The organism is Rhodococcus sp. OAS809, assembly GCF_040546695.1.
Taxonomy (GTDB): Bacteria; Actinomycetota; Actinomycetes; order Mycobacteriales; family Mycobacteriaceae; genus Rhodococcus_F; species Rhodococcus_F qingshengii.
Map to the genome: position 1 here is coordinate 1 of NZ_JBEPOI010000003.1, position 57,671 is coordinate 57,671.

The window sequence follows — 57,671 nt, forward strand, 5'->3', positions numbered from 1 at the left end:
AAGAACAAGCCCAGTGCGATCCTGCTGGGTCCAGCAGGTGTCGGTAAGACCCGCGTCGTGGAGGAACTTGCTCGTCGCATCGCGGTCGGTGACCCCACTGTGCCGCCGCGTCTACGGAAAAAGACGATCTATGAACTAAGCCTGTCTTCCCTGGTCGCGGGGACGATGTACCGCGGCATGATGGAACAGAAGCTCGAAGCCTTGATTGCTTTCGCCAAGGAACCGAAGAACGGGGTGATCCTGTTCATCGACGAGATTCATCAGTTGGTTCCGGAAACCAACCACGGTTCTGGCACCCTTGAGGAAGTTGCTCAGTCACTCAAACCCGCTCTCGCGCGGGGCGACCTGTGTGTCATCGGAGCCACCACCGACCAAGAAGGTCGACGGCTGAGCGCGGATCCGGCTTTCTCCCGCCGTTTCACTCGCATCGGTGTCTCAGAACTCAATCAAGATCAGACTCGACAGGTTCTCTGCACCGTTCTCCCTACTTTGCTGAGCCACTACAAAAAGTCGGTCTCAGCCGACGAAACCGTTCTCGATCACGTCATAGCTCTCGCGGATGAGCACCTGACCAGCCTGCATCGCCCGGACAGTGCTCTCACCTTGTTGGATCGATCTCTGGCGAAGCTGACCATCAACCGCCACAAGCCTGATATCGCTGCCTTGATGTCTCCCGGTACCGCGTTGCCACTCACTCGTGCGGCCATCAAGGAGACCGCGGAAAGTATGCACGGTTCGGATGCGGTTGCTCGAGGATTCGACGAGGAGGCTCTGACCGAAGCCCTCTCCCGGATCGAAGGTCAAGATCCTGTGTGTGAACGAGCTATTGCTTTGCTGCGCAGAGACGCTCGGGGAATCTTCCCCCGCCGCAAGCCTCTGGGGTGGATGTTCGCCGGCACCTCGGGTGTGGGAAAGACCGAAGTCGCCCGTCAGATCGCTCGTTCAATCATGGGTACCGAACCGATCATCTTCAACATGGCCGAGTTCTCCGAGGCACTCTCGATCACTCGGCTACTCGGTTCCAATCCCGGCTATGTCGGGTCGGACACGAACAAAGAGATGCCGTTCGATCCGCTCGATGCGAACCCTCGGCAAGTCATCGTGCTCGATGAGTTCGAAAAAGCTCATCGCGATGTGCAACGAATCTTCCTGTCCGCCTTGCAGGAAGGCACTGTACGGATGGCGTCCGGGAAATCGGTCGACTTCTCCAAAGCTCTGATCATCGCCACTACCAATGCCGGGCGGGACGACATCGCGAAAGGTGGGCTCAGTCTGGGGTTCAGTTCTGGGTCCGCAACCGGAGCGCACGCTCTCACCCGGGGGCAGCTGACCAAAGCGCTCACTGACCAAAGCGGTGGCTCCGGGTTCGAACCTGAACTGCTGGGGCGATTCTCATGGATAGTGGCCTTCGACGTGATCTCACGTGAGGTCTACGGCAAGGTACTGGCGGCTGCTTTCGTTCGCTTGCGCGACGAAATCCAGCGGACCAATCCGTTCCTCGCGGCATCTCTGCCTGACGAGCTGAGTGACGAACAGATCGCGAAGTTCGTCGAGGACAGCTACGTCGCCGCGCAGGGTGCACGTCCTGCAGAGCCGGCGATCCGGAATTGGATTGAGGAATTGCTCGATCCCAGCTGATTCACCGGTACAACGCAGGGGCCCCGCGATACGCGGGGCCCCTGCTGTATGTCCTGCGTAAATCTTCAGCCCATTCGATCGCTCCGGTCCACCCGTTCACTGGAAGAAGGCTTCACCCATGCAGACAACTCCCCAACCTCGCCATCCTGACGAAATTTTGAACGACTTCGACCAGGCAGTGCGCGGACTCGCTGACATCGACTCCAGAGAGTTGATTTTCGAGCTGATCGACGACCTGCGAGCAAGTTACCGCCTCGCCATCGAACTGCATGTGTCTGACGTCCGTGCAGTCGCCGAGATCGAAGCGGAGATCAGTGACTACATCGCCAACCATTACGGCGACGGCTGACCCCTACCGCACCGAACCGATCTGCACTTCTCGAACACCTGACTGTCCGTGCATCGACAACTGCTGATGCCACCCCACTCACCCTTTTGACAACCACTCACCCCGCCGACGGGGACACCGACGAGGAAACATCATGACATTCCAGAAACTGGTATCGAGCGACTACGCCAAGGACCTCATCGAAGCCGCTGCTGTCACCGTAATTTCGTGCGAGAACATCCACCGCGACAAAGGTGAATCGGCCACCGACGCACTCGCCTGGGCGATCGACAAAGGTGGCCTCTTCACCTATGAAGATGCTCTGCCGCTACTTGTAGATCAGGCGTTGAACATTCACGAAGACCAACGCAACAGTTTCCCCGTCGGATATCCCGTATCGCTGGTCACTACGTCGTTCGCGAATCCGAACTACGAAGACCGGATGAAGTCGGTGACCGATTCCGATCCCTTCACCTTCGCCGAGTGCCTACCCACTGGTTCTGACGAAGAAGACCGCGTCCTCTCACTGCTTTCTCTGGGGCCGTCCTGATCGAGGCGGTCGGGGATCGGGTCACGAGCTAGGACGCACGCCCAATGGGCGCGCCGGAGGGGGAAAGACAGCTCACCAGCCGGGCGAAGTGCCGGCCGGATCGGGCAGATAGACGCCGAGCTGGAACCCCACAGACACCACCACCGACCACTTGAAGAAGGAGACCGGCCATGTCGATCCAGCCGCTCATCATTGACGACGACAGCCTTCTCGGCTTCACCTCCGCCGAACCGAAATACACGCCGAAGGATTTTCATCGGGACATCACCGGCACCGGCGGTAGCCGAGGCCGTATCGACGTCAGTGTGCATCCGGCTAACCCCGACTTGAGCTACGACCCGATCCCCAAAGTCGACGCCCCGACCAAGGAACAGATCGACGGCGAAACCTCCGTCCGCACGCTCGTCACCCAACCGCTGCTCGAACGGCATTTCGAGGAGACCCTGCAGCGCGTCTATTCGATCGACCACGCTCGTGCCGCAGCCGGCCAGAGCGCTGCCGAACTTGAGGCCACTCCTTATCTCTACCGCTTCAATGTTCCTCCGATCGTCCACTTCGAGGAGGTCAAGAAGGCCAAGAAGGTCGAGACCCGCCTCGTGCAGAACATGTTCGATCTCAACGCTGCACTCGGCGGCGGTGTGGAGGGATTTCGGTTGTGGCTCAACCTGGAGCCTCAATTGGTGGTGCTGCGCGACCGCAAGGTCATGGATGTCAGCACAGGCAAGAACGTCGTGACCAGCACGACCCACATCCGCTACCGCGTGGAGCTTTACGCGATCGCCGATCGCGAGCACACCGACACCCTTCTCGATCACGAGGGTGTCCACACGCTTCTCGACGCCGCCGGTGATCCCGTGACGGCTCCCTCGATTACCGAGATTGCCGCGGTCACCGACGTGACTTCCTTCGACCCACTCCGGTTCGACGGGGTTGATTCGTTCGTCCAGGTCTCCTACTCGTTCAACGTCCCCGAGACCCTGGACGAGATGATCGCTTCCACCGTGACCTACCTGCGAGGTAACCGTTCGGGTGCAATCCCCGCGTTTGACACGAAGGCCTTCCAAGCCTGGTCACTCGATCACTACTCGGTGTACGACCGCCTGTGCGCTTCCGCAGAGCTGTTTCAGACCGAACTCGTCGTCGAGCCCGTCCTCACCTACATTCGCAGGCTCTACGGTGCGGAGAACTGGTTGGCCGTCGTCCGGGGCGAAGCTGTCTCCTCGGCCAGTATGGAATCGGCCGGCCTCCAGCTGGCGTTCCTGGACAATTTCGCGACGCCGCTCGAGGCGTACACCGCGATCTACAACGGCCTGCTGGCGCTGGACAATTCGGGACCGATCGCCCAGGCATTGATCTCACGGAACATGCAGCTCAAGCAGAATGCTGAGCTGCAGTCTCTCCACGCTGTCAAACACCTGTTGCCAGTGCCCGGACCCGTCGATCCGACTCGGTACACCATCCCGGAGTACGCCTCGATTCAGCAGCGGGCGGCAGTGAACACGACCGATCCGTTGGTGATGGTCGTGGCGGGTGCCGGTGCAGGTAAGACGTGGACGATCACCGAGCGCATCAAGATGTTGACCCTGGGTTGCTCCGTGACCCCTGGCTCCATCCTGGCTCTCTCGTTCACCAACGCTGCGGCAGACGAGATCCGCGATCGCAATCCGGGAATCGAGTCCAAGACGATCGCCCGAATGATCCACGAGATCTACACGGCCAACTTCCCCACCCAGGAACTCTCCACCATGGAGACGATTCAGAACTCACTTGGCATTTACTTCGGTGCGAAAGTCCATACCGACTACGTTCTCAGTGAGTTCCATCGGTTGGTCGGCAGGTTGATCATCAAGGAAACCAACGCCGACATCATCGCGATGAGCGCGTTCATCGAGCAGTACACCAGCGAAGTCGTGACCATCCTCAACGGCATCGGTCAGACGACCCTCGAGCTGGAAATCATTCTGTCTTATCTTCTGATCGACAAGATGATCGAGCCGTACACCAGCCCGGCGTACCTGATCATCGACGAGGTGCAGGACAACAGCGCTTTCCAGTTCGTCTACGCCATGCGGTACGCAACCAAACACCGCTGCGCGCTGTACATGGTCGGCGACGCCAGTCAGACCCTCTACGAGTTCCGGGCCGCCAATCCCAAGGCGCTCTCGGCAATGGAGGCATCGGGTGTCTTCACCGTCTGCAAGCTCTCCACGAACTACCGCTCGGCACAAGAAATCCTCGACTTCGCCAACATCCACTTGCGCGATATCGAGGCCAACAGGTTCTCCAAGATCCAGTTGCAGGCCAATTCCGTCGAGACGTCCACCGTGGAGAGTTTCAGTAAGTCGGTGCGTCTGATCAGCAAGTCCTGCGGGACACAGAAGGCGTTCGATCAGAACTTGAAGCAGTACCTCCAGGGAGAAAAGCTGTCGAAGTACTTCACCGACAACCTCGCAGCCGGCGAGACCACTGTCGTGCTCTGCCAAACCCGTCGTCACGCCAAGATGACGCAGGAGGCGTTGACGGAAATGTTCCCGGAGGAAGCGATTCACAATCTCGTCAGTGACCGCGCCTACAGCATGAAGACCTTCTCGACCTTCATTGCTCGGTACTGGGACCAAGTCACCTGTGTCGAACCTGCGGTTGCTCCGTTTACGTTCCACCAGCAGATTCGCAATCAGATCCAGTATTTGGAACCGCGTAATACCGAGATCGCCGAGAAGGTTCTCGTCAACGCTCTGGTCGATTGGTGGAAGACGGCTAACAGTCAGTGCCAATCGTGGTTGCAAATGGTGGCCTCAGGCATGATGTCCGATGATGACTTCTTTCTGCATCTTCGGCAGTCCATCTTGGACTACGAGATCCGTAACAATGCGATCAGAAATTCGCTGACCGGGCAGAAGAATGCAACTCGCAAGGAAGAAATGGCTGCTCGTAACCCGAAACTGCTGGTTTCCACGGTTCACGGCGTCAAGGGAATGGAATTCGATCACGTAGTGGTCGTGCTCCAGCCCGAAACCTCGAACACCCGAAAGGACGAGTCCTTCAAGCGACTGCTCTACGTCGCCCTGACTCGGGCCAAGAAGGACGAGATCATCCTTGCAGGTGTGGGAAGTACCAAGCCTCGGATCGAGACCGATTACGAAGCTGTCGTCGAAGCTCTGCGTCTTCGTGAAATCGAAGATGCTGTTGTCGAAGATGACACTGCACCGGCCATTGTCGAGGTCGCTGAGGATCAGGTGGTCGTTCCATTCGATCCTTTCGACGTCGGGCTCGACGACTCTGCTCGAATCCCCGTCTCTGTCGGATCTGCGACTGCGGGCGATCAGAACACCCAGTTCTGACAACGGCACAGGCGGCAACCTTGGTCACAAACCAAGGTTGCCGCCTGTGTGCTTCTGCGTGGATGTCGTTGCCCTGATCGGGAACGACATCCACGCTTGAATATTCAATCACCTGAGAATGCGACAAAGGAGACATTGATGCCGAAGGATGATTTTCGGAGAATTGACGAATTGGTCTTAGTGTATCGATCGGAAGGTACCGGTGAGTATCACGACCAGCGTGCAGCTGATTTGGTCGAATCGGGAACTCTCATCGATCCGGACGGGCCGACTATGGGAGATGACATGCAGATTGTCGGATACCGCTTGATTTAAGCTCGACACCGACTGATTCGAAGGAAACCGGCACTCGTGCCGCGATCCAGATTCAGTTGAGACACCACACTGAAAGAGGCACCAATGACCGACACGAACGACCCAGCCGAAAGCGCCGAACGGCCTTTCAACCTTATACCTCTGGATCAGGCGCCTGGCCTGGTCCTACGTATGCTCGCTCGCTTCGCCGAGGGTCTGCCTGAACCGATGGTCATCGGAGCAGGGGACCGCCCTGTCGCTGCCTTGATTCCCATCGAGGATCTCAATCGGCTGCGTGAATACGACCGCCGCGCTCTCAATTCCGAAGAGTTGTTCTACTCCGAACTCGATCAACGGATCCAGAGTGCCGAGGCCGGGCGCGTCGTCTCCGACCTCGACTCCTTCGCTCAGTCCCTCGGATCGGTCGGAGAACAATGGGCCAACAGGCGCCCCAGTAGCGAACAGGGTTAACGATGACCGGTGTGCCGTTCCAACTCGTTCTGCATCCAGCCTTCGAGCGTGACCTACAGGATTTGGCGACCGAGGCCGGTCGCAATCCAACCGGAGAAGCTCGCCGGTTGCTCTTGGTTACTCTCAGTGCGCTTCAAGCGGTAAAAGACGGCACCATTCCGGTGCGCCCTCTGGAGCAGATGGGTTCATACCCGGATCTCTCCGACTGCAACAAGGTGTATATCCAGACGGATCCGGACAGCAAACCGAAGTATCGACTCGTCTGGCGCGAGCGTCCGCCGGAGGAGCCCGGCGGAATTGCCACACGCGAGGTGATCCAGCTCGGTGCTCGCGAACTCGGCTCGGTCTACCATCTGGCCGGCCAGCGACTCGGTCGTCCCGCCGGCGTCAGTCTCGAAGAGCTCCGCGAACCTGAACGCAAGGACGCCGCCGCAAAACTTTCGAATTTGTCTCAGTTCCCGACGCCCACTCGTTCCCCGAAATCTGATCAAGAGTTCGGCGGTTGACCACTTTGATACCGACTCGCCGGTAGGTACCGTCCGACGAAGGGTTGGCCCAGCAGCCATACTCGGTACCGACGTAGGTCTTCCACCGAACATCCGTTCACGGGGGCGTCGCAGAAAGACATTTCCGAAAGGTCTGTCCATGAGCAAGATGAAACGACTGGTCACCACCGGCGCAGCTTCCGTAGCGATCACCGCCGCTGCAGTTATAGGTTCCGTCGTTGCCGCGCCCACGGCATCGGCTGCAGTGATTCCGGGCGACTACACCTTCACCACCGTCAACTTCGGCATCCCGTCGAGCGCTCCGGCCAGTGTCCAGGGCAACAACCTGGTTCTGTTCTCGCCTGTCGGACCTTTGAATCTTCCGATCGTCGATGTTCCCGGCGGCGGATTCGTCGACTTTCAGGGGCAGCGTTACTTCCTCGGTGGCGAAACTTTCTTCGGTCCGTTCGTCATTGGGCACAGTGTGTTGAGCCCTCGCTGATCGGACTCCGTCCGCAGCACCCCGCGCCGTCTCGTATTCACGAGACGGCGCTTTCTTTTTCGGACCCTTACGGGACGCGGTGAATGCGAAGACCTTTCGGATTGTCGATTTCTATCGTGACGCCATCGTGCTGTTTGGGGAGCACCGTTGCGACAGTGTTGGTGAGGATGAGGTCGAAAGCCACTGTGACCCGCCGAATGACATCGCCGGCGGCCTCCGTGGTGCTTGCTGTCAGACCGTCGCTGATCTTGTGGCGGTTACCGAAGCCACCCACTCTGCGTCCGACGTGATTGCCATTCACGTCGTACTGGTCTTGAGCGTTACCCGATTCGGCATCGACTCCGGTCACGTACTCATGTTCCTTACGCCATCGATGGAAGTTCTCTGCCCGGATGCGAAACGCCTCCTTCCATTCCGGTGAATCCACCAGATCCCCGAGTGCATCCACCGAAGCAGCGTGGAGTGAGGAATCGAGGGTCTTCCTCAAGTCTTTGACTGTCCGTGGGTTGAGAGACAGCCATGCGTCAGGATCTTCTGTGGCGAAAGGGACATACGCGGGTCCGAGTGTCCCTAGCTTGGTGAGCTTCGCGATCTCCACCTGTGCGGCGGTCGAGGTTCGGGCGACGCGGACAACGAAGTTCGCCAGACGATGCCCGACGCCGATCGCTGTCTCGATGGCGCCGTCGGCTAGGTAGCGTTGGGCGAGAGCCATGCCCTTCGGTTCTGTCTCGGCTTTGAGTGCCCGCTCATGCCAGACGGCTTCGACATATGCCGCGGCGCCGAGCATCAATGATTCCGCCGATGAACCAGCGAGCGCTGACGTTTCGCGCCACTGGCTGCGTTTCAGTTCCACGGAGGTATCGGGTTCGTGCTCCGCTCGGCTGTACATCCATCCGCGGATGCAGACACGGTGGACCTCGTCCATCCCGGTTTCGACAAGATCTGGTCGGCTGCCGATGCTGCCTTCGTGTGCTCCGATGTGCGCGAGGCGGGACCATGCGGCCACGCCGCGTGCGTCGTCACCGGAGGTCGTGCCAGGAACAGCAGTCACTTAGTTGAGACCCTTCGCGATCGATTCCAGGTTCGCCACCTCATACGTGTACGCGGCGTTCGCCTCGTGGAACTGCTCCTGCACCTCCGGATCCTCGAACCGACGACGAGCCTTCTCGTAGAACGGTGTCTGGAGGCGCCGGAAGATGTCGACGTACGCGTCGAAATTCCCGATTTCCTCTGACGGACTCGGGGATGCCGGATCCGGGCTCTGAAGAGGGCCCGCCGACAAGAACGACAGAAGATGGCTCAGACCGTCTTGTCCCACCATGCGCTCGAGCTCAACGCTGAACGTATATCCGGCGTTCTCGGCCGGAGCGCACTGGCCGTTGTGGACGATCCTCCAGTCTTGGAACAGTCCATGCGAGTCTCGTCGCGCGGCCACGAGCCCCTTCTCGACAGTTACTTCGTCCGAACACTTGTCGCACACCCATGCAGAAGGAGAATTCATTCGTGCAGTATCTCACCTCAACGGTCTTGGGGGTTCGTTACGGCGACGCGGAAATTCCTGGCGCCGAACGTACTTCGAGGCGCCAAGGCCGAATGGATACGCTGACGTGATGGATGAGACGCCGTGGTCGTTACTTGGTCGGTTGCCCGTGGAGAACTTGCGACGTCGCGCCCGCGTTCTTCAAGTTCTCTCCGAAGCGGAACCGCATTCGCTCGACGGGTGCGACCTCTTCCGTTGGGAGAGCGGCGGCGGAGACAATGCTTCGTGGTTGTTCGCCACCGATGGTCGCATCCTGCTACTCGTCTTCGACCATGAGAGTGAACTGAACCTCTTCTCCGACTACGAGGTGGGCGCGCAAACTGCAATGTACAACGGGATCCCAGACGATCTCCTCGTCCACGTGCGAGGCCTACCGGATCAAGAACCGTTCCTGATGGTTGGAGATGCTGCAGATGCAGTCCCTGCTGCATCCGGTGTCTTCTGGTTCGACGGCGTTGCTTGGCATCCAGCAGACGGGCTGTCGACGCTGGTCTCCGAGCGAGGCCTCAATCTCGTTCAGGACTCTGGGGTCGCCCACTGCACCAGTTGGTATCTGCTGGATCAAGAGTTCACGCCGAACTCACTGATTGCAGCTGGCGCCGAGGATCAGTTCGGAATGAACCTCCACGAGGTCACGACAATATTTGCGGCTGCAGGGCCTTAGCGCGTCAATCTGCTATCCAGCATCTCACCAGAGACCTCGCAATGTGCCCCTTGTGTTCGGCAAATCCTTGAAATGTGAACCGCAAACGGGCAGGTCACGCGTCTTTTGGACCGCACAGGGCTTACCTCTGTTGCGCATCGATTCGTGTCGATCTGCGTCGCAACACAACTATCCGAACAGGTCTTCTTCGGCCTTCCCCTACTCTGCGGCATCGTCAGTTAGTGAAAATGCGCGATTGATGACGAGAATTTCAGTTCTCGCAGCGTCTCCGACAAAAGGCCTCCTCAACGCTTTTTTGAGAGTCCGGAAATGTCAGTACAGCCAGATACGGTGCGGGTATGGCACTCGATCAGGTGAATTCGACACCAGCGACCTGGGTAGGAGCCTCCGTGCCCCCTCCCAACCTCCCCGACTCGACCGCACAGAAGATCGCCGCATCGATGTCCGCGTCCCGGGCGGAAAGTACGGTGCGCGCCTACGCCTCCGCGTGGCGACGATTCGAAAAATGGTGCATCGATGGCGGCCACACCGCGCTACCCGCGCATCCGGCGACAGTCGCCGCGTATCTCGTCGAGGCAGCCGACACCCTTGCGCCCGACGGTCAGCGAGCGTTCGCTCCCGCAACCTTGTCAAAGTGGGTCGCAGCCATCGCACACTCGCACCGCATCAGCGGGCGCGACAATCCGGCCAGCCATGAAATAGTGCGTGCCACGTTGTCCGGCATCCGCCGCACCTACGCGGCCGCCGGTGAACGGCCAACCAAACGAATGGCCCCGCTGCTGGTCTCCGACATCCTGACCGTGGTCGCGGTCGCTCGCGAAAGCATCACCGGTTGGGCGAGTGAAGTCCTCGAACGTCGGGACAGCGCACTGTTGCTCACGGGGTTCGCCGGCGCATTCCGACGCAGTGAACTCGTTGGACTTTCCTGCGGTGACCTCACGATGCACCACCTCGACGGTTTACACATCCGACTCCGTAAGTCCAAGACCGACCAGGACGGTGCGGGTGCAGTGAAAGCTCTCCCCGTCACTGTCTCCCATACCGGTTGCCCACCCTGTGCGGTCATGCGCTGGCTGGAGGTTGTCGCCGCCTACGACCGGGGTGGCCGAACCGCGCTCATCCGACTGCTTCGGGTCCGCGAGAACTTCGATGCGCACGTGTGCCGCGGGCCAGTTCCCAAGACCGCATCACACGCCCCGTTCTTCCGGGCGATCGCCAAGAACGGAAACCTTTCCACCACACCGTTGTCGAGTTCCTCTGTGCACGGCGCAGTCCGTCGCCGCGCTGGTGCGGCGGGGTACGACGAGACCCTCGTCGCCTCCCTGGGTGGGCATTCCTTGCGCGCTGGCTTTGTCACTCAAGCCTTCCGCAACGGCGCCGATGCCCACGCGATCATGCGTCAGACAGGCCACAAGTCCGTGGGAATGCTCGAGGTGTACGCCCGCGAGTACACCCCTCTGATGGGCAACGCTGTTACCGACATCGGCCTCTGATGAGCGCCCCCATCACCCTACGGGGCAAAGATCGTTCTGTGTGGGCACTGTTCACCGACTGGTGCGCAGCCGCTGATTTGCGTGCACTACCAGCCGACCCGCTCACGTTGGCACAGTTCATCACCGAGAATCCAGCGGCACTGACCACCCAGCGCCGCCGAGTCACCACCATCAACGCCGTACATCGCACCGCGGAACACCCCAGTCCGGGCAGCGCAGAAATGATTCGAGGCACACTCAACCATGCTCGGGCGCAACGCCTCTCGTCGCTCGCTGTCACGGTGTTCGAGATTATCGACCAGTTGCCGGCCTCAGGGTGGACTGCAGGACTCTTCGGCCGTCGCGACGCACTGTTGCTGCTACTTGCGGCCTCCGGACTCAGTTTCGAGCAGATCAGCGATCTTCGCCGATCCGATCTGCGTCTCGACGGCGAAACCCTGGTACTGGACCTGGCACATCCGGTCAGTCTCGATCCTTCGACCTCCAACGGTTCCCTCTCCCCCGCCCAGGTCTATCGGAGATGGCTCCAGATCCTGGAGTTCCAAGACCGGGCACCGGCGACCCACCTGCTTGCCGGCAGGCTCGACACCAACACATTGCCCACCGAGTACCTACCTCGCGTAGTGGCTGACGCGGTTGTCACCCAGCGGAACTCGGCACCGTTGTTCACTCCGATCGATCGGTGGGGGCATACGCCGTTCGCGCGGTCTTCCTTGTCAGCTCACTCGATCGCAAACATCGTCGCTGCGCACCTCACCGGCCGATCGCCCGGGCACCGTCCACCCCCTCGTCAACCGCGTCCCGACGAGTCACCCAAGGACTGGCAACCCGAGGCTTACCCCGAGGTCGTTCTCGACGACCGGTACTACGAAAGCGGTCTCGAAGCCCGCCGGACCGCGCACGCGACCCTTTCCGATGTCACCGCCGAACTCGACGACGTCGAAGCTCGGGCCGACGCGATCCTCGAAAAATTACTCGCTGTCCTCGACGCCGAAGTCTGAAACACGACAGCTCCCGACCCTGTGGGGCCGGGAGCTGTCGCATGGTGCGGTGGGTGCTACCTCTCGTTCTTTACCAGGAAATCCGATTCGCGGCCGGGTGGGACGTCGATCCAAAGGCCGGTTCCTACAACCTTTCTCACAGCCTCTGGCGCGAGCGTTGTCCGGAAATACTTGCGACTCGAATTCTCGATCCGAACCCAATCGACGACCGTTCGCACATGCTCGGGATGAACGTAACCCTTACATGTCGCCATGAATGTGCACTTGCTAGCGACCATGAAATCGCAGTTGATGTCCGAGGCCTCCCAGACGCCTTCGATTCCATCAAGCAGTTGAGGGTTGCTGTAGTCGACACCCATGAAGTCGCTGAGCTGTCTCGTGGTCCCGCGCTCGAGGATGGGATCACTGCGTTCTTGTCGCTCTAGGACGCTCACGCGGAAGATTTCGCTGTCGATCTCCTCCGGGTTCTGGATGTAACGGGTCTTCTGGGTGAAAGCCAGCAGTGCATCACTGTCGATACGTACTTGCTTCCCGGCGCCGACGTTGATGAACAGTCCCGCCTTAACCTGAGCGTGAACCTTCTTTTCCGTGATCGACGGTGTGTAGCCATTGACAGCAAGCTGCTCAGATAGAAATTCTGCAGCCTGTGTGGTCGTGAGACGGAATCCCATATTTCGAGCCCTTCGCGAATACCACCAGGAGGCTCCCGCTCGATTACGGAATGTTCTCCTGACCCGGTGCTGCGTCAAACCGTAGCACACCTGTCGACAAACGCGACAGGTGCTGTGCTGTGTAAATGCCCCGATTCGTGCGATACGGCTCAACCTGTGGCGGACAAGTGACACCGAACGAAAACATTGCCAGGGCGGGGCCCAGGCCGGAAACGCACATAAGAACCCCTATGAGATTGCGCAGCCTCCAAGGCCTGCCACGTAGCGATCCAATCGGCCAACAACTTGTTGACCAATTGCCGTGGGGCCACCGCACACACCCAAACAGGAGACGACCATGAACCTTGTCACGGACACCCTCGCAGAGTTGGTCACCGAAGAGACGATCCCGGCATTCGGGCAGTACTCGGTCACCACGGTTTCAGTCGATCTCGCGCTCGATCTCATCGTCTCCTCCACCTCCCCCGTCGCCCAGCACGTCAACGGCCACGGCGATCCGCATTCGGTAGCCGAGCTGATCTCGTCCCGTCTCGGCGTCGGCTTCGGTTCCACCACCGCAGTGCTCTTCGCTTTCCATCACGACAAGCTCTTCGCAGTCTCCGGCGTCATTGTCGGTGTCAACGAATTCGCGATCCAGCTCGCTGACGAAAACAAGAACCTGCACACCTGGCCGATCGCTCGCGTCTTCGCACTGATTGCGGACTGAGCACACGGCCGGCCGACTATCAGATCCGCGATAACTCAAGAGAAGTGAGACAGACAATGGCCACACTCGTTGCCCCCTCAGACATCCCCGAAGTCGACCTCGCAGATCAGGAATACCCGCCGCGGGTCGGGGGCTGTTTGTGCCACTCCATTCAGGAGGGCTCCGGCGGAAGGTCGTACTCCTACGCCATTCTCGGCGTGAACTGCCCACGCTGTGAAGCGTTCATGGACGACTGTGATTCCGTCGACTCCTGGAACGCCCTCACTCGGGATGAACGCATCGCCGAGCTCGTTCGGATCAAAAACTGGGTAGTCGAGTATGAAGCGCGACGTGCTGCCGAAGCAGCGGCTTTCGGAGGGGAAGAACCACCCTTCTGATCCTTCGCCCCAGAATCGTCCGCTCCTCCGGCGGCTGACCAGTGAACGTACTGCGGTCAGTCAGGATTCTGATCGTCCTCGCCCTTGACTCTGAATTTTGGCTTATTGGTTGGGATGTCGTTGACCAACCAGTCGATGCTCTTGTCGCTAAATTCTTGCGGAACTCCAGCTGAGGGGAAAGGGAGCTGTTTCTCCGCCTGAAACTTTCGGAGCTTTGACACTGTCCGCTCGATGTCTTCTGGTGTGACAGCGTCAATCGCCTTTTGCAGCTGTTTTGCTGTCTCAGGATCCACATCTTCACTCACAGGGCCGATCCTATTCGCTCCAGTCCGGTTTGCAGGCTGCGAGCGTTGCGGCTCCGCGCCGGGCCGAACACCAGCGGTCGGGCCAATGACCCGTACCCAAAACGCCCACCCCTCAGCGTGCGACCCACCGCTGAGGGGTGGTGCTCACCATCCCCCGCAGCCGTAATCGTATGCACTCCAAGCAAACCCATCGAAACAGAAAGAAAACTCCGTCCCATGCAGCACATCACGCTGGATCGCACTGTCGCGTCGGCTCTGGCCTCTTCCGAATGGTCCGACCTGGACGCCCGATTTCGTGAACTCGACCCTCAGCACCGCCACAACCAACCGAAACTGATCGGCATGCTCCGGGAACTTGTCGACGAGAAGTGCTCTCCGGTCAGTCACAAACTACTGCACCTGGTCGAGAACGAGACGACTTCTGTCCATCTGTTCGCCGACTTTCACTGCGATGAGTACGGCGAGATTACGAACGATCACCACTTGTCCTTGTCGGTCATGATCGGCGGCGGACCGCTGATCCTGGATGCCGGCATCGACGACATTCGGGCACTTCCACTGTCGGACGATCTCACCGAACTGGACACAGTCGTCGTCCTGACTGCTGTCGTCGACTACGTCAACGCGCTGATCGGCCGGGCCGTCGAAACATTCTCTGGGCCAGCATTATCCGCGTCACAATCCGCCCAGCCCGCACCTCTCGAACTGCGTGTGGTCTCAGTTGACGGCGTGCGCGAAGAGTCCGACCTCAATCCTGCTCTGAGTGCAGCGCAGCGCGACAAACTGCGCGCTACCTCCGACACCGATATCAGTGAAGCCATCGCCGCATCGTGGCCTGCCATTGCCGATCGCTTCTACGAGATCCACGACGAACTTCAATCCGCGGCCGTCGCACGACTCTTGAGCTGATCGATCACAGGTCCCATCGACGGGAATTTCGTCCTCGGCGGCAAAGCCGCCCACGAGTGCGATCGAGGCCGAAACAACCCGAAGGATCACCATGCCACCCCTGTTTGTTCCCCAATACAAGTACGACGACGCCACCTTGACGCCGCCGACTCCCGGAAAAGACCTGGTCCTGGCAGTTGGTTTGGTGTTCTCCCGGCTCGGCGTAGGACCCAAGACAGGCGGAGGGTACGCAGGTGTCCCGATCTCGGTGGGCTCCGCCACTACCTCGTTCCGTCGTCACGACGGGGTCGTGATGCGCTTACCCAACACTGATCTGGTTCTGTGGAGCGCACCATTCGACGCGGCAGCCCGCCGGCGTGGAATCCGCATCCTCGCAGATCGACCCGGTTGGGAATGGTTGCGTTGGACTCTCGCCGACCACGTTGCTGCTGATTACGAACGACTGGCGCCCGATCAGGAGATCGTCCCGGTGCATCCGTCACCCAGGGACACAGGTCCACTCGTAGTCGTGCCGTGTGGTGCCCGCAAACGCGCTCACTCTGCCGCCGCGAAAGATCTTTACATCAGCTCGTATCAGCAGTTATGCCTTCGAGCCGCCCACGCGTTGACCGCGCCGGCCAACATCCGGATCTTGTCCGGCCGGTACGGACTCCTCGAACTCGACACCGTGATCGAGCCCTACAACATGCGTCTCGGCGAACCGGGATCGGTCACCGCTGACGACATCTTCGACCAGGCGACAGCTACGGGCATCATCGACGCCCCGGACGTCGTCGCCCTCGCAGGTAAGGACTACACCCGGGTAGTCACCGCGACTTGGCCGCACGCTCGCACTCCCCTGGCAGGGAGCCGGGGAATCGGAGATCAACAGCACAGGCTGGCCCTGATCGCCGCCCATTCACACTCAGGAGTTGCACAGTGACCACCCCTTCTTCCTCCCAGTTCCCACCAACGACACGGCGCGCGATCGGCATTGCCGAAAGCGTCAGCGGGGCCTGGCACCGCAGCCACTGCAGTGATCGACTCGACATCGCAGTCGGGACCGTTGCCGCACTCGCGCTAAACCCGCTCAAGGAAACCATCGGACACGGTGGAATCGCCGCTCGGTTCAGAGAGCTCGACAACGCCGGTACCGCAGATGCCCTGCGAGAAATCTGGGGGCGCTGCTGGCTTTCCGATCCGTATCTCGTGCAGATGGCCCTCCCGCTACACGGATGGTTGGAAGAAGACCCCAGCGACGAGACGTTGTGGGCCGTTCGAGGTGTTATCGACGCTGCACTCCGGGCCGGTCTCCTTGATCTGGTCGGGCACGCCGATCCTGCTCGACGGTCCAGCGAGGACGTGCTCGGCACAATCCTCACTCACATGCGTTCGGTCGGCGCGCGAAAAGGACTGGGCGAGTACCACACACCACCAGACGTCGCCGACCTCATCGCACAGCTCGCCAACGAGCGGTTGCCTGAGCCCGGCCAGTCGATCGCCGAACCGTGCGCCGGATCGGGTGGGCTGATCCGCGCCGCGGCACAGAACATTCGCCGACTCGGGGGTGACCCTGCCGACTACCAGTGGGTGATGGGGGACATTGACTCTCTCGCTGTGGCATGTGCTGCCTCAAACGCCATCATCTGGGGACTTGGTCGCCGAGTTTTGGTCTACCGCGCGGACGCACTCGCCGAACCAGATGCGCCGATGAGAGCTGCAGCAACCAGAACGGCAGTGCTCGAGCACCACCATCGTGTCGTGACCACAGCGATGCCCGTTGCCGTCATGAAGATGGCGCTCGCAACCTACACCGAAGGCTCCCGCGAGGCCGTCGACGACGATGCGGCCTGACGACAGCGCCGTCCTCCATTTCCGAAATGTCGCGGCTCCACAGTTGTTGCCGTAAGCACTATCTCGCTTTACACCCTGCGCGCGGGATATGCCGCAATGCCGAACAGTGAAAGGCGGACCACGTGACCGTGACGAACCAACAACCACTGGCCGCCCGGATGCGGCCGAAGACCTTGGCCGAGCTCGTTGGGCAGGATCACCTGATCTATCCGGGATCGCCTCTGCACCAACTCGTCTCAGGAACCATCGGTGCACCGTCTGTGCTGTTGTGGGCGCCGCCGGCGACCGGCAAGACCAGCACGGCGCGCATCATCGCCGAAACCACGGCGAAGCATTTCCGCGAACTCTCGGCCACCAGTGCCGGTGTCAAAGACGTGCGCGCAGCAGTCACTCATGCCCAAGCCGCGCTGACCGCTGAACCTCCAGTCGGCACCGTCCTGTTCATCGACGAGATCCACCGTTTCTCCAAAGCGCAGCAGGACATTCTTCTTCCTGCTGTGGAGTCGGGGACGGTGTCGTTGATCGGCGCCACCACCGAGAACCCGAGTTTCTCGGTAAACCCCGCACTGCGGAGCCGTGCCATCCTGCTCCGACTCGAACCACTCTCGCGTGAGAGCATCGTGGCGATCCTCGCCAACGCTGTCACGAGCACGCTCGGTCTCGACGCCGCGGTAGAGCTTCCGCGCGACGTGGCACTCAGCATTGCAGACGTCGCCTCCGGAGACGCACGGCAAGCCCTCACCGTTCTCGAGCTCGCGGCCGGCGTCTCTCTCGCACACGGCCGCCGTCAGATCCTGGCAGCGGACGTGGAGAACATCGCTCCTGCTGCGTTGTTGCGATACGACCGGGACGGTGACCAGCACTACGACATCGTTTCGGCGTTCGTCAAAGCGATGCGTGGTTCTGATCCGGACGCGGCACTGCACTGGCTGGCCAGGCTCATCGCTTCCGGCGAGGACCCTCGGTTCATCGCCCGGCGAATCCTGATCCACGCGTCCGAGGACGTAGGTATGGCTGATCCCACCGCGATCCTCGTCGCTCACGCAGCCAGCTATGCCGTGGCCACGGTCGGGCTCCCCGAGGCCCGGATCAACCTGGCCCAAGCGGTCATCCACATCTGCACCGCGCGCAAGTCCAACTCGGTGGTCGCTGCGATCGACGCCGCAATGGCGGACGTCGACGCCGGCCGCACTGGATCGGTGCCCGTGCACCTGCGCGATCCGCACTACCCCGGTGCGAAAGCTCTCGGCCACGGCCGCGGCTACATCTACCCCCACGATCACCCGCACGGCGTGGGCCCTGTGCAGCAATACGGACCTGACGGTATCGAGCTGAACTACTACACCCCGACTGATCACGGCTCCGAAGCCGTTGCTGCACATGCGATGTCGGTCGTCAAAACCCTGCGTGCGGGAGCTTCCGCACCTGCACCGTCACCAGGAGAAGACATCTCATGAGCGCATCATTCACCTTGACCATCCTCGACTCCAAAAGCCTGAATCAGGCACCGGCGCACGAGTCCGCGCATCCCACGATCGCTGCCGCTACCACTGCGCTCGAGGCGACCCTTCGCGACGCCGACGCTGGTGTCCGCTCCGTTGCTCACCCGACGGAGTGGTCGGATGAGCGCCCCGTGTTCAACCTGATCGACGCGCATGGTCAGCGAGTCGGTGTCGCAGTCATCGAGCGCGACTGACCCCCTTTTCGTCCCGACAACCGACAGGACCACCAGCATGTCGAACCCCATATACGGCACCTGTGTCGCGCGCACCGAGACCGACCTCCTGGCACTGTCCGCGGCATACCTCGCATTGCACGCCTATACCGATGGCGCATGTGACAACCGAGATATCAACGACACCGACATCCTGAACTGGGTCGCTGACTTGGTCGCCGACCTCCGGCGTCTCGTCGACGTGCTCGGTGTCGACTGGTCAGCTGTTGCTCGTCTGGTCGACGAGTACAGCCGCAACGCGCAGTAGCCCTGCGCCAATCTTTCGCAGGAGTAGTCGCGGAATCCATTGTCGCAAAACTCAATCCATTCTCGAAAGTTTCTAGACAGGAGACAAAACATGCGAGTCCTACGTATCGCCACAGATGGCAGTGTTACCTCTGTCGACCTGATTGAAGGGGGCCGAACCGTCTCGCAAGGTCTCTACTCGGAGCTCGAGTGCCGTGCCTTCGGTCTCGTGACCCTGCCTGACGGCCACGGCCAGGTCATCGACCTCTGGGTCGACGAAGAAGGTCTCTACACCACCGCGATCAATACCGTTGCCACCGCTGTCGCGAAACACCTCGAGCCTCGCATCGCGCAGCCCCTCTTCGGGCACGTCGTGCTGACCTCGAGCGACGACGTCGAGACGGTAGCCCTTACGGACAGTCAGATGGTGACAGTGCTGCACGCGATTCCGATCACCAACAGGGGGGACGCTCTGCACGCCGTGCCTGATTCCCAGACCCGCGTGAACGCCCTGCGCCCAGCGACAGAGTGCGGCCCCGGCTACCGGAGACGTGTTGTCGACGAGCTACACCGAGCACGGCACATGTGGGAGGTCGACGCTGCCGGCGCCTGCCTGGTCGCTGCAGAAATCGCAGCCGGATTCCGCCCGGAATCCGATTACCCGGATCGGCACGATCCCGCTCTGTACGCCAGTGCACCCACCGTGTCATCGCGCTGACGACCCGACTCACGCGCGCCACGTAGCTGCTTCCACCGAAACCGGAGAACACACCCATGTCCGCACCCAGCTCCGCCATCGAACCGTTGACCGACTCCCAATTGGATACTGTCACGGTTCATGTCGGCAATCTCGACGACGAGATCAACAGACTTCTAGCACAAGAACGAAGCATCACCGCCCACGCTCTCGCGCGTCTCGCCGTTGCCGACGATCCCGCTTGTAGCCGTCTAGATATTTCAGGCATCGATGCTGGGGGGCAGTTCACAAGTGCTCGGTATTGGCAGGGATCGACAGCCAAAGAACTGTCATTGACTCCCGCGATCACCTCGACCCTCGCTTCCATGCTTGCTCGACTGCCGGCGGGTCATACGGGGGCGTGGTTTCGGCGGCGCGATACCGCTAGCCTCGACATTGCGCCCGCTCTCGCACTTACCCAGGGATACCCTTTCCAGCCAGTGCAAGACCGGCTGGTTTCCCTGATCGAGGACAAAACAGGTCGCAGCATCCGCCGAATCGAGATCACCTCGGAACTATGGGAGAACGAATACTTCTACTGCGACCTGGTGGACGTCGACTTCACTGACGGTGACAGCGACGAGATTTCAATCGAAGAATTGAACGACTTCGCTTCGGACATCCAGGAGCAGGTCGGCACACCGGGGGCCAATACCGTCGTCACTTTCGTCTGCGCCGCAGGTCGGGTCACTATGCGGTGAACGCGGGGGCGCCCTCCACTCTCCGTTAATGACAGCGAATGTGCGGCTACCCTCGAGTGATGCGGAAATAGACTTTCCGTCGCGGAAAGCGTCCCGCGACGCACGTCGCTCCCGGCTCGCTGACTTCTAGGACAAGGAACACCTATGGCCACGACACCGTCTGCCTCACAGCTCGAATCGCACGCTCCCTGGCTCGACGTCAATCACTGGGCATCCGGTGAGGATGCGGTCTGGGTGTCCTTCAACGGGGTTGACGAATTGGAGGCGCTGGTGAAGATCGCATCACCAGCTGACCAGTCCATCTTCGAGGGCCGCAATACCGACACACCCACAACTTGGATCGACGGCTACGCCCATGTGAGGCACGTACATTCATGCGCTCCCTGCCTTGCATGGCTCAACGGCGCACGTCTTTACGGCAAAGTTATGGGCGGGTACTGGAGCCAGTGGAGCTCCGCTGCGCGGCTGACACGCAGCGCACTCGGAAACGAGATTCTGTGGCACCGAGAAGGCAACCACGCGGCAGGAACGTTCACCGAGGACGCCGACATTCCGGACTGGTTGCGCGAAGTGACAGCCGGGCATCTGCTGCTCCCGGAGTCACCATCACTGTCGGTGGCAAGAATTTGGGATCCGATCGACTGGCCTACCCTGCTCGAACAACACCCAGGAGAGCTTCCCGTCCTCGTCGACGGTGGGTGGACACAGCCTCAGATCACGTGGGACTTGATTGTTGATGTCTACCGCATGGTCGAAGCCACCGGCTTGGGTGTTTGCCTAGACGTGGATCTCGAAGTGGACGTCGGCGGACCTCAGTTGCTTCCCCAGGCCATCTGCAGCGACGTCCGTAACCACCCGGAGATCGAGGAGAGCATCTCGGCTGCCCTCGGAATCAAGCAGTACGGCACGGAAGGGTTCTGGTTGCTGCACTGATCCGCCGGCGCACCACCCCTCCGACGTGGAAGGAATCACGATGACCACGACACCCATCCCGCAACGGGACTCACAATCGCCCTGGCTCAGCGATGATCACTGGAAAGCCGGCGACAAGGCCTGGTGGATTTATGCCGTAGCAGGAGCCAGGAGGACCGCTGTCGAGATCATCGACCCTGTAGAGGGAACGGTCCGCGACCCACACGTCATCTACAACGGCGGAGTGTTCCGAGCGGCTGCCAAGTTTGATCGCATCCGTCATCGCGACGAAGCGTGTGCCCCGTGCGCAGCCTCCGTGCTGGCGCTACTCGCCACCCGAATATCCTGATTCGAAAGGTTGTCTATGACTTCCACGAACATGCGAGGACCTGCCATGCGGAGAAACTGGCTTGTGCCCGCGATCACTGCAGAGGGCACCGAAGCGATGCAGCTGATCCCGAATCGCTTGCTCCTCGACGATATGAGCACACCGGAAGGGTGGGCCGCGAACCGCGAGTCCGTCTGCACCACAGATCCTTTCGTAGACGAGGTGGACTGGGAGCGAAGCATGAAACAACTCCTCAACTGGCACGTGTGCACAGGGCCGGCGCGGGCGCTGGAGTTGTGCGACCGCCACGAGCATGCGCAGCGTCTGCGTGATCTGCCGGAAATTTTGTGGTTCGAAGCGGTGGAGCGTCCAGGACTGCTACGCAAATACACCAGCGCACTCCGTGAGGCCTACTGGGAACTTCGCTATGCCTCGCACGATCTCGCCCCGGTGACGGTGCCCAGTGGCCGTCCGCCGAATCTGACGGAGCTGGTGCGCACGATCAGCTTCGACGTCCGGTCCCTGATGGTGGGGTCTCAGGCGGGAGAGTGGGCGCTCCAAGTCTTCGAACAAGGCCTGACCTTCTCTTCTCGCACAGCAGGTTTGAGTGACGTCGACTACATACGCGAACTCGACGTCGATCTGCGGATCGCCATCAGTCAGTTCGTCGACAAGGTGACATGGGTGAGCCCACCGCCGGCAGAACACGCTGTGCCGCGGCTGCCTCCGCCCCACTCCCTTTGATCGAAAGGTGCCCGATGACTTCCACGAAACGGCCTGCGCCCGCGCGTTCCGGACCCGGTCGCCGGCGAATGGCCTCGAGGCTGGCGGCCGCGCTCGGGGCCCCCCTCGCACTTGCCGGCTGCCAACTCGATATGTCGGGTCTCGCGCCTCCAGCATTGGAGCGGGGCGCCTCTGGCCAGGTGGTCCACGTCGTCGATGGCGACACCGCCGACGTCCGGCTCGTCGACGGTTCGCAACTCCGGGTTCGGGTGCTGGGTATCGACACTCCCGAAACCGTGAAACCGGATGTCGCTGTTCAGTGTTGGGGGCCCGAAGCAAGCCAGTGGGCGCACCAGATGCTGGACGGCGCTCAGGTCAGATTGATCATGGATCCCGCGGCAGGCGACCTCGACAAGTTCGGTCGAGCGCTGCGTTACGTCGCCCTTGCCGACGGCACTGACTACAGCGTTCTCGCTGCCAGTGAGGGAATGGCCCGGGAGTACCCGAGCTACACCAAACCGCTGAGCAGAAGTGCGGACATCGCTACCGCACAAACCAATGCCCAATCGCGGAACGTCGGGTTGTGGGGGCCACCGTGCAACGGAAACTCCTGACAACCGGTCCGTTCGGCCCCTTTCGTCGGTACCGTTCCCTGCGCTGCAGGAACGACCAGGCAGAGTCGTCACATCTGTCTCCGCGGACAGAGACTTTCTTGTCTGCCCTGGCCTGAGAGGTTTCTCGGATGGGCAGTATGTGGCGGCCTTCTCTGTTTCAGGGCCGCGGTTCTCCGCTGACCGTGACTCGAGGAGCGTCCGGCCGGCATGCGTGTGGAGGAGCCTGTCCACGTACGAGTGGTGCCACCGAAATCCCCCGCCGGGAGTCGGTATACCTTCCGAGTTCAGCCTCGTGGCGATCCCGCGCAGGCTGGCTCCGTCGAGACGTAGATCGACAACGTAGAGCAGAACCTTGTCCGAGCACTGTCGCCTTCGCCCAACTCGCTTTGGCGTCATGGTGGCGTTCATCGCCCACCACCGCGCCCGAACAGTTGAACAAGGGCTTTGATCAGGAGCTCGACGAGCTCCTTGGAGTTTTCAGCTCGATCGCGATCTGAGGCCGAGAGCGACCTATTCGTCGATCTGATCAACAGGTAAATGACCGCCATTACTGCTGTCCCCCACAGCGTCAGTAGATACAGGAGGACAACAGGCGAGGCGGAGGTGGACAGGGAAATTAGTGAAGATGGAAAGTCGTTCACGGGAGTGCGTCCTTACAGCTCGGGTCTATCGGCTGCGGACTACATACGACGTTAGGTCATCACCAGGTCCGCACTGGATCGACGAGTCGACCTGCGGACATTGGGGCCACGCGTGACCTGAGGATGAGAAGTGACGAGCTGCCCCGGGGTCTTGCCGTGGCGCTCTACGTTGTTGGTGATCTGCGCGAGCAGATTGCCGATCTGAAGGTTGAGGGCAGCAGCAAGCGCGTTCCGGAACCCGGCCAGAAGAACGGGGACGCCTTCGACTGACTTCGGTTGCGTTAACAGGTCCAGCAATGAGTCGACATGGGTGTAGCGACCCAATATTTGCAGTTCAGCGGGCCTGATCGAGGAGATGGATCGAAGGAGGGACTGATGCGCTCGGTGGGCGCTGGTCTCACTGAGAGACAGGAAGGACGGCATCTCCGCAAACCGGAAACTAGCTCTCATCCGCTCGAAGGTCGCACGCATGGATTCGATCTCGCGGATTTGCAGGCGCACGACAGGCGGGACTGAAACCAGTCTCATGTGTGCCGCTGCGGTTGCCATGTCTTCACCCTAAGTCGGCGGAATCGGTGTTCCGCTAATTCATGTGGCCTAAATCACCACTCGTTACCTTTGTTAAGCATACCACTCTGCCTCTGGATGCTTTGTTCCTCACTGACTACCTAGCAACCGTCGAGTGCCGCTACGTAGGGATCGTCAGCCGCCGTGGGGTCGATCGCGAAAAACAGTCCTCTCTCCAGGCGGTCCACTCGCTCGGACCCGTTGCCGGCCACATCAACCGCAGCATTCGAAAATTCGGCGACGAAGTCTCCGACGGTGCGTTCCTAGACAAACAGGGGTCCGCCTCCGTATTGGAAAGCGAGCCCGAACGTCGGACTGATCTACTTCGGGAGTGCCGAAACGCACCACTCTTCCCTGCATCCAGGGTGTCGCACCAGCTGCCCATTGAAGGACTCGCGCGACACTTTTGAGCAAAGATTTGGCTATCGCCGCATCAAGGACGATGCTCGATATCACCACTTTGTCCGTATCGTCCAACCCGTCTTCAGGAGACAGGCACCCGTGTTCAAGTTCCTTCGTAAACGTGTTCGCTCAGCGCCCTACCTGCCGGTGTCGGTCCAGGATCGGCCTTCCACAATCTCCGAAAGCGAACACGCCCGGTGTCGCAGGGTCCTACTCGAAATTCCCTCCCCGGAGGCCTTCACGGAGCCTGACGTCGAGGAACGCGAACTATGGCGGACGGGCAAGCTCGTTCCCTGGTACATCAGTTTGCATCTCGACAGTGGGCATCACGAGGGCCCCGAGGTCGACACAGCCTGCCTCACTGAGGAACCGGCTGTCGACAACTGGGAACTCGGACACTTGTATCCCAGTTGGGATCAAACAGTTGCGCTCGCCCGACTTCTGGGGGTCCGAGTCCGCAATCTCACTCATCCTGAGGCTCGCCCCCATCATCAGTCTGAGCGGCCTATGGGCCGGCCAGGTCGCCATGTCGCGATCCTCTCGTTCGAACCCTCGGCCGTTGAGGCGGCCGGCGGAACCATCCCAGAGAACACTCACCTACCCGTCGCGCCTCCGTCTGGCGGCGCCACCCCCTGACCAAACACCTACCGTCGACACCACTTCGGTTCGTCGCCAGTCACGAAGAGGAAATCCCATGGTGCAACGACCGTCGTATGACCACGGCAAGACCGGCCGCCCGCCGGTGCAGAAACGAGCAAAAATCACCCGAGACGGAATACTGGAAGTGTCCGCAACTCTGTTCAGTCGAACCGGGTACGCAGGAACCAGCGTGAACGACATCGTGGCAGCTTCCCGGTCTACGAAGGGTGCGATGTATTTCCATTTTTCGAAGAAGGAATCCATCGCCGTCGAGATGCTTCGCCGCTGGAGCGACGCTGTCTCCGACACCGTCGCGAAAGCTGCTCTGACAGGACAACCTGCGGATCGGCAAGTATTGATGATCTATCGCGAGTTGGCGCGGCTAGTCCAAGCCCAGGCTATCGTGCGCGCAGGTCTCATCTTGAGCGTCGATCAATCCCTCAGCGGAGCGCGTGAGACCTACGAAGCGTGGACCGAGGCTCTGACGCCAATCGTCGTCGACGCTATTCGCTCCGGCGCCCTCGACTGCGAAGAAAGCATGTCGAGGCTTGCAGACACCCTCTGCGCAAGTTTCATCGGCACGGTGACCGTGGCCACGAGCCGAAACGAGATCAAGACCATCAAGAAGCGCGTCGATGATGTGCTGTTTATGTGGCGCGGGACCGACCCGGCCTCCATCCGCATGATCAAAGGTGCATCGCTGTGAGCGCCGTCGAATCGAATCACGTGCCCCGGCCCGTTTCGGTCACCGAACGTATCCACCGAAACTTGTTCTCCGACTTCGAAGAACCAGCGCTGACAGTGTCGGACTGAGATCCGCACCCGTAAGCCTTGGCATCACGTGCGGGTGTGGTCACCTACGCTGTAAGCCTTGCCAGGCTGCAGCATCCGCGGGGCTCCGTGCCTCAGCATTGTAAACCGGTCAATACCCAGGAGTCCTGGAGTGCAGCCACGCCACCAGGACCGAGCAAAGATGGAGCTGTAGCCATGAGCGAGACCATTCGACCCCACATCGGCAGACCACCTGGCCCTAACAGCACCAAACAAGCCAGAGCCATCCGGACACGAGAATCGATTCTCGCCGCCGCAGCTGAACACTTCGACACCCACGCGTACACCGACGCCGGTGTCAATCCGATCCTGGCCGCCGGAAACCTGACCAAAGGTGCCATCTACTTCCACTTCCCTTCGAAGGAAGCCATCGCCCAGGAACTGGTGACCGACTGGATCCGCACCGTCACCGAGGTCGCCACCTCCACGACGGAAGAACATGTCACTGCGGCCGAACATCTGACCGCGGTTTTCGGATCCCTTGCTCGAAGCGTCGCCGACGACACCAAGTTGCGTGCCGGAATGAAGCTCAGCGTCGAGCCCGCCCTGAGCGACGCAGTGTCGTTCGCTCACTGGGTCGACGCCGTCGGTGACATCGTCGACGCCGGCATCAAGGCCGGCGAAATCCCCGATACTCCGACTTCGCACCGGCTCGCATGGAACTTGTGTGCCGGAACCGTCGGAGCAGCGCACGCTGGCGTCGCATTGAGAGAGGACATCGCCCTCATCACGCGAATCGACGATGTGGTCTCAGCGCATATCGCTGCCGCACTCGCGTCCTCGGTCTTCTTTGCGCAATAGGACCGGTCCGTCTGGTATTTATATGCAATACCGCGCGAGCAACGCGTGGGCAAAAGCAGAAACCAGAGGACACCGATGACGCAGCCGCCGCAGGACCCACAGCAGCCATACGGCCAGCAACCACAGCAGCCGTATGGTCAGCAGCCTCAGCAGCCCTACGGACAGCCTCAGCAGCCTGGCTACGCGCCTTACGCTCAGCAGCCACTACCGCCCCAGAAGAAAAAGAAGTGGCCGTGGATCCTGCTCGCGATCGTGGTTGTGTTCATCGCGCTCGTCGCGGGCTGCACCGCCCTTGTAGGCGGTGCGATCAACAGCGTCGATGAGGAGTCGAAGAAGGAAATTGTCGTCACCTACGAGGTGACCGGCGAATCGGACGGCGCAATCGTCACCTACACCGGGAACGACTCGAACATCTCGCAGGACACTGCCGCGACGTTGCCGTGGACGAAGGACGTGACGGTGACCGGTCTGATCAAGGTCGCGACCCTGACTGCGAGCAACGGCTTCGACGGCACCGGATCCATCACCTGCAAGATTATTGTCGATGGCCAGGTGCTGACCGAGAACACTGCCAATGGCGCCGGCGCATCGGCCTCATGCACGGAATCGGATTTCGACACCAAATAGATTCCCGCGCAAGAGGAATGCCCCGTCCACGTATTCGGACGGGGCATTCCTCTTTTCTGCCTGTCTGCCTTCGTGCGTCGCGCTGATAACCCCATTCTCATACTGGATCGCGACTAGATTGTCGGTGTCAGCACCGCCGACCGTTCAATCGCGACGGGCAGGCAAGAATAGCCAGCGCAACAACAAGACCCGCCTCACTCGTATGAGTGAGGCGGGTCTTCTCTTTTGGTTGTGGCACTTAACTATTCGGCAGCATCATCGACCTCCGGTCGTCACCGTAGTGGTCGGGGTTGTGGTCCGCCCGCTCGGTGATGTGGTCGTCGGAGTCGTGGTCGTTGCACTGCGCGGTGTGGTTGTAGCGGCGCCGCTGGGTGCGCTGGTCGCGCTCGCGCCACCCCCGAGCTGGACGACGAAGTACGCGGCCAAGTAGTCGACCGAGTTCAGATTGCCCACCAGCGCCTTCGAGGTATACGACGTCGTGTGCACGTTGCTGGCGATGAAGGAATTGAAGTCCATCAGATCACCCGTCAGCTGACCGATGTTCTGGACGCCTCCCGCGCCGCCGACACTGTCAATCAGCTGGGAGGTCATCGTCAACAGATCTCCATCGCCTGTGGCAGCACTGGTTCCGGTCTTCTCCACCGGAGTGCCCAGAAGTCCGCCGGCCACAGACTGGAGTCCCACCATTCCCATGTCAATGCCGATCGGCACCAACTTCACCGCGTCTGCAGGGTTTCCTTCGACGACGGACCAGGCCACTTCCTGAGCCTGACCGACATTGTTGGCCAGGCGTTTGACGTCGACCTTCGCGAGCACCTTCATCACCTCTGCGGCGATTTTGCTGGTTCCTGTCGGATCCGGAATCAGTGCGACCATGTTCGCGGCCATCGGCATGACGTCGGTAGTGGCTGCTGCTGCCAGGTCGACCCACGGCTCGAGCATCGTATTCAGTTCACCTGCAGTCACATGAGCAGCTTTGGCGTCCATCGCTGCCAGTTGCGCGCCCAGCAGCCCTACCTTGTCGAGGATGGCCGGGAAGTCCGTCGAAAGAACCGTCGACAACGCCATCATCGAGGTGTCGACGACCGTTGAAATCTTCAACTTGCCCAGCACGCCAGTGGCGGCCGTGAGGTTCGACCGGTCGGTGTTACTCAGAGCCTCGCCTTCCGATGCGACGTTCAGTCCCATTGTCGCCAAGCTCTTGAGCGCTTCCCCGCCGCTGGCAAGGGAACTACCGCTGACGTCACCAGCGGCCAACCCGGCCGCAGTATCCGCGATCGACGCAGTACTCGAAATCAGAGAATTCAGATCCACGCCGTCGAGCATCGCGAGCACATCGGAAGTCTGTGCTCCCGGAGTGCCTTTCTTCTCCGCTCCGAGAAGTTCCCGTGTCCCGTTCTTGTCGGCGAAATCCTTGATGTCCGCGGTGGAGGCGTAGGTGGTGTTCAGGCTCTTGGCCAGATCCCCGATCTTGCCGAGCTGATCTTTGGTCGGGGTGCTCGCGCCGTCACGGGTCAGCGCGGAGGTCCTGTTCTTCAGTTCGGAGACCTTGTCGCCAACGGCCGTCAGGTCAGTATCACCGAAGTTCGAGACCAGGTCCGTGAATCCGCCCGCGCCGTCGGCGGGAGCGCCTCCGTCAAGAGGGGCGACCTCGCCGGTGGCACCAGTGACCGCTTTTCCGAGCACGCCGATGAACGGGTTCGACGAACTGGTGTTGCAGTACATGTCGTCTTCGTCGCAGACCCATTTGATACGACCTTCGAGCGAACCGTAACCACCCTTGCGTTCACCTGCGACGCCTGCGCCCGACAGCTTGGCGCCGACCAATTTCTCGGTACCGCGGAGGGGGTCGGCAAGCAGAGCCACACCGCGCACAGCTGCAGCGGGGACAGGGCCATTGCCGTGACCTATATGCCACGCCACATCTCCGGCGACCTGAGCGCCCTGGCTGTAACCGGACAGCACGATCTTCGAATCCGGGCACTTCGCCATCAGGGCAGCCGTCGCGGCCACACCGCTGCGTTCACTCGCCTCGTACGTCAGACCCTTGTCGAATGCGCTGGCCGAATATGGGACGTAGACCACCGTGATCTTCTTGCCGAATTCCTGCTCGAGTTGTTTGCCGACTTTCGACAACATGCCCGCCGGCTTGCTCGGATCCGCCTCCGCGCTGGTCTCTGTGGTCCCCGGAACCAAGTAGGCCATGAACTCCGTGCATCCTGCCCCCAAATTTTGCGCCGCCGCAGTCTGCAGATTCACCGCACTGCTCCCCGCGACGACGCAGGCTATAACCCCTGACGTCACCATCAGGCGGACCGCGCCGCGTTTCAGTCCTACAAAAGCCGCCATTGCATCTCCAGCCTCGTCCAGTTTTGTCGAAGGGAGTTCCGACAATTCCACCCCAACCGCACTATCTGACCCTATCGGGTAACGCGCGCGATTATCTGGCAGCCTATCAAAGTAACGCCTGTACCTGCTGAAACAGACGATTACAATCACATTTGAGAAACAAGCAGGCCCGCGACTTCTTACAGTCGCGGGCCTGCTTGTTTCTGATTCCTCTGCCGGAGGAACAATCAGAATTCGTGTCCGTTGTCCGCAGCGAACTTCTTCGCCTGGTTACCGGTCAAGTTCATGCTGTAGGTGACCTGAGCCTGCGGGATCGCCGTACCCTCCTCGGCCTCCTCCTGCTTCTGCGCGTCACGGGAAGTGTCCCGAATCCCGGAAGCCTCGAGTTGGGATAGCGTCCGCTCCTTCATCGCCAGAGCCCGCTCTATACCGTCACCACCGAGCTTGGTCGCCGCCGCCGCACGCTGCTGCCTGACGGACTCAGCTTCGGTCTTGGACGTGCCCATACTTTCCGACACCATATTGCTCAGAATTCCCATTGCTATCCCTCCTCGTCCTTACGTTGATCGAACATCAGTTCCCTGATCAGTCTAAGTGTCCCTGTCGAGTCAGACATTTAGGTCCGGTCCGGCATCCCCGCCCTTGTCTTTGGCCGCGTTGCCTTCGGGCTGGACTTGCTTACGTGCCAGTGTGGCCCGGCGCGCCCGCTCCTGTGGGGTAGGGCCAGTTCCTGTATCGACCGTATTGGCCCGCGAGTCATTGAGCCCGGTCGCCGACTTTGCCTCTACACCTCGTCCCGCCCGGTCGTAACCCGTGTTGGCTGCCTCTGCCTCACGACGCTGCCCGACCGTCGCCGTGTTCGGCCCCGCCGTCGTCGGTGGTCGAGGGTTTCGCTCTGCCGCATTGTCCTGCCTGATGTGACGCCAGTCCTGACCGCCTTGTTGCGGAGCTGGGCGGGTCGGCGAAACGGGACCTGGGCCGGCTGGGGCAGGATGATCCTTGACCGTTCGAGGCGGTTGCTGTTCTCGTCTCAGGCCGCGTTGTGGTTGTGCAGGTCCATCTGCTTGTACTCGACCGGTCGACAGGAGACTGCCCGGCTTCGCCTCTTCCTCGATCCGCGCTTCTATGTCGGCAAGTCTCGTTTCGATGCGCTCGAGCTGAGACCGCTTGGCAATCTCGCTCTCGTATGCGGCTTGGTCTGCCGGCACAGGCTTGAGCCCGTAGGGCACCCGCTCAACCGATTCGAAACCTCGGGCTCTGCGCTCGGCGTTCTCCTTCGGGCTGACCAACTGCCACGCCGGCACAGATTCTCGCGCCGGCGCCGGGGCGGCCGCCGCAGTCTGCTGCTTATCCACACCCCGGCGAACAGGGTGTTCACGCTCGGTCTTGTTGACACGTTTGAGCGCGCCACTCTCTCCCTGTCTCTCCTGGGCGATGCGTTCGGCTGCCAGCACGTCCGGATGTGCCCGAGGACCCCACTGCGCGAACATGGTTGGTCGAACCGTTTCCGTTCCCAGCTCGCGGGCGCTTTCCGGCTCCACAACTGGTTCGCCGTACTCGACCATCTGTGCCGCATGGACGGCATTCTGCGGATTGAATACCAGCGGCCGGACCGGAACTGCGCGACCCTGAGCCTTACCCTCCGCGACCATCTTCGCCGCCGCATCGCTGGTGTTCTTACCGAACTCTTTGACCATCGCGGCGACGGCCTCCGGTTGGGCTGCCTCGAACCGATTCATCCCGTTCACCAGGCCGTTCACTGCCACCTTCTGGCGGACGCCCTCGCCGATCCCGTCGTCTGCCATCGCCACGTACGCGATGCGGCTGCGTTGTGCGCACGCCGCCGCGCGATCACGCGACGCACCGCCCCCTGCGCCGACATCCAGCTTCACATCCCGAAGGTCCCACGCCGCCAGGTGTCCGATCACGGCTTTGCGCAACTCCGCCGGACCGGCCTTGGCTGCCAATTCCAGGTCCTGGAACACCAACGTGCTCAGCGACTCCTGGTGGCTCCGTGCATCACTCACGCCGCGCACAGAGAACATCGGCGAGCTTGCGCTATTGAGGATTCCCCCGGTCGCCAATGACCACTGACCGCCCCACGAGGCGACCGCTGCTCCGCCGACTCCACGACCGACAACCTGCTGACTCGGTCGAATAGTTCCACCCGCGGTCTCGACGAACTGCGCCAGCCGAAGGTCATCGTCCCCTTCGGTGTATCCGGCAATAGTGCGTGCGGTCGCAGTGATCAACTTCGGATCAAGTTTCTGTGACGTCCAGATCTTCGTGAGTTCGTCGACAGTCTCACTGAGCTCCGTCGTCACAACGGATTCGTCTCGACCTTCACGCAGGGCGACGTAGGCGTCTTCATGGACTTGCAACAGCGACATGGCCGCGGCCTCGGTAGAAAACGGAACGTCCTCGGTGCCTTGCAACACCGCTGACACCTGGTCGAGCATCGCTCTGTCTTCGCGGTGCGCGGTCTCTTCCGCTGTCTCCACCGCGGCCCTGTTGCTGCCGAGGGGGACTTTCTTGTTCTTCTCGAAGTTCTTTGCGCGTGTGAACCGCAAGGCGTCGTTGAGCTTGGTGTTGTAATCGGCCATCAGATCGCGGAAGCGCGGGCTCAGGGCCCACATGACGGCCATAGTCGACACCGCGTCTGTCAACGAGCTCGGATCTATACCCTGCGCCAGAGGCTTGATGCAGTTCAGCGCCATGAGCTGCGTGTACTGGTTGTGGCGTGCGCTGAGGATGTCGGCTTTTTCTTTCGGGCTTCGATCAGCGTTCTCCCCGGAGAAGAGTCGATCGCTTGCCGCCCGGTCTTTCAGGCCTTGCACCGTGGCCTTGCGTCGGGCAACTGCCTCCGCAGCCACTGCCTTCTTGGATTCCGCGGTGGGGGGTTGAGTGTTCGGAACCGGTCGACCAGGGATGACGTCCGCGAACACTGTGTCGCCGAGATCTACACCGTCGATGTTTTCCGACTCGGAGCCCGAGTCGATCGGCGCGGGCTGTTCCTGCACTGCGGCAGCCTCGGCACGCGCCTTTTCTATACCTCGTGGTTGCCGCTTCTTCACGCTCGGTCCCGTCACCGGGGTCTCGGGCGGAGCTTGTCTGCGAATGGGGTTCTGTGGTCCCGTCGGCGCTGTCATCGTGGTCTCCTCGTTTTCACCGGGGGCACCCATGCGCCCCGTGTCGAGCTTTCATCTGAAGTGCAGGTGCGCCTGTCAGCGCACCTGCACTTCGAGGTTCAGCGTTGTCGATCGTTCTGACGTGGCCTCGAGGTCGCCGCCAACGCTTCGAGCTGCGCTCGCGGCGAAAGTTGTCCCCGACGATCTGGCACCGAGACGGGCTCGGCGACCGGCTCCTCGGTTTCGACGTCCGCCTCCACAGGTCGGCCGGCCGCGACGCGGGCCTGCTCCAGTTGGCCCGCCGCTTCCAGTTCCTGAACCTCGGCCTCGACGATCCGGTCTTCGAGGTTTTTGTCTCGCTGACGGCGCTCCGCTCGCAGCTGTGCCGCGAGCGCCAAACCTTCCGGGTTCGGCTCGGCGCTGAAATCGACGCCCACCTGCTACGCCCCCAACCCTTCGTTCTGAATCTTGCGGGTCGCAGAGGCGGCAATGGCCTCTGCTTCCGCAGCCAGACGGCGCCTGGCCTCAGCTGTTGCCGACGCAGGGCCAACCGATACGGATACCATTTCCTTCGCTGCCGCAGCTGAATGCCCCTCTGTTGCAACAGGAGCCGGAGTGCTGCGGGCGGGTTCGATGCGTACCGGGCCTGAATGCGGCTTCGTGAACGGATCCGGACGCGATGAATGGCCCATACTCGCGCTACGCGTCCGTGCGGTCCACTCCGAGCGAACCAGTCGCGGACGATGCTCGCGGTACGTATCCGCCCGGCCGATAGCGGCGTACTCCGTCGACTCGGACCGCTCGATACCGGCGGCCGCCAGCTGAGCGTCGAGTTCGAGATTGCCGAGAACAGTGGTCGGTGCGAACGAAGCGTTCACACCCTCGAACAGCTTGCCTCCGGTTTCGGCGGCGCTGAGCAGATCGTCGAACTTGCCTCCGTACGCGAGGGCATCGAGAGTGAGGGGACGTGCGTGCTCCGGCCAGTCTTCCCACGACTGGCGATCAGTACGCAACATCGAACCCGTGGAATCGCTCAGCGCCTTTGCCATGACCTCCACATGTTCACGCGCGATGGGTACGCCCATGCCCGCCTTGTCGGCGTACATGCTCATGAATTGCTCGGTCCATTGCTTGGCTGTCGCCTGTACCGGCTGACCACGCTCATCGCGCAGCACCTCCCAACGGTGTCGTCCGTTCTCGTCGGGTGTCGCCTTCATTTTGTTGCCGCGCCACAAGTCCTTCGCCGCGCCGCTGATGATATCGGCACGGTAGGCCGCATCCACCGGGTCGTGCTTGGCCTGCAACACCGACTGCGTTGCCGGGTAACTGATTTCGCACGCCTCCGTGACCAGACCTTGGGCTCTGGCCAACTGGATTGCGCTCTGGCTGATCGACCCGGCGATACCCGTGATCTGTGACTTGAACGCGGTTGCTGCCTGCGAACCCCGGTACTTCTCGTCGAACAGTGCCGGATCAGGGATGCCCACATCGACGCATCTGTTGATCACGCCGTCGTCGCCGATCTCCAGATCAGCTCCGAGGTACTGCGCGTACTCGCGCAGCTTGTTGACGTTGCCCTTGCCGCCTCGCTCGTAGCAGCCTTTCACCGATTCCAGGTGATCGCCGAGATCGCCGAACCGCAGAACCACTCGCCCCTTCGTGTCAGCCAGGCCTTCACCGTAAATCGACTCACTCAGTGCCGCCATCACTGCACGGTTGGCGTCGCAGTACTCCTCGATACTCATCCGGCCATCGCGCAGTGCTTGCTCATTGTCGTTGGCTTCGCCCGTCAGTCCTTCCAGGTCAGCCCTGCGTTCGTCGTTGTCGTGGCAGGCCACTTCGACATCGAGCGAAGTGTGCAAACTCAAGGGGTAGACCTCGCGTTCACCGGTGCGCTGCATCCGGCCCTGCTCGTCGCGCTCCCACAACCCGATCGTGGTTCGGGCGCCCTTGTCGAGCAGATTCGCCTCCACAGTCAGCTTGTCGAGTGCCTCGAAGTGTGCGAACGGGCTCAAGTTCCCGACCAAACCGACTGAGTCGCCGTCGAAGTCGCCGTCCATCGACTTGACCGATACGGGATTGACCGCGACACCGGTCAACGAGTCGTCAATGCTCACTCTCAGGTAGCGCACACCGCCGTCACGCAGAACCGGGTCACGCCAGACCAAGACGTAGCCGTCTTCGCGCGGAGTTCCGGGAACGTAGGGAACTCCCGCTTCCTCGGCGTCCTCTCGGGTCATCATCGGAACACCCAGCTCCACGGCCATTACCGAGTTCATCGCGATTTGGTCGACTTCGAGCCGTGGATCGCCCGTCCACACTGCTGTCGCCGAATGCGACAAGCGATTGGACATGATCGATTCCTTGAACATGTTCCGCTTGGACTCGATCCGTCGGGAGATAACATCGGTCGAAATCGAGTTGTAGGAACGCTGGGCCTCGGCCTGCCTCGCGGCCATCTCCTCAGCCTGCTGTGCCGCTGTGACAGAGTCGCCCCTGTTCACAGCCTCGTCACGCAGACGCTGTGCCTCGAGGTAAGCAGTCGAATTCTCGGAGATCGAGATGTACAGCTTTGTGTGGTCGTGTCGGCTCACCGTGCCGTCGACCATGTCCTGTTCACTGCGCAGTCGCGAGCTCAGCACAGGGAGTACCCATCGACCAGGGTTGGCCGGCGAGACCGCGGTGGATCCGCCGCCGGCGAGTTTGAGCGCGAACGGTAGTTCCATGAGACCACCACTGCGGCTGATCGCCTCCCCGAAGGCTTCGCCCATCGCCGCATGGTTGATCCTGGGGAGCTTGTCGTCGGGCAAGTTCGCGCTTCGAGCGAACCGGATCGGTGCCGGGATTTCGAACACCGTCCGCTCGGCAAGTGCCTGCGGCGTCGGAGACGACCGCAGCGACCCGTCAGGCTCCACGTCGAGGCCCAGAACCAGCATGTACTCCCGCACATTGGCCAGCCCGGATGTGTTGTCGCCGTAGAACTGTCGCATCACCTCGTAGGCCCCTTGGCTCTGGAGTGCCCACGCCAGCTGGGACGATGCCTTGCGGCCCTTCCCCTGGGCCATCGCTTCGGCGTCGTAGACGTTCGTCTTCGCATCCACAGCCATGTGAGTGACGATCAGGTTCAATTCGCCCATGGCCGCCGGGACGGTCTGCATCCGACCTTGATCGTCAGGCGCCTGTAGATCGGAGGCTGCAGCCATCATTTCTCGCGCCGTGCCGCCGTTGAACCGGCTGATCGGGGAGAAGGGACTCATCACCACTTCCAGTTCCGGGTTGGCCGCGAACATCTCGACCTGCTCGGAAAGCCCCAACTCTCGCGCCTGGTCGCGGTCCATCTCGCGATCGACGATCAGGCTGATCACGCCTTTGTTTCCGTGGAAGTCGCTGAGCTTGTCACCTACGGTCAGCGGTCGCATTTGCCCTGTGGTGTCGCGGATCAAGTGCGCGCGGGCGAAACTGTCGGACACCACGATGCCGTCCTCGAAGTTCCAGCCACCGATCTGTGTCATCGCTGTCTTGGCACCCTCCACCACCGCTGACGCCTGCATCACGTTCGAGAAGGTCATGTTCTGTCGATCGTGCGGGTCGAAGCCCATTGCCCAGGCCCCCTCGTGCGCGGCAATCGGTACCCGTGCTTCCGGATCCGGGCTGGCGACGATCGCACCGTCATCGGTGATGGTGGCACCTGGAGTCAGATACCGCACGACACCTTGGTTCTCGGCCATGCCGGTCATCATGGGATCGAAAATCCCTGCCCCTGCCTCGCGATCGAGCACGCTCATGTTCCTCATCCCGGTGAGGATCAGCGGGTCGCGACCGTTGTCGTTGAGCTCGTCGAAGTTCGAATCATTCTGAGCCTGGCGATGTTTGAGTGCGTTGGACCCCTTCGCCAAGTCCGTGGGGTACCGCACTCGCCGCGCTTCGGTAGCCAAGATCGCATCGCGCCACTGCGTCGAAAGTCCCTCCTCCGCAGTGCGTTCGAAGAAGTCGACCGGATGCCTGTTCGCTGCCAGTCGCCGCACCGTCGAGTTCAGTGAGGTCGGGCGGCCGACTTCACTACGCGGGTTGGCGATGTCCTTGGCAATGATCGCCTCGATGGTCTCGCCGAGCACCTGTTCATAACCTTTGAGTCGGGTGCGCTGCTCCAGGCTGAGGTTTTCACCGGGCTTCTGCGAGACGACAGACGCCTCGAAACCAGGCATGAACAGAAAATTGTCGCCGCCGGCGAACTTCGTCACCACTTCCTGGTTGGCTCCCCGATCGAAGACCTGACCGATAGTGCCGCTGACGTATCGCTTCTTGGCGTTGGCTTCCTTGCCAGTGGATCCGATGGAACGATTGTCGTCCTCTCCGACTCGGCGTTCCGCCTGCCACGACATGATGCCGTTCGCATCGACTTTCAAACTGGTCACTTCTGCGGCGCCGCGTTCGATAGCTGCTTTCGCGCGCTCACCCATTGCACGGATCAGTGCCGACGGGTGATCAGCCACATCGACTGCTGTCTCGACGTCGAAACTGATCAGATTGTCGGCCACGACCTTGTTGTAGTAGCCGTCTCCGCGCAGTTCGTCGGCCGAGATTCCAGCTTTGGAGCACGCTTCGACGATGTCGTCGTTGTTGCGCCACATGTTGTGCTCGGTCGCCATGAACTGCGCGACTCGCACCGGATCGAACCGAAGCCCGTCAACACCTGGTTCGTAGCTGCCGACCATTGCATTCGCCACCAGGTCGGCGTGTGCGCGAACCTTGTCCGGTGCGTGCGGGCCGGCGTCCATCGCAGAGGTGAGTGCCGCTGCGGCCTCGGTGTCGCCGTCGGTGACGACTTTCGCGTAGTCCGCGGCCGTGGCTCCCGGGTCGAGCAACAGCACACCGGAATCCGGATCCGTCAGCAGTCGCCAGTAATCCTGTTTGAGCGCAACGATGTCCTCCGGGGCGCCGGAGAAGTCCGGCACGTAGTCCGGATCAGCCACTGAGGCACTCGCCTCGGCGATCAGGGCTTCCACGTCGATCGCCGCTCTGACGCCCTCGGCTGCAGAAGTCACTGCTGCACCTAGATAGTCCTGCGCCGCATCCGCATTTTCGAACCAGGTCGTGCGCTGGCTGACGACCTTGGCGTCCCTGCGGATCCACAACCCCGGTCGGGTTTCGAGCATCGACTCGTTCTTGGATCCGACGTGGTAGCTACTCTGCGGCTGTCGTGGCAGCGATCGATCGCGTGCACCGGCCACGCCGATGATGCCGCGTCCGTCGAGACGTTCGACCTGCTCACCGAGCGCGAACCGCAGTAGCGACACTGCTTCCTCGGGAGTAGCCGTGTAAATCGCCGCGCCTTTACCCTTCTTGTCCGAGTAATAGGTGGCAATGCCGTCGTCGTAGACGCGGCCAACCCACACGTCGTTCGGCGCCACGTCCGCGATACGGACCGCTGCCTTGCTTCCGATGATCGACGCCGCGATCTGGCCAGGGTTCCGGTCCTTGACCATTCGATAATTCGTGCCCGACTCGCCCAGATGATCGAGGATTGCAAGCGAACGCTCCAGCGCCGCCTGACTCATCGGACCCTTTTCCCGAGCGCCTGCCAGTACCCAGGGCGCCAGATCGCGGTATTCGGAGGCACTCATGTACGGGCGCAGTGCGCTGAGACCTGCCACGTCCGCCTCAGTGATCGAAGCGCCGACCTCGGCCGGATTCCGCTGACCATTCGCAGGCTCGAGCGTCTCGAGCATGAACGCACCTTGAGGTGCCAGACGGTGAAGGCGGTCGTATCCGGATGCCGCGTCACCGAGTTCACGTCGTACGTCCTCGTCAGCGATCGACAGCAAGCCTGTTCCATGGGCGAGAACCGTTTCGCGGCGGCTCCATCGTGGGTCGAATGGGCTTACCGGTAACCGAACACCACCTGGCGGTCGCTGGCCGCCGGCACCTATATGCGCACCGAAGGCTGCTTTGATCTTCCCGTAACTAACCTGTTCCGTTCCACGCTCCGCGTCGGGGAACAGAGGCGCATAGGTCTCGAACATCGAGCCCAGCGCCTCGTCTATAGACGCCATCAATACGGCGGGTCCACCCTCGCCGAGTTTGTCGATGGTCGCCCCTCTGCGTTCCAGGGCGACGTCGAGTCGGCGACGCGCTTCTCGGCCCTGGCTCGCCCTCAACGCGGGGACACCTTCACCTTTCGCACTACGCCATTTCGGATATTCCGAGATTGCTCGATGGAAAGTGTATTCGTTTAAGTAGCGACCTATGCCGCGGGCTTTGACATCCACAGGGGAGCCTCGTCTCGTGAAGTGTGTCGAACGTGCAGTTCAACCGGGATCTATTCTTATAGTAGTGCACTCGGGAAAATCGACGATGATTTCACGACGGCGTCGAGCCTGGTCATACGACAAACGCCGGGGCGGTGATAACCCGCTCCGGCGTTTGTCTTGGAAATAGTCGAGATTAATTCTCAGAGGCTCGCATCTGCGTTGCCATCTCGGCCTCGAAGCGACCGTCTGCGATCCCTTTCCACGTGCTCTTCGAAGCCAACACGCGCTTGAACTCGGGATGGATCCGATATGTCGAGAGTGCCGACATCGAATCCGGATCCGGCTCCTCGTCCATGTGGATGCGCGCGCTGCCTCCCGCCGCCGCCTCCGCGGCTTCGCGGATTGTCTTGGCGTCGTTGCGCACGGTGATCATCGGTGCGCCACTGCTCTTGAGCACCAGATTCTCACCCTGCAGGGCAAAGGTGTCGTCACGATCGAAGTCGCGCCAGCATTCCCAGAATGCTGCTGCGAATTCCTTGTCGAGCGCTTCGGACACTCGGCCGCCGTCGGGATCGATCAGCATGTCCTTGCTGATCCAACCTTCCGCGTAGATCTTTTCGCCGCTGGCCGTACGGGCTGCGGCGAGCCTGGCACGCTCGTTGGCCAACTCGACGTCGTCGGTCGCTGCGCGAACGGTCTCCTCGGCCGCGGACTCGAACATCGCCTCCTGATCCGCGAATCCGAACATTGCCTCTTCCGGCGGTGCCGGCGGTTCCATGTTGCCGAAGATCTGTTCCAACTCCGCTGCTTCTGCGCTGACGTCTTTCGCGGCCTTCGCCTCGCGCGCCTTCTCGTGCAGTTTGCGACCGAGAATCACGTCGTTGATGTCCATGATCTCGTTGCTCGACACGTCCGGATCCAGCCGGGTCATGTCGAAGTCGCTGTAGCCGTACGCGTTCCGATACAGATCCTCGGCTGCCGGTGCCTCCGCAGCCTGCGCCATACGCTTTTCCACCATCTGGTAGAAGTTCGGCTGATTGAGGCGCACATCGAAATCTCTTGCCGAGCTCAGCGTGGGGATGGTCTGCAAGGAGTAGTCCTTGCCCGGCTGAGTGATTGTGTTGCGGAACAACGCGAAACTCATCGGCAGGATCGTTTCGTTCCGGTTCCAGATCGGCGGAGTTCCAGCTGAGAACACGATCGAGTTGCGTGGGGGGAGAAACGCCAAGTCGTTGTAACTGATCACCGGAATTTCTTTGGCCGTCATGTTGTACGTGACCGTGCCAGCGGTCTTGAATGCCACCTTCTCGGCATTCTTCGTCACCGACTTGGAATCGCGGTACACCTTGTGCCGGACACCGCTCATCTTCGACAGAGTGTCGAGCATCGAGTCGTCTGTGGACTTGAGATACACGATGTTTGCGGTGTTTCCCTGCACGATCTTGTCCACAGATTCGCCGTAGACGTCACGGAGCTGCTGCAGGGTCTGCAGAATCAAAGTGAACTGCTGCTCCTGGCCAAGACCGATCGAGAGCATCGTCTCGAACCCGGAAATTCCGTGACCTTCGGACTGCAGGTTGCCCAGCTCGTCGAGCATGTATCGCGTCTTGTACAAGGGCTTTTGCGACGACTTGGTCATGTACGACTTGTCGAAGTTCAGGTCTACCAACTGCTTGAGCAGGATCAGGATCAGCTTCGCGTACTTCATCAGGTGAGGCGGGGTCACCAAGAACACTGCTTTCGGCTTTTCCGAGTAGTGCACCTGAGTACTCATCACCGCATTGCGCTTACCTTTGACCTTCTTGATCAGGTCGTTGTTGCCCGAATTGATCTCGTCCAGCGTGAGCTGGTCGATGTTGAGCACTTCCTGCTCGAACGTCGTCGAACCGAGAACCATCTTCGATTCGGAGGACGGCACCATTTCCACCAACAACCCGTTCTTCACGATCTTGGTGCCGAGGACTGGATCTTTGATGTAGATCCGGCCCTTGAGGTTGGTCTGGTAGCTCTTGGTGAAACGGAAGTAGAACGTCTTCACCAAGGTGCCGGAGTCGGTGTTGAACAGACGAAGACGTAGGTATGCGATTTCGTTGGGGTAGATGCCCTCGAAGAACGCTCGTGCCCAACCCTCACGGCTGACGGTGTCCTCGTGTTCGAAGTCTTTGCCGAGCGACTCCGTGAAGTTTGCATCCGTGAACGAGTCCCACTTGACCTGCACCCCGACCAAGTTGTACTTGCGAACATAGTTCTGATCGAAACGCACACCGAACCTGCGGGGGAAGCTCATGCCTCCCAGATCGATGTTCTGACTCAGCGTTCCCGATGTCAGTGTGGAGATCGTCGGGTCGACGAAGAACGACATGGCGGTGATCGCGATGCCGTAGACCGACGCGAGCATCTTCTCGGCGCCACCCATCGCTCGCAGTGCCTTGTCCGAGTTTCCGACCAGGGTTCGCATCGAGTTGACGGGCAACTTGTCGGTGGCGTTGAAGAACAGGGTCAACATGTCGACCTCTTGTTCTCCATTCCACATCGGCATCCGCTCTGTTGCCTCTTCGAGGCGATCGTTGAATGCCTGCTGCGCGTCCAGGTCGTTCTCGACGTCTCCGAACTTGCCCGCCTGGACTTCTTCGTTGAGTCGGGTGATCGGATCTTTGAGCTTCTTCGCCGAGAGCTGCACGAACAGTTGGTAGCAGTTGTAGAGGGTGACCTTTCCCCAACTCTCGTCGAGTTTGGTCTCGAGTACCTTCAGGTCCCATCCCTCCGCTGCAGCGTGCTTACGTAGCTGCCGCTCTTCTTCGAGGTAGAAATCGATCATGCCGTAGGCCGTGCGCTTGAAGGCGTTGTTTGCCGCGTTCGGCCACACCGGATCGTCGGCACCGTCTACGGGGAAGAACACCTCCGCGATGTTCTCGACATACAGGGCGCACGCTGTGCTGTTACCTTCGCGAGCCGCTTCGGCTGCCATCCCCAGCGGGTTGTAGATGTCGGTCTTGAGGACGTTGATCAAGTTGAACTGCACGACCTGGAACCCTCGCACGGTGGCCTTGACGTAGTTCTTGACCAGCAGCTCACCCTTCGGGTCGTTGATGACCATGTTGTTCGGGCGGAGCTCTCTCTGCCACATGTCGAGCATCGGCTCGATATACGTCTGCCCCTTACCTGCACGGGTCATCGCGAGCACCATCGTGTTCACCGGTGCCTCGTCGATGAAGTAGACACCGGCCGGGCGCTGCGGTTCGTATTCCGGAAACTTCCAGTCCTTTTCGATTCGCTCCGCGATCGTCGCCTCGTCGCCGTGCTTGTCCCGGTTCGCCCTCCCTGGGTTGTACGGGATGTTCTGCGGGTTGAAGAACTTACGCAGCGACTTGTCTGCGGGTAGTCCGGAATCATCGAAGATCTTGTGTGCGAACTTCTCGTCGAGAATGGGTACCGACTCGAACAGCGCCGTGCCGTTCTCGTCCCGGATTACTTCTCCCTTGTAGTAGAGAACTTCACCTGCCTCGTCGAGAACATCTGCGTCGTAGCGACGTAGCAGTGAAACCTTTTTGGTCCCGCGACTCGACAGCATCGCGTGTCCGAGCAATGACGACGGTGCGCTGGAGGAGTGAGCCCCGACATCCGGAAAGATCCCGTACTGGCGAATCACTTCCTCCGGGACCGCGATGTGCTGGTCATCGTCGTACTGGTTGATGTCTGACGTCTCGTACATCAGGTTCTGCGCATCGAGCTTGCGCAGCATCCACACCTTGGAACCACTCCAGGCCGCCACGCCGGCCAGCAGCGTCAGCATCACTCGCATGATTCCGATATGGCCACCACCGAGCCACGAGCCGACTGATGAATCGGCGGCTACTTTCGTCGGCACCTCGACTCCGGCTGCCTCCCGCGCGGCCTGACTGCTCTCCACGTGCCACAGAGGTCGTTCTATATCCGCGAACTTCTTGACACATGCGTTGTCTACGGGCGCACCGTTCGGATCCAGCAGTATGTAGCAGGTCTTGCTCACCGAATTACCGATGGAGCGGTCTTCGGTGCGGAAGTACGGCTGCACACCAAGTTCCTTGGCTTGTTTGAGCTCGGCCTCGAACTGTGAACTGCCGCTGTCCCTCATGTTGCTCACCCCGCCGGTTACTGCGCCGACGAGTCCCCAGCCGACCCAGACCGCCAAAGCCGCAAGGATACCGACGATGATGGCCGCTGTTTTGGGTAGCGTTTCGCCGCGTATCCGCCCGATTTCACCGCGTTCGAGTTGCTGTTGGCCGTGAACATCGCGGTTCGCGATGGTGTCCTGGGTGCTCTGATTGCGGATCCGATCCCACGCGGATGCTTTCGGGCCGAGCTTGCCGGACCCCTTACCCGCCTTGTATTGCTTCGACGGAGACTTGTCGATATCCGAGTTGCGCTTACCCATGTGCCAGATTCCGTCTCTCTTGTACTTCGCTGTAACTCGCTACGTGAGACAAGCACCGCCCAGTGCCCTCTCAGGCCGGACGGTGCTTGTCGTCAGATCAGAAACGCGCCGGCAAGGATGCCCAGGGCCACTAGAACAATTGCTCCCAGCACAACAAGGACCACCGCGGCGGTCGTCATCCTGGCGTCACGTTCTCGTAGCGTTTCTTTGTCGGCGATCGCTTCGTCTCGAGCCTTGTCGGCCATCTCCACCCGCGCGTCTGCCCGCTTGAGCAACTCACGCTTTTCTTTCTCGTGATCGACCGAGATCTGGTCCAGTTGGCGTTGCAGGGTTTCCTCGCGCTGGGAATGGTTGCTCAGCTCCAGCTGGAAGTTCGCAGCCTTGAGGGTGAGTCCGCGCTCGTAGGCCTCGGTCTGATTGGTCATCTCCGTCTTCATCATCTCGATGCGAGCTTCAGCTTCAGTTCTTGCTGCCGAGATCTGGGTCTGTGCTTCGCTCATCAACTGCTCGTACCGCGCATCTGTTTCCAGCTTGCGTGCGGTGACGTCCGACTGCAAAAGGTCGTCCTTGCGGTGTTCCTCGATATAGGCCGTGACCGCTGCCAACGCGGCCTCGAATGCCGCGGCTTCGTCGGCCTGCTGCTCGAGAGCCTTGCTTTCGAGCGAGTACAAGATGTCGGAGAGCTTTTCGTCCATCTGTAGTCGGGCGGATACTCCGCGCCGCTCGTTCAGTTCGGCCAGGTTCATCACATTCATGGATTCGAGATCAGCGAGAACCTGGTCGCCTGCTTTGCGCACGTCCGCTTCGATATGTGCGCCGTTGCGGTGTTCGTATTCCTGCCTTGCCCGCGCGGCGGCATCTGAGACGAACAGATCCGCCCGGGCGTTCCACAGCTCGCGCACTGCTTCTTCTGCACGCATTTTCGCCGGGGCCGCACGCTCGGCAGCCTTCTCCCGGTCGGACTGGATCGCCGAATACACTCGGCCCCAACGGGAATCAGGATTGCGCTCTGGATCGAACTCCCAGCTGATTTCTTTCGCTGCCAAGTCCGCCATGTGCATGAACTGGCGGTAGAGCATCTGTTCGTTATCAACGTGCATTTTGCGCAACTGCTCGTTGAATACTTCGGCCATCATCGCGGCCTGTTCTCCGAGCCACGGCGTGTGCGAGCCTCGGGGCACAGGGACCTGCGGGATCGGCGAGACTAGCCGTTCCTTGAACGGCTTCGGGTCGACACTCAACCCGAGATCGTCGTCGTTGTAGATGCGCCCTGCCGCTTCCAGCGCTTGGTCATAGGTGAACTCCGAACCCGGCTCCACGGTGATCGGTCCAGATCGGTCTACCCCGTCGACTATCGCCAAACCGCCCTCAGTCGAGCGCTGAGCGGGCGCCATATTCTTCTGGATCTCCTCGAAGAAACCGCTGATATCCGAACGCAGGACCTCAATGATCTGCCCTCCGGCCGCCTTGATGACCGCCTCTGAGACAAAGGCCGCGTCGGGTGCTCCGCTGCTCGGTGCGGGGGCGCCGAAATCCGGCTCGGACCAATCGGGTTCGTCGTCGCTCTCCTCTGCCTCGGCGTCGTCGATCAGATCCAATCCCAGGGCTTCGTCCGATATATCAGGTTCCAAGCCGTCGACGCTGTGGCCGAATTCGAGCTCGAGATCACTGGGATCGAAGTCAGGAACGTCCTCCGTCGGATCGAAAAGGTCCGCATCCTCAAAAGAGTTAGGTTCCGCATCCACCTCGCTCGCGTCGGAGTCGGCGGAATCTGTCTCCTGTCCGGTCGCGTGATGTCGACCCGAGGATCCTTCGGATTCGAGTTGTGAAGCCAGGCTTGAGAATTCCGTCGCCAGGTTGCTCACCAGTTCGCCGGGGGTCGGGTAGCCACCCTGTTGGACCGCCTTGACCACGAACTCCATGTTCATGTCTTCGGCTTTGTTCAGCGCTGCGGTAGCCGACATCGAGTCGCCCGCCGAGCGGTAGATCGTCAGCATCGCGGCGATCAGATCCCGATCGAGCACCGACGCCAGTGCGATCTCACCCCGCGAAATCTGGCTGGCCTGCTCGAACAGTTTGCCGCTGACTGCGGTCTCCTCCGAGATCGGCGGGACCGAGAACACTTTGACCTCACCGGTGTCCACGTCTTCGCACGCCACACCGTAGAGATAGCGCGCATCGGTGAGCAGCGAGATCTCGCTCATACGAGCCAGCGATTCCGTATCCGGGACGATTCCGAGTGCGTCATCGGCGAGCAGTTCCATGGTGACGACTGCGTGAATGTTGTCGGCATTGATCAGATTGATGATCGTGCCTCGCGCTTCGTCCTTGCTTCTACGGTTGAGTCCACCGAACTCGCCCGCTGTCGGAAGCACCAGCAAGACATACGCGTTGAGCTCGGCAATGCTGAACTCTGCGTTGAGGCGCATCAATTCAAGAGCTGCGGCAGCCGTCGATTCGCTGACCACGGACGCAAGTCGGGCATCAGCGTTGAGTGAATTGCTGGAGCCATCGCCGCGGGAGAGTCGTGACCGCGCTTCCCCGACCACTCTGCCGAATGTCGATTTGCTGCTCTTGCCCTCACTGGCCGAGGTCTCGCTGGCGCTTCCTGCGTCCTCGAGAATGGCGGGGTCGACGTCACTGAAAAAGTCGATGTCATCAGTCATTGATTAACTTTCAGTCTCCGTGAGATCGGTCATTTCGACCCCATCTCCGCATGTAGATGATCATTTCGAACATCTGTGTGAATAATACACTTCATTGTCGGATAATCCGACTAAACAATCGGTGACGTCACCTTCGGTCGTCTGATTACCTACCTCGCCCGCACTCGTGGCTTCGCCTTGGATTTACGCAGATCCAAGTTTTCAGCCCGCATCTCGCCGTCGATCTCAAGCAACAGGAGCTTGTGCTGCGGATGACTGTTGATGTACTTCGCCACCTCCACCTTGATCTGACCCTGTAGTGCGCGCATCGACTCGCGGGCACCGCCCGCTTCTGCCGAGGCCTCCCCTACGTCGATGGCCAAATATTCGATCACCCGTTTGTGGATGCCAAGTTTCACACCATGTTTGTTGAACACATCGGTGCGCAGATCGTCGAGTCCTCGCTGGAGGATCTTGCGTTTTGTGGCATCCGAGAGTGGTTGGAACGGCACGATTCGATCGAGTCGGCCGAGAAGTTCGGGTGGGAAGTCGTTGGCGCTCCGGATCGAGTTTTCGATTGCCTTCATGTAATCCTTGAGCCCCTCGCCCGAACCGGTGTCGTCCGAGGCATAGTCACTGATGGTGTTGTAGACCTCGCTGCCCGCGTTCGTCGTCAGCACGATGTAGCAATCCAGAAAACTGACCTGACGGCCGGAATCGTCGCTGAGTCGGCCGTCGTCGAGCACCTGCAGCATCAATCGAAGGACCATGCGTGAAGCCTTCTCGATCTCATCGAGCAAAATCACCGCATCGCCCATCGACACAACCTTCTTGGTCAGCTCCGAGCGAAACAGGTCCATCGACGAGTCCAGGGCAAACTCGGACATGTCGAAGCGAATGAGCCTGTTGAGGTCGTCGGCGAACAAAAGGTCCACGAGCTGTTTCGTCAGCTCTGTTTTGCCGACACCAGTGCTTCCGGTCAGCAGGAACCTGCCCTTGGGTCGCTTCCTGTCGTGCAGTCCGGCCACTACGAGCTGCAACTGGTCCGAAATGATGGTGGTTGCGAGGTCCTGGGCGTAAACCTTCTTGTCCAGTTGGGCCTTGATAGAGGCACCGTCGATGTCGAATTCCAGATTGACACCGGTGGACTGGCGCAGAACCTTCGACATCAATGCCATGGACATCGGTTCGCCCGTCAGGCGGTGCCACCCGATCATGCCGTCGAGAATGCCGATCGCTTTACGCGGCTGCACCGACGACGGGATGTACCGGTTGGTCACGTCGTGGATTTCTCCGAAAAGCCCTGTGTTGCTCGCTAATTGGTTTGATACCCCTGATTCCTCAGCGAAGCTCCGCAGAATTTCGATGGTCATGTCCCGAGAGGCCGGGGTCAGATTCACTCGCTGCAAGCGTTCGTCCAGCGCCTTGTTCGGCCGGATGTATTCGAGCCATTCCTCATGTGTCGTCGCCGCGATGATCTTCAACCCTCGCGCACCCGAATCTGCGAGCACCGGCTTGAGGGCCTCGACAGCTGCCGGTGACATCTGGACGATCTGGTGGAATTCGTCGATGAACAAGACCAGTTCACGGCCCTCGGCCATGGCGTAGGCCTCGGCCTCGTCGAAGAGTCCCTTGATCTCGCCGGCCATGTGGTCGGCGAGACCCACCCCGCCGTTGATCCGCGCGAGGTCGACCTCGCGATAGATCCGCTTCGGGTCGTTCAACATCGTGTCCTGGACCAGCACGGTCTTTCCTGATCCGGCTGGAGCGAGCAGCAGGATGTTCGACAGGCGCGGGCGGCTGAGTGAGGCGAGCACCTGCAGTCGCTCTTTCTCGCGTCCGATAATCCGGCCCGCCGGCGGAAGCAATGTTGCGGTGTACTTTTCCAACATCGGATAGGTCTCCGCGTTCATCTCCCGATCTAAATCCGAGACCTCGACCATGGTTCCTCTTCCGCCCCGCACAATAATTTCGGAAAACATCAAAACTACAATAACACTGGTTCTGAACTGGGATGATTCGCAACTATGAGAATCACATTCATAATTCTTTACGAGAATCGTGCTGCCTGATCCACCATGGCTGTCACTGCTGATGCTCGGGCGCCGGAGACCAACATCGAGTCCGCTTTCGCCAAGGTCAGCTCCCAGTCCGCTTCACTCATCACGGACCAACTTCCGTCAGGGCGGCAGCGCACCCAGAGGGCAATAGCGGTGGCCGCGCACGCAAAGGCCAGGTACTGCGTCACACCCAGTCCCCAACCGAACATTTCGACGCCACCCAAACTGCCGAACAGCACGGTGGTGATCACCATCGATACCGCGAACAGCACCATCAGCGTGCTGCAAGCCCTTCGAATCAGTGAGCGCTCACGGCGCAATACCAGTGTTTGCCCGCTCCGGACAAAGGTCATGGCCGTCGACGTCCGCGACGAACACTCCACATACTCGATACGCGTCGACGCCACGAACAGACGTAGCGTCACGGCCCCGTGTAATCGCTTGTCGATGAGAATCGGCCGATACGGCAACAACTCCGCCAGCATTCGTTCAGGCGGTTCGACGGACTCGAACCCCTCCACTAACAGGTCGGACGACCTGTCCCCCTCGATACTCACGACCCTGTACGTCCTTGTCGACTCTGGCTCGAACAACACAGCCCCGCAGCACGATCGCTGCGGGGCTGTGTAGTCATGCGGTTGTCTTGCAGATATGGCTCAGGCTCCGAGGAGTCCTGGGATCAAGTCGCCCAGTGCGCGCTGAGCGTCATTGACGGCCTGGCGGACCGGTTCGGGAGCCGAGGAGATCGCATCCTGAACCGGCTGCGGCAGAACCTTGTTCGGCGCAGCTGCCGGTGTCACGTTCGCGACTGCCTGAACCGGCTCGGCGGCAGGTGTCGGAACCGCACCGAGGATCGGCAGCTCACCGGCGCGGTTGCGCTCGGTCTGCTCGTCCACACCTTCACGGTTGGGCTCGTCCCACGGATCAGGGGTCGACGTGGTCGGGTACGGCACCCGAACCTCGCGCACCGAGGTGTCCGCGATGTCGCCTGAAGGGTTGAACTGCGCCGTGGTCGGGTCGGTACCAGCGATGTTCGCGAACGTGTCACGCAGGGCAGTCTGGAACGGACCGTTCTCTTCCTCGAGGAATCCCTTGACTGCGTCACCCGCACCAGGCAAGGCCTTGTCGATTTCGCCGTAGAAGTGCTCGTCACGCTGCTCGGCCGTCGCACCGAGCCAGCGCTCCTCGCCCAGCTTGACGACAAGCGTGCCGTCGGTCTTGATCTGGAAGTTGATGTGGGCTTCCGGGGGCAGTACGACACCGGGAGGCAGCATATTGGATTCGGCTGCCTTCCAGTCGAATTCGAGTGCGTTCTCCTTCGGTACGATCTGGCCGGCGCCGTCTCGGTACGTCCAGATCTGGTCGATCGGTGCGTTCGGGTCTCCGCCGCCGAACAGTGCACCTGCTCCCACGCCCAGTGCGGCCCCGGGTATACCCACCAATGTGCCTCCGATGAGGCCGCCTGCCAATGCTCCCGCAGCCAACCCGACACCCGCACCTGCCAACGCTCCGATACCGATGAAGGAGCCGTACAGGCCGGTGCCTGCGATCGGGAAAAGTGCGTTGATCGGCAGTCCGAGGCCTGCGGCGACACCTGCACCTGCAGCGAGGCCTGCGACAGCGCCGACGCCGCCGCCGATGACTGCGCCCGGGATGATGCCGACTGCGAAGCCTGCCGCACCGCCCGCTGCGCCGCCGACGAGGCCGCCGACGAGCATCGACGCCGCCTGCTGGTCAGCCTCTGCCAGCGAGAGACCCTGGCTGAGGTAGTACTGCGCCAATCGCGACTCGATGTACGCCGACCAGCGGTTGATTGAGTTCATTTCCGCCATGGTGACCCACGGCGGCTTGACCTCCTGGTAGCGACCGACTCGGATCATGCCGGGCTCGGGCATGATCATCGGCGGCGGTGGCGGCAAGGCGACCGGGCCGATGAAGGCTGGCGGGACGTACTGCGTCGTCTGCTGCTGTGGGACGTAGTTGATGGGCGCGTTCGCATACGGGTTCGGGCGCCAACCGGAATCGCTCGGGGGATCGATGATCGCGCCTGCACCGATGTCGGCTGTCGGGGGTGGAGTCGGGTTGCTCGTGGTCCCCGGAACCGGGTTGCTTGCACTCGGCGGTACTGGATTGAACGGATCCGCCGTCGCCGTGCCACCTGTTACAACGCCAGCCACGACCGACATTGCCGTTCCCAGGCCGATCAAACCCATCGTGGTCTTGCGTGAGGGGGCCATTCGATGCGCTCCGCGCTCTCCGGCCGCTCGACGAGCATTCCTGTTCGGTCGCGTCACGCGGTCTTCGGCATCCATCATCTTCTACATCCTTTGGCTGAATACCGAGACCGACAGCCCCGGCAGTAAGTTGCTCGATTTCGTGAGCGTGCGAGCTTTCGCCCCCCACCCAATGAAAACATTACCACAGCGACTAACTTCGAGCGTGTTTCACTGAACGCGTGCGCTCGTACATAAGTGCAGGTCCAGGGGCTTTGTTACGCCTTCCGTAGGAGGAAATACTTTCCATTTGAATAAGTCACAAAGAATTTCTGCGGGAATTCCTGCTCGGGTGTGCCCGGCCACGTGATCTTCAACAACACGTCGTATTCCTGCCCTACGACTACAGGTGTGATGACCAACGAGTGCTTTGTCCCGATTGGGTTCGCATCGATCGCGTTTTGTGCCTCATCCACCGGAGGTTGCGCGCCGGGTGCGTACAACGCCATCGCCTCGGGGCCGGATCGTTTGACGTAGTAGGCGTGGTCGTATGCGGCGATCACGGCCGCGCCGCCATTCTGATTGCCGGGATCATCAGGACCGAATGGGATGGGAACTCCGACCACCTCGCCGTTAGCGGGCCGAGCTGGTGGCGCACTGGTGGTCGGAAGCGTCGGCGACGTCGAGGTCGTTGCTGTCGAGGCTGCGCTTTCAGGCAGAGTGAGCGTCGGGGCCTCGGGTTCCTTGGATTGAGCGCTGACAACAATCGCTCCGACCAGGCCAACCACAATTAACGCCACGACTGCTGCCACGCCGATGATTGCGGCTTGGCTCTTGTTTCGCTTCTTCTTCGGCGCCGAGGCGACGCGTTCCGATTCGTTTTGGGAGGAAGAGACTCTCACGTCGTCCTCGTTGGCAATTCGAGCGCGTGAGGCCTCACGCTGTTCGCGCTGAGCCCGCTTCTCGTCCTCGTCGGCCTGAGCCTGTTGGCGTTCACGAGCGCCGGCTTCAGCCTTTGCGACTGCTTCTCGGGCCTTGCGTGTCTCTTTGCTGCTGCCGTCCTCGTCGACGCTCTCGGACCTGCCGCGGAGGCGCCCCGCAGCCTGCCTCAGGTGCTCGAAACTAGTGGCCGGATCGACAGGGCCTGCCTGCGACTGGCGCTGAGCGGCTGCGGCTCGGTTTCGTGCAGCCTCCGCGCCGGAAAGCTGTGCGACGATACCCAATTCGGCCTGGACCTCGCACGCCGCGCACTCGCACCGCAGCACTCCCCGTCCCATGGCCTCGACCCGCTTCGGATTTTCCCGGTATCTGCTCAGCAACTGCTTGCGATACACCGCCTGTTTCGCGGGGAGCATCAGCGCCTTGATTTTGTCGGCGACTTCGTCAGGGCTCAACCGACTGGCTTCGTTGAGGAACTCATCGGTGATCTTCTGCGGCACTTTGAATTTGGGTACCGGAAGCACTTTTCCGCCGGCGGCGTATGTCTTACCGACCTTTCCGGTACCCTCCGCTCCGTACTTGCGTTCGTAGAGTGTGCGGGCGTGTGCAACTGCCACGTCGTAGCGGCGCTTCTGGCCGTCCTTCGTGTAGGCCAAATACTCGGAGTTCGCTTTCTTACGCACTCCATTCCACATCAACGAATCCATCTCGATGATTTCTTCGATTCCTGCGCTCTCGTCGCCGGCGCGCTGCTCCCAGACCAGCGCGCCGTATCCGACCAAGGCCAGTACGACACCGAGCACGATGCCGTAGAGCACCGGTAGGCCGCCGAACAGCACCAGACCAGCCACCGCGACCACGATGATTGCGGCGCCGATCATGATGTGGGTGCGCCAGATGTTCTCCGTGACTCGTGCAACCACTACTCGATGTCCGGTCGGCTCCCGCCGAACCTTCCACAGCAGCCGCTTGTTCCACCAGGCGACTTCGAGTTCGGTGTCCGGACCTTCCGAGAACCGCGCGGTATTGATCGATCCGTCTTCCAGGATCGCCATCCCCCCGGGAGTTTCCTCTCCGGTTCGCCCCCAACGATTTGGACTTACCGATTGAACCTGACCGATTTCGTCGGTTCCTATGTCGTCAGGCAAGCCCGAACCGTCACTGTTCACCACCGCGAATCCTTTCTCGGGAACGCCTTGCATGTTAGTCCGCACAATTTATCCGTCTCCCCGCCGCAAGCCCTCTAACTTGGCTGTTAGTGACTTTCTCGTAGTCTAGCGTGTTATTTTCTCAGTTCCCAAAGTTAATACTCTGGGGGTCTCGGCAATGATCAACACGGCAGTGAGACGTCACCTCGATCGACATTTTCGACCATCGGCCCCAAGACGACGACAACGCCCCGGCGGACGCTGCCGCCGGGGCGTTGAATCGATCTGAGCGGTGTTCGCTCGTGTCAGAGAATCAGACCTGCATTTCGGTGCCGGGCTCCGGAGTGGTGACCGTGGGTGTCTGGATTTGTTCGGTCGGGCTCTCCTGCGCCTTGAACTCTCCGAGCTTGATCTCCTGGCCGGGACGGATGAGATTGCCGTCGCCGAGTTCCGGGTTCATTCCGAGCAAGTCGTCGAGACTCTTGCCCTTCTCCTCGGCGATCTTCGAGAGAGTGTCGCCGTCTCCGACTGTGTACGAGGCATCGAGATCCTTCGACAACGCTCCCTTGCCGGCCTCGCGGCCGTGTACCGCCTCGACCCCATCTGTCTCGCCGGATCCCACACCTTTGCCCAGCTGGTCGCGTACCTCCGCGAGAGTCGCCTTGCTGTTGTTCAGCGTCTCCTCGAAATTCCGGCGCAATTCCTCGTTCTCGCGGCGACCTATACCGAACGCGTCTCCACGGACAACATCTTTCGCGCGATCGCCCATCCAGTCATTGGTAGTGGTCACGGCACCGCCGAGACCCTTGCCTATATTTTCCAGTCCAGCGCCAACTGTGGTGATCGGATTGGGAAGCCCCATTGTCGTTCTCCTTGTCTCAGTGAACCGTTCGGTTCGACTATCACACTACAAGGCGGCGAGGTCGCCGCTTGCGAAATTCACACAGGTGTCACCCGAGTGAAGGTCCCGAATCCTTTTCTGGCGCAGAGCCGTTGCCGATGAGGCCGGTCAACTTGTCGAGGGGATTGCCTTCCGCGAGCATCCCCTTGAGACCGCCCGAACTGTCCAATGCACCGAGGGCTGTACCTAAACCGGCGCCGCCCATTCCCAACAGTCCGGCGGCTTTTCCGTCGCCGAGGCCAACGTAGCCAAGACTGCTGGCGATTCCGCCACCTGCTACCGCGTCAGCCAGTTTGCTGCTCCCGTGTTGTTCGAGCTTGTCGTGAGCCAGATTGCTCACTGCTCCGGCACCAAACGCAGTCGTGAAACTCGCACCCAGTCCGGGGCCGCCCTCCTTGAGCGTCGAGGCCAACATTCCGGCGATACCTCCATTCAGGCCCGCCTTGAGTCCACCGCCCTCTTCCTGGACCGCGTCGTACCCCATTTTGGTGAAAGCACCGGATCCGGCTCCCGCGAGCACACCTTTGGCGAGCTCGGCGAATTTCGCCCCGCCTTCGAGGCCGTGCTCCTGGGCTTCCTTGTTCTTGAGTACGAATCCGCCGATACCACCCGCGCCTGCAGCCATCAGAATCTTGCTCGCAGAGCCGAGGAAACTGTCTTTCTCCGCAGCCCCGCCACCTTCTGATGCTGCGGTGGCTGGGGCCGATTGTGCAGTGGCAGGCGGAGCGGCGGTAATGATCCCGGCGCCCGCCCCGGCTATACCTGCGGCCGCCGGAACCATCATCGTCGGAGCCATCATCGGAACGCCGCTCATCGGGGCCATGGTGCCGACCTGCTGATACGGGTTCGGTGCTGCGAGTGGGGCCGCGGTCTCTTTCTGTGCTGCTTCCTGTTCCTCGTCGTCCTTACCGAACAGTTTTCCGAGCACTTTGCTCGCTCCGAAACTAGCCGCGCCTGCGGCCACCCCTTTACCGATCAACGGAAGGGCTGCTGCTGCAGCTGGTGCCATCGTTGGTTCCTCACTTTCATCTATTGACGTCTCGGCGAAATCCTGACGGGCTCGCAACTTTTCGAGTCCGTTGCCGTGATCCTATTGCCCTCCCCGGGCCCAGGCTCTTCGTTCGATTCAACGACACGGGCGCGGTGAGAATCGCTTCTCACCGCGCCCGTGTCGAATTGTTCTCGGAATACTCCGGCGGAATGAACCGAATCAGAAGTTCGGAACCGCGTCCTTCTCGGCAGGCTTGTCGACAGCAGCTGCGGCTTCGGGCGCCTTGCCCTCCTCCACCTTGCTCTGCTTCTCTGCCTGCAGACCCGCGATATCGTTCTGAATTCCCTCGAACTGTGCCTCACGGATGTTCTCCGGGAGCGCGATGTCGGTGACCGGGGCAGCGCTCTTGTGGTTCACACGCAGGTACGACTGTCCGTCAACTTTCGTCGGGATCACGTCGGCCTGCAAAACTATAAGTTTGCCCACCTGTTCACCAGTGTTGTGATTGAGGATGTTCTCGACGTTGGGCCCTGCTGCAGCGATGAAGCTGGCCAGTTCGTCCTCGTTGTACGCAACTCCGCGGTCGAACGAGTTCTCCCGAGTCTTGGACTTGGTGTTCCTCAGACTCGGCTGAAACTGCTTGGGCTGGTTGTCGTTCACCTGCTTGTCGTTCGCGTCGACGAATCGCGCAATCTCGAAGTCGATGAACTGCCCACCCTTAGTCGGTGTGCCGTCTTCCTTGACTTTGCCCTCGAAACTCGCGTTGTCGTAGAGCTTTCCGACCAACACCAAACCCCTGGTCGATCCGCCTCGCAAATAAGCCATGCGCCGTGTCCTCTCGATGTTCGAGATCCCCCACCCGGACAGTTGCGCCTGGGTGATACCCCTCGGTTTAGACTGCTCTATATTAATAGCATACGAGTGCAAATTTTGGAGCTTGATTCGACGGAAAGTTCGGCGGCAGAAGGTCCCTGCCGACGTGCCGCTCATCTCCCGAAGCCCCGGTCTCCGCGACCAAGCTGACTGCCCTGGGTGGTCGCCACCATGTCCCCCACGCGAATCGCCGTGTTCGCCGCTTTGGCGAACTTGACCGCGCCACCTCCCTTGCTCGCCAGTCCAACCTCCACCGCAGTCAACATCGCGTTTCGCAAGGCAGTCTGAATCGCTGGATCTCGTAGCTTGGACTTGGTCGCTTTCACCAGTGTCGGTCCGTGTTCCTTCACCAGTACCGCTGTTCGGGAGGTGATCGCAGCCAGCGCTTGTCGGCCGCTTCGCGTCCCGGTAGTAGTCGAACTCGCGCCGCGTCCACCGAGCAGCGAATCCATTCCTCGAGACAGACCTTCTCCACTCGATGCGGGTGATGGCGTGGGCGCGCTCTGGGGGCGATCTGCCGCGGCATAGTCCTCCTGTTCTGGCTCACTGCGCCCGAGAACCCGCTGTCCGGCTTCATTGATCGGCCACATGGTGCCGTCGGCGGCGGCGTGGACTCCATGCATTTGGTCGCGGAAAGCACCTGGGTCCACGATCGCTCCGTCGAACCGCTGGACCGGCCCTTCACACCAGACCGTCTCCGGGTCCGTCGACGGGTGAGGTACCGCGGTGGTCCAGTCCACAGTCAGAGATTCGATATCTACCTCGGCGTCGAAAACCAAAATCTCGCCGACTTGGTACTCGTAGGTCTCGTCGTATACAGGGCAGCCCCCGTCACCTGACATGGTTCGGGCGAACGCTATGTTCTGCTCATTTGTCTTGGTCAAGAAGCCGCTAGCTGCTCGCTCGGTAGGCGCCATGCTGTATCCGGGCACTGTCTGCAATGCGTGCAACCTCGCGTTGACTTGGCCGGCATCATCGAGTTCGCCGGGTTGTGGCCGCCACGATGCCACCAGTTGGCGCGCCTTCCGTCCTCTCGCCGCCTCGAGGTCGTACGGGTACACCTCCACGTCGACCCCGCTACCCTCGTCGCTTCCATGCACTACCGCGACCACTGTTTGTCTTACACGCGCCACGCGCACCTCCTTGTTTGGCGCCGACCGCGGACCGACCGGCGCGCGGTGACTTAGATCGCTGGACCGTCCACGACCGGAGTCGAGTTTTCTTTCACTACAACAGGATTGGCGACCTGACTTGCAACAGAGGTCCCGCCCGCCGCGCGGTCGAGGGTCTCCAGTGCCCGAGCCTTCGCACACGCTGAGTGCTGCTCGGTCATTACCTCACGGGGAATCAGCGACTCGTCTGCCTTGCGCACACTGCCGGGCACAATTCTTGGTACGTGATTACCGTTGCCGGCGGCGACGTCAGCTTGAACGACGTACACCGTGCCCAATACCGAGCCGTCTCGTCCTTTCACGTTCTGTTCAGTCACGTCGGACAACGCGGTGCTGGCGCTTTCCAGGTCATCCTGTTGCCATGCGGCGGTGATGATTTCGATCATTTGATCCGAGGAATATCCCATCAAGGGATTTCCGCTGCCACCAGGTCGCATCGCTTCCCAGTTCAGGTGAGGGTTCGACTGCCGTCGCAGCTGATCGTTGACACCGTCGAACATCGCAACCTGGACATCGAGATAGTGGAGCGGTAGTCCGTTCGCTTCCGTCCCCGATGTCCCGTTGTATTCCACGATCAGTAGCGTCACGTTTTCACCGAGGTTCCGATGCTCTCGCTCACGCCCTGGTGCCGGCCTGAAATCGACCATGTCCCAACCCTCCCCTGCTCTGTGCCGATCCGGCGGACCGGTCTTGTTCCGCATTGTGTGTCAACGCTGCGACATCTGATCGTCTGCACGTTCGCGTTCGACACGGTATTGGCGTACTGCCGCATCCATCGACGCATTGATCGCTCCGCCCAGGCCGGTATCCAAACGTGTTGTCGCTCCTTTCTTTTTGGGATTGCGCCCGCGCGCCTGTTCCGTCAGCTCGGCCTCGAGATCGCTGCGGACTCGCATATCGGTCGTGACCTCGCGTTCGACGTCACGACCCGCCGAGGCGGCTTCCGGACGCGTGATGGAATCCAGTTCGGTACGAACACGCTGCCGAAGTGCACGTG

48 protein-coding genes and 1 pseudogene (1 of these 49 running past the window's edge) are annotated in these 57,671 nt (G+C 60.8%); 26 read left to right on the top strand and 23 right to left on the bottom strand.

Annotation, left to right across the window (positions count from 1 at the left end; all coding sequences use genetic code 11):
• The 7 genes from ABIE52_RS32675 to ABIE52_RS32705 all read left to right on the top strand — a co-directional run.
• A partial coding sequence (locus tag ABIE52_RS32675) for an AAA family ATPase (RefSeq protein WP_354541588.1) occupies positions 1 to 1,638 on the top strand: 1,638 nt, incomplete at its 5' end.
• A 118-nt stretch (positions 1,639 to 1,756) separates the two neighbouring features.
• Positions 1,757 to 1,987, top strand: coding sequence for a hypothetical protein (locus ABIE52_RS32680; RefSeq protein ID WP_192713346.1), 231 nt, complete (start codon positions 1,757 to 1,759; stop codon positions 1,985 to 1,987).
• A gap of 133 nt (positions 1,988 to 2,120) precedes the next feature.
• Positions 2,121 to 2,516: a hypothetical protein gene (locus tag ABIE52_RS32685; RefSeq protein ID WP_192713345.1), complete on the top strand. Its 396-nt coding sequence runs from the start codon at positions 2,121 to 2,123 to the stop codon at positions 2,514 to 2,516.
• Between the two features lie 170 nt (positions 2,517 to 2,686).
• Positions 2,687 to 5,857: a UvrD-helicase domain-containing protein gene (locus ABIE52_RS32690; protein WP_192713344.1), complete on the top strand. Its 3,171-nt coding sequence runs from the start codon at positions 2,687 to 2,689 to the stop codon at positions 5,855 to 5,857.
• Between the two features lie 399 nt (positions 5,858 to 6,256).
• A complete protein-coding gene (locus ABIE52_RS32695) occupies positions 6,257 to 6,622 on the top strand; it encodes a hypothetical protein (protein WP_192713343.1) in 366 nt (121 codons plus the stop codon).
• A 2-nt stretch (positions 6,623 to 6,624) separates the two neighbouring features.
• The gene (locus ABIE52_RS32700) at positions 6,625 to 7,128 is read left to right on the top strand and encodes a hypothetical protein (protein ID WP_192713342.1); all 504 of its coding nucleotides are present in this window, start codon (positions 6,625 to 6,627) and stop codon (positions 7,126 to 7,128) included.
• A 139-nt stretch (positions 7,129 to 7,267) separates the two neighbouring features.
• Positions 7,268 to 7,609, top strand: a complete 342-nt coding sequence (locus ABIE52_RS32705) for a hypothetical protein (protein ID WP_192713341.1) — start codon at positions 7,268 to 7,270, stop codon at positions 7,607 to 7,609.
• A gap of 67 nt (positions 7,610 to 7,676) precedes the next feature.
• Here the strand turns inward: ABIE52_RS32705 and ABIE52_RS32710 are convergent, their stop codons facing one another.
• Both ABIE52_RS32710 and ABIE52_RS32715 read right to left on the bottom strand, forming a co-directional pair.
• Positions 7,677 to 8,660, bottom strand: coding sequence for a hypothetical protein (locus ABIE52_RS32710; protein ID WP_192713340.1), 984 nt, complete (start codon positions 8,658 to 8,660; stop codon positions 7,677 to 7,679).
• Complete coding sequence (locus ABIE52_RS32715) at positions 8,661 to 9,110, bottom strand: hypothetical protein (RefSeq protein WP_192713339.1); 450 nt, start codon at positions 9,108 to 9,110, stop codon at positions 8,661 to 8,663.
• 109 nt (positions 9,111 to 9,219) lie between these two features.
• On the opposite strand from ABIE52_RS32715, the gene ABIE52_RS32720 reads away from it, so the two are divergent.
• The 3 genes from ABIE52_RS32720 (at position 9,220) to ABIE52_RS32730 (ending at position 12,307) form a co-directional block, all read left to right on the top strand.
• Positions 9,220 to 9,813: a hypothetical protein gene (locus ABIE52_RS32720; protein ID WP_192713338.1), complete on the top strand. Its 594-nt coding sequence runs from the start codon at positions 9,220 to 9,222 to the stop codon at positions 9,811 to 9,813.
• Positions 9,814 to 10,202: 389 nt separating this feature from the next.
• On the top strand, positions 10,203 to 11,306 hold the full coding sequence (locus ABIE52_RS32725; RefSeq protein WP_354541589.1) for a site-specific integrase: 1,104 nt from the start codon (positions 10,203 to 10,205) through the stop codon (positions 11,304 to 11,306).
• Entirely contained in the window at positions 11,306 to 12,307 is a 1,002-nt protein-coding gene (locus tag ABIE52_RS32730) for a recombinase (protein WP_192713336.1), read from the top strand. Before ABIE52_RS32725 ends, ABIE52_RS32730 begins: the two co-directional genes overlap by 1 nt.
• Positions 12,308 to 12,363: 56 nt before the next feature.
• Here the strand turns inward: ABIE52_RS32730 and ABIE52_RS32735 are convergent, their stop codons facing one another.
• Positions 12,364 to 12,978, bottom strand: coding sequence for a helix-turn-helix domain-containing protein (locus tag ABIE52_RS32735; protein ID WP_192713335.1), 615 nt, complete (start codon positions 12,976 to 12,978; stop codon positions 12,364 to 12,366).
• 337 nt (positions 12,979 to 13,315) lie between these two features.
• Between ABIE52_RS32735 and ABIE52_RS32740 the strand changes: the two genes are divergently transcribed.
• The gene (locus ABIE52_RS32740) at positions 13,316 to 13,684 is read left to right on the top strand and encodes a hypothetical protein (RefSeq protein WP_192713334.1); all 369 of its coding nucleotides are present in this window, start codon (positions 13,316 to 13,318) and stop codon (positions 13,682 to 13,684) included.
• 433 nt (positions 13,685 to 14,117) lie between these two features.
• Here the strand turns inward: ABIE52_RS32740 and ABIE52_RS32745 are convergent, their stop codons facing one another.
• Positions 14,118 to 14,366, bottom strand: coding sequence for a hypothetical protein (locus ABIE52_RS32745; protein ID WP_192713333.1), 249 nt, complete (start codon positions 14,364 to 14,366; stop codon positions 14,118 to 14,120).
• A gap of 216 nt (positions 14,367 to 14,582) precedes the next feature.
• Between ABIE52_RS32745 and ABIE52_RS32750 the strand changes: the two genes are divergently transcribed.
• The 12 genes from ABIE52_RS32750 to ABIE52_RS32805 all read left to right on the top strand — a co-directional run bounded on the left by ABIE52_RS32750 (position 14,583) and on the right by ABIE52_RS32805 (position 23,082).
• Entirely contained in the window at positions 14,583 to 15,275 is a 693-nt protein-coding gene (locus tag ABIE52_RS32750; RefSeq protein ID WP_192713332.1) for a hypothetical protein, read from the top strand.
• 91 nt (positions 15,276 to 15,366) lie between these two features.
• Entirely contained in the window at positions 15,367 to 16,197 is an 831-nt protein-coding gene (locus tag ABIE52_RS32755; protein WP_354541590.1) for a DUF6884 domain-containing protein, read from the top strand.
• Positions 16,194 to 17,108 carry an N-6 DNA methylase gene (locus ABIE52_RS32760; protein ID WP_192713331.1) on the top strand — a complete coding sequence of 305 codons (915 nt, stop codon included), beginning with the start codon at positions 16,194 to 16,196 and terminating at the stop codon, positions 17,106 to 17,108. Before ABIE52_RS32755 ends, ABIE52_RS32760 begins: the two co-directional genes overlap by 4 nt.
• Positions 17,109 to 17,230: 122 nt before the next feature.
• On the top strand, positions 17,231 to 18,565 hold the full coding sequence (locus ABIE52_RS32765; protein ID WP_354541591.1) for a replication-associated recombination protein A: 1,335 nt from the start codon (positions 17,231 to 17,233) through the stop codon (positions 18,563 to 18,565).
• A complete protein-coding gene (locus tag ABIE52_RS32770; RefSeq protein ID WP_192713330.1) occupies positions 18,562 to 18,804 on the top strand; it encodes a hypothetical protein in 243 nt (80 codons plus the stop codon). Before ABIE52_RS32765 ends, ABIE52_RS32770 begins: the two co-directional genes overlap by 4 nt.
• 37 nt (positions 18,805 to 18,841) lie before the next feature.
• Complete coding sequence (locus ABIE52_RS32775; RefSeq protein ID WP_192713329.1) at positions 18,842 to 19,090, top strand: hypothetical protein; 249 nt, start codon at positions 18,842 to 18,844, stop codon at positions 19,088 to 19,090.
• 90 nt (positions 19,091 to 19,180) lie between these two features.
• The gene (locus ABIE52_RS32780) at positions 19,181 to 19,786 is read left to right on the top strand and encodes a hypothetical protein (protein ID WP_192713328.1); all 606 of its coding nucleotides are present in this window, start codon (positions 19,181 to 19,183) and stop codon (positions 19,784 to 19,786) included.
• Between the two features lie 56 nt (positions 19,787 to 19,842).
• Positions 19,843 to 20,505 carry a hypothetical protein gene (locus tag ABIE52_RS32785; RefSeq protein WP_192713327.1) on the top strand — a complete coding sequence of 221 codons (663 nt, stop codon included), beginning with the start codon at positions 19,843 to 19,845 and terminating at the stop codon, positions 20,503 to 20,505.
• Positions 20,506 to 20,649: 144 nt separating this feature from the next.
• Positions 20,650 to 21,438, top strand: a complete 789-nt coding sequence (locus ABIE52_RS32790) for a hypothetical protein (protein ID WP_192713326.1) — start codon at positions 20,650 to 20,652, stop codon at positions 21,436 to 21,438.
• 40 nt (positions 21,439 to 21,478) lie between these two features.
• On the top strand, positions 21,479 to 21,766 hold the full coding sequence (locus ABIE52_RS32795; protein WP_192713325.1) for a hypothetical protein: 288 nt from the start codon (positions 21,479 to 21,481) through the stop codon (positions 21,764 to 21,766).
• A gap of 15 nt (positions 21,767 to 21,781) precedes the next feature.
• Positions 21,782 to 22,489 carry a hypothetical protein gene (locus ABIE52_RS32800; RefSeq protein WP_192713324.1) on the top strand — a complete coding sequence of 236 codons (708 nt, stop codon included), beginning with the start codon at positions 21,782 to 21,784 and terminating at the stop codon, positions 22,487 to 22,489.
• Between the two features lie 14 nt (positions 22,490 to 22,503).
• Positions 22,504 to 23,082: a thermonuclease family protein gene (locus ABIE52_RS32805; RefSeq protein WP_192713323.1), complete on the top strand. Its 579-nt coding sequence runs from the start codon at positions 22,504 to 22,506 to the stop codon at positions 23,080 to 23,082.
• A gap of 222 nt (positions 23,083 to 23,304) precedes the next feature.
• Here ABIE52_RS32805 and ABIE52_RS32810 read toward each other — a convergent pair.
• Positions 23,305 to 23,490 (bottom strand): annotated as a pseudogene (locus ABIE52_RS32810) (recombinase family protein); the annotation flags it as partial.
• 284 nt (positions 23,491 to 23,774) lie between these two features.
• Positions 23,775 to 24,272 carry an uL22 family ribosomal protein gene (locus ABIE52_RS32815; protein WP_192713322.1) on the bottom strand — a complete coding sequence of 166 codons (498 nt, stop codon included), beginning with the start codon at positions 24,270 to 24,272 and terminating at the stop codon, positions 23,775 to 23,777.
• A 1,114-nt stretch (positions 24,273 to 25,386) separates the two neighbouring features.
• On the opposite strand from ABIE52_RS32815, the gene ABIE52_RS32820 reads away from it, so the two are divergent.
• The 3 genes from ABIE52_RS32820 to ABIE52_RS32830 all read left to right on the top strand — a co-directional run bounded on the left by ABIE52_RS32820 (position 25,387) and on the right by ABIE52_RS32830 (position 27,590).
• Positions 25,387 to 26,037 (top strand): TetR family transcriptional regulator, encoded by a 651-nt coding sequence (locus ABIE52_RS32820; RefSeq protein WP_192713321.1) that lies wholly within the window; start codon positions 25,387 to 25,389, stop codon positions 26,035 to 26,037.
• Positions 26,038 to 26,318: 281 nt separating this feature from the next.
• Positions 26,319 to 26,963 carry a TetR family transcriptional regulator gene (locus ABIE52_RS32825; protein WP_192713320.1) on the top strand — a complete coding sequence of 215 codons (645 nt, stop codon included), beginning with the start codon at positions 26,319 to 26,321 and terminating at the stop codon, positions 26,961 to 26,963.
• A gap of 75 nt (positions 26,964 to 27,038) precedes the next feature.
• Entirely contained in the window at positions 27,039 to 27,590 is a 552-nt protein-coding gene (locus ABIE52_RS32830) for an MmpS family transport accessory protein (protein ID WP_192713319.1), read from the top strand.
• A gap of 255 nt (positions 27,591 to 27,845) precedes the next feature.
• On the opposite strand, the gene ABIE52_RS32835 is transcribed toward ABIE52_RS32830, so the two are convergent.
• From ABIE52_RS32835 to mobL, 17 genes are all read right to left on the bottom strand, one after another.
• Positions 27,846 to 29,939: a cutinase family protein gene (locus ABIE52_RS32835; RefSeq protein WP_192713318.1), complete on the bottom strand. Its 2,094-nt coding sequence runs from the start codon at positions 29,937 to 29,939 to the stop codon at positions 27,846 to 27,848.
• A gap of 227 nt (positions 29,940 to 30,166) precedes the next feature.
• Positions 30,167 to 30,478, bottom strand: a complete 312-nt coding sequence (locus tag ABIE52_RS32840; RefSeq protein WP_192713317.1) for a hypothetical protein — start codon at positions 30,476 to 30,478, stop codon at positions 30,167 to 30,169.
• 69 nt (positions 30,479 to 30,547) lie between these two features.
• A complete protein-coding gene (locus tag ABIE52_RS32845; protein WP_192713316.1) occupies positions 30,548 to 33,088 on the bottom strand; it encodes a hypothetical protein in 2,541 nt (846 codons plus the stop codon).
• 98 nt (positions 33,089 to 33,186) lie between these two features.
• Complete coding sequence (locus ABIE52_RS32850) at positions 33,187 to 33,504, bottom strand: hypothetical protein (RefSeq protein ID WP_192713315.1); 318 nt, start codon at positions 33,502 to 33,504, stop codon at positions 33,187 to 33,189.
• Between the two features lie 3 nt (positions 33,505 to 33,507).
• Complete coding sequence (locus tag ABIE52_RS32855; protein WP_192713314.1) at positions 33,508 to 39,225, bottom strand: hypothetical protein; 5,718 nt, start codon at positions 39,223 to 39,225, stop codon at positions 33,508 to 33,510.
• A 286-nt stretch (positions 39,226 to 39,511) separates the two neighbouring features.
• A complete protein-coding gene (locus ABIE52_RS32860; RefSeq protein WP_192713313.1) occupies positions 39,512 to 43,732 on the bottom strand; it encodes a type IV secretory system conjugative DNA transfer family protein in 4,221 nt (1,406 codons plus the stop codon).
• A 92-nt stretch (positions 43,733 to 43,824) separates the two neighbouring features.
• Positions 43,825 to 46,398, bottom strand: coding sequence for a hypothetical protein (locus tag ABIE52_RS32865; RefSeq protein ID WP_192713312.1), 2,574 nt, complete (start codon positions 46,396 to 46,398; stop codon positions 43,825 to 43,827).
• 149 nt (positions 46,399 to 46,547) lie between these two features.
• Complete coding sequence (locus ABIE52_RS32870; RefSeq protein ID WP_354541592.1) at positions 46,548 to 48,359, bottom strand: AAA family ATPase; 1,812 nt, start codon at positions 48,357 to 48,359, stop codon at positions 46,548 to 46,550.
• A 68-nt stretch (positions 48,360 to 48,427) separates the two neighbouring features.
• A complete protein-coding gene (locus ABIE52_RS32875) occupies positions 48,428 to 48,994 on the bottom strand; it encodes a hypothetical protein (RefSeq protein ID WP_192713311.1) in 567 nt (188 codons plus the stop codon).
• Between the two features lie 99 nt (positions 48,995 to 49,093).
• Positions 49,094 to 50,752 carry a hypothetical protein gene (locus ABIE52_RS32880; RefSeq protein WP_192713310.1) on the bottom strand — a complete coding sequence of 553 codons (1,659 nt, stop codon included), beginning with the start codon at positions 50,750 to 50,752 and terminating at the stop codon, positions 49,094 to 49,096.
• Between the two features lie 176 nt (positions 50,753 to 50,928).
• Positions 50,929 to 52,761: a DUF8176 domain-containing protein gene (locus ABIE52_RS32885; protein WP_192713309.1), complete on the bottom strand. Its 1,833-nt coding sequence runs from the start codon at positions 52,759 to 52,761 to the stop codon at positions 50,929 to 50,931.
• Between the two features lie 289 nt (positions 52,762 to 53,050).
• A complete protein-coding gene (locus ABIE52_RS32890) occupies positions 53,051 to 53,599 on the bottom strand; it encodes a LysM peptidoglycan-binding domain-containing protein (protein ID WP_192713308.1) in 549 nt (182 codons plus the stop codon).
• 88 nt (positions 53,600 to 53,687) lie between these two features.
• Positions 53,688 to 54,647, bottom strand: coding sequence for a hypothetical protein (locus tag ABIE52_RS32895; RefSeq protein ID WP_192713307.1), 960 nt, complete (start codon positions 54,645 to 54,647; stop codon positions 53,688 to 53,690).
• Positions 54,648 to 54,848: 201 nt separating this feature from the next.
• The gene (locus ABIE52_RS32900; RefSeq protein WP_192713306.1) at positions 54,849 to 55,454 is read right to left on the bottom strand and encodes a hypothetical protein; all 606 of its coding nucleotides are present in this window, start codon (positions 55,452 to 55,454) and stop codon (positions 54,849 to 54,851) included.
• 161 nt (positions 55,455 to 55,615) lie between these two features.
• On the bottom strand, positions 55,616 to 56,635 hold the full coding sequence (locus ABIE52_RS32905) for a hypothetical protein (protein ID WP_192713305.1): 1,020 nt from the start codon (positions 56,633 to 56,635) through the stop codon (positions 55,616 to 55,618).
• Between the two features lie 50 nt (positions 56,636 to 56,685).
• Positions 56,686 to 57,321 carry a hypothetical protein gene (locus ABIE52_RS32910; RefSeq protein WP_192713304.1) on the bottom strand — a complete coding sequence of 212 codons (636 nt, stop codon included), beginning with the start codon at positions 57,319 to 57,321 and terminating at the stop codon, positions 56,686 to 56,688.
• Between the two features lie 60 nt (positions 57,322 to 57,381).
• A protein-coding gene (gene mobL, locus ABIE52_RS32915) for a relaxase MobL (RefSeq protein ID WP_192713303.1) crosses the window boundary here: on the bottom strand, positions 57,382 to 57,671 show its end. The gene runs 2,350 nt beyond the window's last position; 290 of the gene's 2,640 nt are visible here — the last part of the coding sequence; its start codon lies beyond the right edge, outside the window; its stop codon occupies positions 57,382 to 57,384.

What these genes read in the sequence shown, in the direction of transcription:
- ABIE52_RS32680 (WP_192713346.1), top strand. Translation starts at nt 1,757, where the DNA reads ATGCAGACAACTCCCCAACCTCGCCATCCTGACGAAATTTTGAACGAC.
- ABIE52_RS32685 (WP_192713345.1), top strand. Translation starts at nt 2,121, where the DNA reads ATGACATTCCAGAAACTGGTATCGAGCGACTACGCCAAGGACCTCATC.
- ABIE52_RS32690 (WP_192713344.1), top strand. Translation starts at nt 2,687, where the DNA reads ATGTCGATCCAGCCGCTCATCATTGACGACGACAGCCTTCTCGGCTTC.
- ABIE52_RS32695 (WP_192713343.1), top strand. Translation starts at nt 6,257, where the DNA reads ATGACCGACACGAACGACCCAGCCGAAAGCGCCGAACGGCCTTTCAAC.
- ABIE52_RS32700 (WP_192713342.1), top strand. Translation starts at nt 6,625, where the DNA reads ATGACCGGTGTGCCGTTCCAACTCGTTCTGCATCCAGCCTTCGAGCGT.
- ABIE52_RS32705 (WP_192713341.1), top strand. Translation starts at nt 7,268, where the DNA reads ATGAGCAAGATGAAACGACTGGTCACCACCGGCGCAGCTTCCGTAGCG.
- ABIE52_RS32715 (WP_192713339.1), bottom strand. Translation starts at nt 9,110, where the DNA reads ATGAATTCTCCTTCTGCATGGGTGTGCGACAAGTGTTCGGACGAAGTA.
- ABIE52_RS32720 (WP_192713338.1), top strand. Translation starts at nt 9,220, where the DNA reads ATGGATGAGACGCCGTGGTCGTTACTTGGTCGGTTGCCCGTGGAGAAC.
- ABIE52_RS32730 (WP_192713336.1), top strand. Translation starts at nt 11,306, where the DNA reads ATGAGCGCCCCCATCACCCTACGGGGCAAAGATCGTTCTGTGTGGGCA.
- ABIE52_RS32735 (WP_192713335.1), bottom strand. Translation starts at nt 12,978, where the DNA reads ATGGGATTCCGTCTCACGACCACACAGGCTGCAGAATTTCTATCTGAG.
- ABIE52_RS32740 (WP_192713334.1), top strand. Translation starts at nt 13,316, where the DNA reads ATGAACCTTGTCACGGACACCCTCGCAGAGTTGGTCACCGAAGAGACG.
- ABIE52_RS32750 (WP_192713332.1), top strand. Translation starts at nt 14,583, where the DNA reads ATGCAGCACATCACGCTGGATCGCACTGTCGCGTCGGCTCTGGCCTCT.
- ABIE52_RS32755 (WP_354541590.1), top strand. Translation starts at nt 15,367, where the DNA reads ATGCCACCCCTGTTTGTTCCCCAATACAAGTACGACGACGCCACCTTG.
- ABIE52_RS32770 (WP_192713330.1), top strand. Translation starts at nt 18,562, where the DNA reads ATGAGCGCATCATTCACCTTGACCATCCTCGACTCCAAAAGCCTGAAT.
- ABIE52_RS32775 (WP_192713329.1), top strand. Translation starts at nt 18,842, where the DNA reads ATGTCGAACCCCATATACGGCACCTGTGTCGCGCGCACCGAGACCGAC.
- ABIE52_RS32780 (WP_192713328.1), top strand. Translation starts at nt 19,181, where the DNA reads ATGCGAGTCCTACGTATCGCCACAGATGGCAGTGTTACCTCTGTCGAC.
- ABIE52_RS32785 (WP_192713327.1), top strand. Translation starts at nt 19,843, where the DNA reads ATGTCCGCACCCAGCTCCGCCATCGAACCGTTGACCGACTCCCAATTG.
- ABIE52_RS32790 (WP_192713326.1), top strand. Translation starts at nt 20,650, where the DNA reads ATGGCCACGACACCGTCTGCCTCACAGCTCGAATCGCACGCTCCCTGG.
- ABIE52_RS32795 (WP_192713325.1), top strand. Translation starts at nt 21,479, where the DNA reads ATGACCACGACACCCATCCCGCAACGGGACTCACAATCGCCCTGGCTC.
- ABIE52_RS32800 (WP_192713324.1), top strand. Translation starts at nt 21,782, where the DNA reads ATGACTTCCACGAACATGCGAGGACCTGCCATGCGGAGAAACTGGCTT.
- ABIE52_RS32805 (WP_192713323.1), top strand. Translation starts at nt 22,504, where the DNA reads ATGACTTCCACGAAACGGCCTGCGCCCGCGCGTTCCGGACCCGGTCGC.
- ABIE52_RS32815 (WP_192713322.1), bottom strand. Translation starts at nt 24,272, where the DNA reads ATGGCAACCGCAGCGGCACACATGAGACTGGTTTCAGTCCCGCCTGTC.
- ABIE52_RS32820 (WP_192713321.1), top strand. Translation starts at nt 25,387, where the DNA reads ATGGTGCAACGACCGTCGTATGACCACGGCAAGACCGGCCGCCCGCCG.
- ABIE52_RS32825 (WP_192713320.1), top strand. Translation starts at nt 26,319, where the DNA reads ATGAGCGAGACCATTCGACCCCACATCGGCAGACCACCTGGCCCTAAC.
- ABIE52_RS32830 (WP_192713319.1), top strand. Translation starts at nt 27,039, where the DNA reads ATGACGCAGCCGCCGCAGGACCCACAGCAGCCATACGGCCAGCAACCA.
- ABIE52_RS32835 (WP_192713318.1), bottom strand. Translation starts at nt 29,939, where the DNA reads ATGGCGGCTTTTGTAGGACTGAAACGCGGCGCGGTCCGCCTGATGGTG.
- ABIE52_RS32840 (WP_192713317.1), bottom strand. Translation starts at nt 30,478, where the DNA reads ATGGGAATTCTGAGCAATATGGTGTCGGAAAGTATGGGCACGTCCAAG.
- ABIE52_RS32845 (WP_192713316.1), bottom strand. Translation starts at nt 33,088, where the DNA reads ATGACAGCGCCGACGGGACCACAGAACCCCATTCGCAGACAAGCTCCG.
- ABIE52_RS32860 (WP_192713313.1), bottom strand. Translation starts at nt 43,732, where the DNA reads ATGGGTAAGCGCAACTCGGATATCGACAAGTCTCCGTCGAAGCAATAC.
- ABIE52_RS32865 (WP_192713312.1), bottom strand. Translation starts at nt 46,398, where the DNA reads ATGACTGATGACATCGACTTTTTCAGTGACGTCGACCCCGCCATTCTC.
- ABIE52_RS32870 (WP_354541592.1), bottom strand. Translation starts at nt 48,359, where the DNA reads ATGTTTTCCGAAATTATTGTGCGGGGCGGAAGAGGAACCATGGTCGAG.
- ABIE52_RS32880 (WP_192713310.1), bottom strand. Translation starts at nt 50,752, where the DNA reads ATGATGGATGCCGAAGACCGCGTGACGCGACCGAACAGGAATGCTCGT.
- ABIE52_RS32890 (WP_192713308.1), bottom strand. Translation starts at nt 53,599, where the DNA reads ATGGGGCTTCCCAATCCGATCACCACAGTTGGCGCTGGACTGGAAAAT.
- ABIE52_RS32895 (WP_192713307.1), bottom strand. Translation starts at nt 54,647, where the DNA reads ATGGCACCAGCTGCAGCAGCAGCCCTTCCGTTGATCGGTAAAGGGGTG.
- ABIE52_RS32900 (WP_192713306.1), bottom strand. Translation starts at nt 55,454, where the DNA reads ATGGCTTATTTGCGAGGCGGATCGACCAGGGGTTTGGTGTTGGTCGGA.
- ABIE52_RS32910 (WP_192713304.1), bottom strand. Translation starts at nt 57,321, where the DNA reads ATGGTCGATTTCAGGCCGGCACCAGGGCGTGAGCGAGAGCATCGGAAC.